Source organism: Veillonella parvula (assembly GCF_018378075.1).
Taxonomy (GTDB): Bacteria; Bacillota; Negativicutes; order Veillonellales; family Veillonellaceae; genus Veillonella; species Veillonella parvula_K.
Window position 1 is genome coordinate 57,672 of record NZ_JAGZYE010000004.1, and the last position, 57,671, is coordinate 115,342.

58 protein-coding genes and 2 riboswitches (2 of these 60 cut by a window edge) are annotated in these 57,671 nt (G+C 38.8%); of the genes, 12 read left to right on the forward strand and 46 right to left on the reverse strand.

What is annotated here, in order from left to right; genetic code table 11:
• A protein-coding gene (locus KH286_RS05045; RefSeq protein ID WP_008602884.1) for an SAM-dependent methyltransferase crosses the window boundary here: on the reverse strand, positions 1-80 show its 5' end (the start). It extends 1,093 nt beyond the left edge of the window; only the first 80 of its 1,173 coding nucleotides appear in the window; the start codon lies at positions 78-80; its stop codon lies beyond the left edge, outside the window.
• 353 nt (positions 81-433) lie between these two features.
• Here KH286_RS05045 and ychF point away from each other — a divergent pair, with 353 nt between their 5' ends.
• Positions 434-1,540, forward strand: coding sequence for a redox-regulated ATPase YchF (gene ychF / locus KH286_RS05050; RefSeq protein WP_278617712.1), 1,107 nt, complete (start codon positions 434-436; stop codon positions 1,538-1,540).
• A 77-nt stretch (positions 1,541-1,617) separates the two neighbouring features.
• Here ychF and KH286_RS05055 read toward each other — a convergent pair whose 3' ends face one another.
• The 7 genes from KH286_RS05055 to KH286_RS05085 form a co-directional block, all read right to left on the reverse strand.
• Positions 1,618-1,854 (reverse strand): CsbD family protein, encoded by a 237-nt coding sequence (locus tag KH286_RS05055; protein ID WP_004693815.1) that lies wholly within the window; start codon positions 1,852-1,854, stop codon positions 1,618-1,620.
• 78 nt (positions 1,855-1,932) lie between these two features.
• On the reverse strand, positions 1,933-2,172 hold the full coding sequence (locus KH286_RS05060) for a GlsB/YeaQ/YmgE family stress response membrane protein (protein WP_004693817.1): 240 nt from the start codon (positions 2,170-2,172) through the stop codon (positions 1,933-1,935).
• A 157-nt stretch (positions 2,173-2,329) separates the two neighbouring features.
• The gene (locus tag KH286_RS05065) at positions 2,330-3,037 is read right to left on the reverse strand and encodes an NAD(P)H-dependent oxidoreductase (RefSeq protein ID WP_004697967.1); all 708 of its coding nucleotides are present in this window, start codon (positions 3,035-3,037) and stop codon (positions 2,330-2,332) included.
• A 118-nt stretch (positions 3,038-3,155) separates the two neighbouring features.
• Positions 3,156-3,413 carry a DUF3343 domain-containing protein gene (locus KH286_RS05070; protein WP_004697984.1) on the reverse strand — a complete coding sequence of 86 codons (258 nt, stop codon included), beginning with the start codon at positions 3,411-3,413 and terminating at the stop codon, positions 3,156-3,158.
• A gap of 124 nt (positions 3,414-3,537) precedes the next feature.
• Positions 3,538-4,137 (reverse strand): sulfurtransferase-like selenium metabolism protein YedF, encoded by a 600-nt coding sequence (yedF, locus tag KH286_RS05075; RefSeq protein WP_004697982.1) that lies wholly within the window; start codon positions 4,135-4,137, stop codon positions 3,538-3,540.
• 128 nt (positions 4,138-4,265) lie between these two features.
• Positions 4,266-5,297 carry a selenide, water dikinase SelD gene (gene selD / locus KH286_RS05080; RefSeq protein WP_004697987.1) on the reverse strand — a complete coding sequence of 344 codons (1,032 nt, stop codon included), beginning with the start codon at positions 5,295-5,297 and terminating at the stop codon, positions 4,266-4,268.
• A gap of 9 nt (positions 5,298-5,306) precedes the next feature.
• Positions 5,307-5,510: a DUF951 domain-containing protein gene (locus tag KH286_RS05085; RefSeq protein WP_004697980.1), complete on the reverse strand. Its 204-nt coding sequence runs from the start codon at positions 5,508-5,510 to the stop codon at positions 5,307-5,309.
• 750 nt (positions 5,511-6,260) lie between these two features.
• On the opposite strand from KH286_RS05085, the gene rbr reads away from it, so the two are divergent.
• Entirely contained in the window at positions 6,261-6,806 is a 546-nt protein-coding gene (gene rbr / locus KH286_RS05090; RefSeq protein ID WP_004693830.1) for a rubrerythrin, read from the forward strand.
• Positions 6,807-6,961: 155 nt separating this feature from the next.
• On the opposite strand, the gene thiM is transcribed toward rbr, so the two are convergent.
• From thiM to thiW, 3 genes are read right to left on the reverse strand one after another with little or no spacing between them, the layout of a single operon-like run.
• Positions 6,962-8,482: a hydroxyethylthiazole kinase gene (gene thiM, locus KH286_RS05095; protein ID WP_004697999.1), complete on the reverse strand. Its 1,521-nt coding sequence runs from the start codon at positions 8,480-8,482 to the stop codon at positions 6,962-6,964.
• A gap of 13 nt (positions 8,483-8,495) precedes the next feature.
• Positions 8,496-9,329 carry a bifunctional hydroxymethylpyrimidine kinase/phosphomethylpyrimidine kinase gene (gene thiD / locus KH286_RS05100; protein ID WP_004697995.1) on the reverse strand — a complete coding sequence of 278 codons (834 nt, stop codon included), beginning with the start codon at positions 9,327-9,329 and terminating at the stop codon, positions 8,496-8,498.
• A complete protein-coding gene (gene thiW, locus KH286_RS05105; protein ID WP_004698006.1) occupies positions 9,329-9,808 on the reverse strand; it encodes an energy coupling factor transporter S component ThiW in 480 nt (159 codons plus the stop codon). Before thiW ends, thiD begins: the two co-directional genes overlap by 1 nt.
• A gap of 64 nt (positions 9,809-9,872) precedes the next feature.
• A riboswitch (TPP riboswitch) is annotated at positions 9,873-9,967 on the reverse strand.
• 81 nt (positions 9,968-10,048) lie between these two features.
• A riboswitch (TPP riboswitch) is annotated at positions 10,049-10,154 on the forward strand.
• 52 nt (positions 10,155-10,206) lie between these two features.
• On the opposite strand from thiW, the gene cytX reads away from it, so the two are divergent.
• Positions 10,207-11,391 (forward strand): putative hydroxymethylpyrimidine transporter CytX, encoded by a 1,185-nt coding sequence (gene cytX / locus KH286_RS05110; RefSeq protein ID WP_278617713.1) that lies wholly within the window; start codon positions 10,207-10,209, stop codon positions 11,389-11,391.
• Here cytX and KH286_RS05115 read toward each other — a convergent pair.
• The 3 genes from KH286_RS05115 to modA all read right to left on the reverse strand — a co-directional run bounded on the left by KH286_RS05115 (position 11,375) and on the right by modA (position 13,706).
• Positions 11,375-12,001: an ATP-binding cassette domain-containing protein gene (locus KH286_RS05115; RefSeq protein ID WP_004693839.1), complete on the reverse strand. Its 627-nt coding sequence runs from the start codon at positions 11,999-12,001 to the stop codon at positions 11,375-11,377. The genes cytX and KH286_RS05115 overlap by 17 nt on opposite strands.
• An 8-nt stretch (positions 12,002-12,009) precedes the next feature.
• Entirely contained in the window at positions 12,010-12,678 is a 669-nt protein-coding gene (modB, locus tag KH286_RS05120) for a molybdate ABC transporter permease subunit (RefSeq protein WP_004693841.1), read from the reverse strand.
• A 239-nt stretch (positions 12,679-12,917) separates the two neighbouring features.
• Positions 12,918-13,706, reverse strand: coding sequence for a molybdate ABC transporter substrate-binding protein (gene modA / locus KH286_RS05125; protein ID WP_004693843.1), 789 nt, complete (start codon positions 13,704-13,706; stop codon positions 12,918-12,920).
• A 381-nt stretch (positions 13,707-14,087) separates the two neighbouring features.
• On the opposite strand from modA, the gene KH286_RS05130 reads away from it, so the two are divergent.
• Positions 14,088-15,077, forward strand: a complete 990-nt coding sequence (locus KH286_RS05130) for an AEC family transporter (protein WP_004693845.1) — start codon at positions 14,088-14,090, stop codon at positions 15,075-15,077.
• Positions 15,078-15,134: 57 nt separating this feature from the next.
• Here KH286_RS05130 and KH286_RS05135 read toward each other — a convergent pair whose 3' ends face one another.
• From KH286_RS05135 to glmS, 10 genes are all read right to left on the reverse strand, one after another.
• Entirely contained in the window at positions 15,135-16,010 is an 876-nt protein-coding gene (locus tag KH286_RS05135) for a DMT family transporter (RefSeq protein WP_024061260.1), read from the reverse strand.
• Between the two features lie 119 nt (positions 16,011-16,129).
• A complete protein-coding gene (locus KH286_RS05140) occupies positions 16,130-16,420 on the reverse strand; it encodes an ArsR/SmtB family transcription factor (RefSeq protein ID WP_004693850.1) in 291 nt (96 codons plus the stop codon).
• A gap of 199 nt (positions 16,421-16,619) precedes the next feature.
• Complete coding sequence (locus tag KH286_RS05145; RefSeq protein WP_004693853.1) at positions 16,620-17,066, reverse strand: universal stress protein; 447 nt, start codon at positions 17,064-17,066, stop codon at positions 16,620-16,622.
• 169 nt (positions 17,067-17,235) lie between these two features.
• Complete coding sequence (locus KH286_RS05150; RefSeq protein WP_278617714.1) at positions 17,236-18,507, reverse strand: hypothetical protein; 1,272 nt, start codon at positions 18,505-18,507, stop codon at positions 17,236-17,238.
• Between the two features lie 8 nt (positions 18,508-18,515).
• Positions 18,516-19,271 carry an amino acid ABC transporter ATP-binding protein gene (locus KH286_RS05155; RefSeq protein WP_004693856.1) on the reverse strand — a complete coding sequence of 252 codons (756 nt, stop codon included), beginning with the start codon at positions 19,269-19,271 and terminating at the stop codon, positions 18,516-18,518.
• Between the two features lie 138 nt (positions 19,272-19,409).
• Entirely contained in the window at positions 19,410-20,066 is a 657-nt protein-coding gene (locus tag KH286_RS05160; RefSeq protein ID WP_004693858.1) for an amino acid ABC transporter permease, read from the reverse strand.
• 123 nt (positions 20,067-20,189) lie between these two features.
• On the reverse strand, positions 20,190-21,002 hold the full coding sequence (locus tag KH286_RS05165) for an amino acid ABC transporter substrate-binding protein (RefSeq protein WP_004693860.1): 813 nt from the start codon (positions 21,000-21,002) through the stop codon (positions 20,190-20,192).
• Positions 21,003-21,262: 260 nt separating this feature from the next.
• On the reverse strand, positions 21,263-21,739 hold the full coding sequence (locus KH286_RS05170; RefSeq protein ID WP_004697925.1) for a hypothetical protein: 477 nt from the start codon (positions 21,737-21,739) through the stop codon (positions 21,263-21,265).
• 36 nt (positions 21,740-21,775) lie between these two features.
• Entirely contained in the window at positions 21,776-22,762 is a 987-nt protein-coding gene (trpS, locus tag KH286_RS05175; protein ID WP_004697816.1) for a tryptophan--tRNA ligase, read from the reverse strand.
• Positions 22,763-22,818: 56 nt separating this feature from the next.
• A complete protein-coding gene (glmS, locus tag KH286_RS05180; protein WP_118091032.1) occupies positions 22,819-24,651 on the reverse strand; it encodes a glutamine--fructose-6-phosphate transaminase (isomerizing) in 1,833 nt (610 codons plus the stop codon).
• Between the two features lie 524 nt (positions 24,652-25,175).
• On the opposite strand from glmS, the gene KH286_RS05185 reads away from it, so the two are divergent.
• Positions 25,176-26,696 (forward strand): hypothetical protein, encoded by a 1,521-nt coding sequence (locus KH286_RS05185; protein ID WP_118091033.1) that lies wholly within the window; start codon positions 25,176-25,178, stop codon positions 26,694-26,696.
• Between the two features lie 119 nt (positions 26,697-26,815).
• Here the strand turns inward: KH286_RS05185 and KH286_RS05190 are convergent, their stop codons facing one another.
• From KH286_RS05190 to KH286_RS05250, 13 genes are all read right to left on the reverse strand, one after another.
• Complete coding sequence (locus KH286_RS05190; protein WP_077708066.1) at positions 26,816-27,838, reverse strand: tetratricopeptide repeat protein; 1,023 nt, start codon at positions 27,836-27,838, stop codon at positions 26,816-26,818.
• A gap of 238 nt (positions 27,839-28,076) precedes the next feature.
• Complete coding sequence (glmM, locus tag KH286_RS05195) at positions 28,077-29,429, reverse strand: phosphoglucosamine mutase (RefSeq protein ID WP_008602925.1); 1,353 nt, start codon at positions 29,427-29,429, stop codon at positions 28,077-28,079.
• Between the two features lie 186 nt (positions 29,430-29,615).
• Positions 29,616-31,214 (reverse strand): NAD(P)/FAD-dependent oxidoreductase, encoded by a 1,599-nt coding sequence (locus KH286_RS05200; RefSeq protein WP_278617715.1) that lies wholly within the window; start codon positions 31,212-31,214, stop codon positions 29,616-29,618.
• Between the two features lie 216 nt (positions 31,215-31,430).
• The gene (locus KH286_RS05205; RefSeq protein ID WP_278617716.1) at positions 31,431-32,357 is read right to left on the reverse strand and encodes a CdaR family protein; all 927 of its coding nucleotides are present in this window, start codon (positions 32,355-32,357) and stop codon (positions 31,431-31,433) included.
• Complete coding sequence (gene cdaA / locus KH286_RS05210; protein WP_004697909.1) at positions 32,354-33,166, reverse strand: diadenylate cyclase CdaA; 813 nt, start codon at positions 33,164-33,166, stop codon at positions 32,354-32,356. Before cdaA ends, KH286_RS05205 begins: the two co-directional genes overlap by 4 nt.
• Positions 33,167-33,283: 117 nt before the next feature.
• A complete protein-coding gene (locus KH286_RS05215) occupies positions 33,284-33,598 on the reverse strand; it encodes an XdhC family protein (protein WP_004693881.1) in 315 nt (104 codons plus the stop codon).
• Positions 33,588-34,316, reverse strand: a complete 729-nt coding sequence (locus tag KH286_RS05220) for an XdhC family protein (protein WP_004693883.1) — start codon at positions 34,314-34,316, stop codon at positions 33,588-33,590. The genes KH286_RS05215 and KH286_RS05220 overlap by 11 nt, the downstream gene beginning before the upstream one ends.
• Positions 34,300-35,112, reverse strand: a complete 813-nt coding sequence (gene yqeB, locus KH286_RS05225) for a selenium-dependent molybdenum cofactor biosynthesis protein YqeB (RefSeq protein WP_004693885.1) — start codon at positions 35,110-35,112, stop codon at positions 34,300-34,302. Before yqeB ends, KH286_RS05220 begins: the two co-directional genes overlap by 17 nt.
• Positions 35,109-35,831, reverse strand: a complete 723-nt coding sequence (locus KH286_RS05230) for a nucleotidyltransferase family protein (RefSeq protein ID WP_278617717.1) — start codon at positions 35,829-35,831, stop codon at positions 35,109-35,111. Before KH286_RS05230 ends, yqeB begins: the two co-directional genes overlap by 4 nt.
• Positions 35,832-35,837: 6 nt before the next feature.
• The gene (gene yqeC, locus KH286_RS05235) at positions 35,838-36,596 is read right to left on the reverse strand and encodes a selenium cofactor biosynthesis protein YqeC (RefSeq protein ID WP_060919406.1); all 759 of its coding nucleotides are present in this window, start codon (positions 36,594-36,596) and stop codon (positions 35,838-35,840) included.
• Between the two features lie 41 nt (positions 36,597-36,637).
• A complete protein-coding gene (locus KH286_RS05240; protein WP_060919405.1) occupies positions 36,638-38,935 on the reverse strand; it encodes a xanthine dehydrogenase family protein molybdopterin-binding subunit in 2,298 nt (765 codons plus the stop codon).
• Complete coding sequence (locus tag KH286_RS05245; protein WP_004693892.1) at positions 38,935-39,387, reverse strand: (2Fe-2S)-binding protein; 453 nt, start codon at positions 39,385-39,387, stop codon at positions 38,935-38,937. Before KH286_RS05245 ends, KH286_RS05240 begins: the two co-directional genes overlap by 1 nt.
• Positions 39,387-40,169, reverse strand: a complete 783-nt coding sequence (locus tag KH286_RS05250) for an FAD binding domain-containing protein (RefSeq protein WP_278617718.1) — start codon at positions 40,167-40,169, stop codon at positions 39,387-39,389. Before KH286_RS05250 ends, KH286_RS05245 begins: the two co-directional genes overlap by 1 nt.
• Before the next feature lie 155 nt (positions 40,170-40,324).
• Here KH286_RS05250 and KH286_RS05255 point away from each other — a divergent pair, with 155 nt between their 5' ends.
• Positions 40,325-41,209 carry an epoxyqueuosine reductase gene (locus KH286_RS05255; protein WP_105086936.1) on the forward strand — a complete coding sequence of 295 codons (885 nt, stop codon included), beginning with the start codon at positions 40,325-40,327 and terminating at the stop codon, positions 41,207-41,209.
• A gap of 195 nt (positions 41,210-41,404) precedes the next feature.
• On the opposite strand, the gene yfbR is transcribed toward KH286_RS05255, so the two are convergent.
• The 3 genes from yfbR to KH286_RS05270 are packed head-to-tail and all read right to left on the reverse strand — an operon-like array spanning position 41,405 to position 43,833.
• Positions 41,405-41,995: a 5'-deoxynucleotidase gene (gene yfbR, locus KH286_RS05260; protein ID WP_039965374.1), complete on the reverse strand. Its 591-nt coding sequence runs from the start codon at positions 41,993-41,995 to the stop codon at positions 41,405-41,407.
• A 25-nt stretch (positions 41,996-42,020) separates the two neighbouring features.
• Positions 42,021-42,878 carry a D-alanyl-D-alanine carboxypeptidase family protein gene (locus KH286_RS05265; protein WP_105086934.1) on the reverse strand — a complete coding sequence of 286 codons (858 nt, stop codon included), beginning with the start codon at positions 42,876-42,878 and terminating at the stop codon, positions 42,021-42,023.
• A 25-nt stretch (positions 42,879-42,903) separates the two neighbouring features.
• Positions 42,904-43,833, reverse strand: a complete 930-nt coding sequence (locus tag KH286_RS05270) for a mechanosensitive ion channel family protein (protein ID WP_278617719.1) — start codon at positions 43,831-43,833, stop codon at positions 42,904-42,906.
• Between the two features lie 175 nt (positions 43,834-44,008).
• Here KH286_RS05270 and KH286_RS05275 point away from each other — a divergent pair, with 175 nt between their 5' ends.
• A complete protein-coding gene (locus tag KH286_RS05275) occupies positions 44,009-44,785 on the forward strand; it encodes an adenosylcobinamide amidohydrolase (RefSeq protein WP_021147708.1) in 777 nt (258 codons plus the stop codon).
• 275 nt (positions 44,786-45,060) lie between these two features.
• Here the strand turns inward: KH286_RS05275 and KH286_RS05280 are convergent, their stop codons facing one another.
• From KH286_RS05280 to KH286_RS05290, 3 genes are read right to left on the reverse strand one after another with little or no spacing between them, the layout of a single operon-like run.
• Positions 45,061-46,038 carry an asparaginase gene (locus KH286_RS05280; RefSeq protein WP_227065548.1) on the reverse strand — a complete coding sequence of 326 codons (978 nt, stop codon included), beginning with the start codon at positions 46,036-46,038 and terminating at the stop codon, positions 45,061-45,063.
• 38 nt (positions 46,039-46,076) lie between these two features.
• A complete protein-coding gene (gene nadE / locus KH286_RS05285; RefSeq protein ID WP_278617720.1) occupies positions 46,077-46,844 on the reverse strand; it encodes an NAD(+) synthase in 768 nt (255 codons plus the stop codon).
• A gap of 8 nt (positions 46,845-46,852) precedes the next feature.
• Positions 46,853-48,304: a nicotinate phosphoribosyltransferase gene (locus tag KH286_RS05290; RefSeq protein ID WP_278617721.1), complete on the reverse strand. Its 1,452-nt coding sequence runs from the start codon at positions 48,302-48,304 to the stop codon at positions 46,853-46,855.
• A 301-nt stretch (positions 48,305-48,605) separates the two neighbouring features.
• On the opposite strand from KH286_RS05290, the gene KH286_RS05295 reads away from it, so the two are divergent.
• The 4 genes from KH286_RS05295 to KH286_RS05310 all read left to right on the forward strand — a co-directional run bounded on the left by KH286_RS05295 (position 48,606) and on the right by KH286_RS05310 (position 53,703).
• Positions 48,606-50,054: an aminoacyl-histidine dipeptidase gene (locus tag KH286_RS05295; protein WP_278617722.1), complete on the forward strand. Its 1,449-nt coding sequence runs from the start codon at positions 48,606-48,608 to the stop codon at positions 50,052-50,054.
• Between the two features lie 424 nt (positions 50,055-50,478).
• Positions 50,479-51,348 (forward strand): CobW family GTP-binding protein, encoded by an 870-nt coding sequence (locus tag KH286_RS05300; protein WP_278617723.1) that lies wholly within the window; start codon positions 50,479-50,481, stop codon positions 51,346-51,348.
• Positions 51,345-52,880, forward strand: coding sequence for a permease (locus KH286_RS05305; protein ID WP_278617724.1), 1,536 nt, complete (start codon positions 51,345-51,347; stop codon positions 52,878-52,880). The genes KH286_RS05300 and KH286_RS05305 overlap by 4 nt, the downstream gene beginning before the upstream one ends.
• A gap of 58 nt (positions 52,881-52,938) precedes the next feature.
• A complete protein-coding gene (locus tag KH286_RS05310; RefSeq protein WP_008602964.1) occupies positions 52,939-53,703 on the forward strand; it encodes a TIGR03943 family putative permease subunit in 765 nt (254 codons plus the stop codon).
• Between the two features lie 186 nt (positions 53,704-53,889).
• Here the strand turns inward: KH286_RS05310 and KH286_RS05315 are convergent, their stop codons facing one another.
• The gene (locus KH286_RS05315) at positions 53,890-54,456 is read right to left on the reverse strand and encodes a biotin transporter BioY (RefSeq protein ID WP_008602966.1); all 567 of its coding nucleotides are present in this window, start codon (positions 54,454-54,456) and stop codon (positions 53,890-53,892) included.
• 394 nt (positions 54,457-54,850) lie between these two features.
• Here KH286_RS05315 and KH286_RS05320 point away from each other — a divergent pair, with 394 nt between their 5' ends.
• Positions 54,851-55,438 carry a PepSY domain-containing protein gene (locus KH286_RS05320; RefSeq protein WP_008602968.1) on the forward strand — a complete coding sequence of 196 codons (588 nt, stop codon included), beginning with the start codon at positions 54,851-54,853 and terminating at the stop codon, positions 55,436-55,438.
• 481 nt (positions 55,439-55,919) lie between these two features.
• On the opposite strand, the gene KH286_RS05325 is transcribed toward KH286_RS05320, so the two are convergent.
• Positions 55,920-57,191: an O-acetylhomoserine aminocarboxypropyltransferase/cysteine synthase family protein gene (locus KH286_RS05325; protein WP_008715345.1), complete on the reverse strand. Its 1,272-nt coding sequence runs from the start codon at positions 57,189-57,191 to the stop codon at positions 55,920-55,922.
• Positions 57,192-57,480: 289 nt separating this feature from the next.
• Positions 57,481-57,671, reverse strand: partial view of a homoserine O-acetyltransferase MetA gene (metA, locus tag KH286_RS05330; RefSeq protein ID WP_278466975.1) — the end only. The gene runs 769 nt beyond the window's last position; 191 of the gene's 960 nt are visible here — the last part of the coding sequence; the start codon falls outside the window, past its right edge — the gene reads right to left on this strand; its stop codon occupies positions 57,481-57,483.

A 57,671-nucleotide genomic window follows, 5' to 3' on the forward strand; every position in this document is an offset into this window, starting at 1 on the left:
CCAATTTTTACGGTGAAACAATGATCATTGAAACGTTCTAAATAATGGACTAAGAAACTATCAAATAGCTTGGAAAACATACTGAACTTCCTTTCCTATTAGCTTTCACTATATAGGTTTAAAAATATATACATTAACATGATTGGATACATTCCATACCCTATTAATATATACACCTATAAATTATATCAATATAGTTACGGCGAATAAAAATCTATATTAATCCTATATTTTAATATGAACTTATCACATTATTTAAGTAATATATTTAACTCTATTTATATTATAGCACTTTGAAATAATCTATTTTATATTTATAGAGTAACTCCATCCTATTAGTATGGTATAATATTTATTTGATAAGGTTTATAACAAACTATTGCTATAAACTTTCACAAAGAACGAAATCAATTTATTAATAAAAGGTGGTACCATGAGCACAAATTTAGAAGTAGGCATCGTAGGCCTTCCAAATGTTGGTAAAAGTACATTATTCAACGCTATCACAAAAGCGGGCGCTGAAGCTGCCAACTATCCATTCTGTACAATTGAACCTAACGTAGGTGTCGTTGACGTTCCAGATAATCGTTTAGCTGTATTGGCTGAAATGTTCGGTTCCAAACGCATCCTTCCTGCTGCTATGCGCTTCGTAGATATTGCTGGCCTCGTAGAAGGTGCATCCAAGGGCGAAGGTTTGGGTAATAAATTCCTTAGCCATATCCGCCAAGTAGATGCGATTGCACAAGTTATTCGTTGTTTCGATGACCCTAACATCACTCACGTTTCTGGCTCTATTGACCCAATCCGTGACATCGAAATCATAAATACTGAGCTTTGCCTTGCAGACCTTGAGTCCGTAGAAAAACGCAAACAACGTATTGAAAAAATTGCTAAATCTGGCGACAAAGATGCACGTGCTGAATTACCATTATTAGAACGCATCATCGAAGGTTTAGGTGAAGCGAAACCTGTTCGTGCACAAGGTCTTGAAGAAGAAGAATTAGAAATGATCAAAGAGTTAACATTGCTTACAGCAAAACCATCTCTTTATGTAGCCAATATTTCTGAAGATGAAATATCTGATTATTCTGCCAACGAATATGTAAAACGCGTAGAGGAATATGCGAAAAACGAAGGCGCTGGTATCGTTGTTGTGTCCGCACGTATCGAGTCCGAAATTGCAGAGTTATCCGAAGAAGAATCCGCTGCATTCCTTGAAGATCTTGGCCTTGAAGAGTCTGGCTTAACTAAACTTATCAAAGCAAGTTATGCACTTTTAGGTCTTATCAATTACTTCACAGCTGGTGAAATGGAAGCTCGTGCTTGGACAATCGTAAATGGTACCAAAGCACCTCAAGCTGCTGGTAAAATTCACTCGGATATTGAAAAAGGCTTTATCCGCGCTGAAATTGTCTCCTTTGATGATCTACAAGCTTGCGGTAGCCAAAACGCGGCTAAAGAAAAAGGCCTTGTACGCCTTGAAGGTAAAGACTACGTTATGAAAGACGGCGATGTAACCCATTTCCGCTTCAATGTATAAACAAACTTATATAACAAAAACCAGTAAATCTCAGGATTTACTGGTTTTTTATTACTAATTATAACCTTTATATAATATTATTTATCGTCTTTATGAAGAACATTTTTGACGCCACTAATCGCACCATCTACAGCATCTTTAACATCTTCAGCTGCTTTTTTGAGATCTTCAGCAACATCATGTGCAGCATCTTTAACTTTTGCAGCTGTATTTTCTACAGCACCTTCTGCTTCCAATTTTTTGTCACCAGTTAATTTACCGGCATTTTCTTTTAATGCACCTTTAGCTTGATTTAATTTATCTTCTAATGCCATAATTATGAATCCTTTCATATGAAATCATTTTTAGTTATGTTAGCTATATATGTTAGCTATACTTTTAAAAATAGATTACTATCCCTTTTTTCCGAAGAAAAACGAAACAACAGCAACAACAATTACAGCGCCAAGAACAGAAGGAATTAATGCCATGCCAGCTAAGCTAGGACCCCATGTGCCAAATATTGCTTGACCCACGGACGAACCAACTAAACCAGCAACAACATTGGCAATAACGCCCATTGCTCCACCTTTGTTAGTGATGGCTCCCGCAAGAAAACCGATAAAACCACCAACAATAATTGACCATAACATACGATCACTCCTTCCTATTTAATCAATATATTTATAATATCCTACCAAATTATACGGGCTTTATAAATATAATAAATAATGTGTATATTTATAATATACCATTCATTTCTAAAGATTAGATGAAGAAATTCGATATGGTTATAAAAGTCGCAATCGATTAAACTACTGTAACAATTTCATCCATTGTGCGACGTGTTTTATTGCGATGCGGTTCTTCATCGCGATAACCAAAAGCAGCCATAACGGCAATACCAAAATGTTTTGTATCAAAGAGCCCTAGTTCATCACCTAAAAAAGCTGTCATCTTATCTTGATTAAAGCCTTCCAATGCACAGGAATCAAGACCTTCATAAGCAGCCATAGTCATCATGTTAGCCATTACAATATACGCTTGCTTAGAAGACCAATCAAAGGCAGCACGATCAGACTCAAATGTTTTATAGTCTTCAGTTGTGAACTGAGCATATTTTTCTTTATAAATAGCATCGACTTCAGCAGGTAATTGTTTCACCTCTTCTTGAATGTAGCGTACATAAGGGGAATCAAATTCCAAATCCACCTTTTTACGTGTTAAAAACACTACGAAATGACTCGCTTCAAGACCAGCTTGAATCCCCCAACCATAAGCTTTCATCTTTTCACGGATTTCAGGATTTTGAATAACTAATAATTGGTAAGCTTCAAAACCTAAGGAGGTTGGAGACAAGCGCGCCGCCGTTAAAATACCTTGCCAATCTTCATCAGAAATCTTTTCAGCGCTATCAAATTTCTTACATGCATAGCGATATGTCATAGCATATTCTAAATCTTTACGATCAAATTTAGGGGCTGTTAATTTTACATTTTCTATTTCATATTTACTCATATATACCTCCATAATTAATATCTGTAATTGATAAAATATATCATGTTTCTATAGTACCACACTCATCGTTCAAGTTATATGAAGATGGACACTAAAGTAAAAAAAGCCTAGACAACGTCTAGACTTTATACGGTACGGCTAGCTCTCCTTTTTCATACCAAAAGAAGCCAGACATACTAATTTTATGTTCTTTTAAAATGGTCTTTACTTGATCCACTATACTTGAGTCTATTGCAATAGATAAACCGCACATATCGTAAAGTTCTGGGGGTGTGGCCATCAACTGATGAGGCACATCTAACTCGGTTAATACTTTATCCGCTTTATCACCAAAATAATAGGATGTAAAAACGACAAGTAATTTTTTATTTTCCAATGCCTCACCTCCTACCAAAGTAGATACGATTAAATGTCTTTCATCTCAATGATTCATTCTAGAAATAAGAAATCTACTTTAAATCAGTAGCTCTAAATCGATATATCAAAATAAAATACTAATATTATAGCTTAACAATATTATCTCCAAGGATTGCATCTGTAATAGCGTACATATTAGTAATACTGCCTACGCCCAGCTTATCTTTTACACCGAAATAATCAAGACAAATGCCGCATGCTGCAATTTCTACACCAAGCTCAGCTAATTTCTTGATATTTTCCAAATGAACCGAATCATTGACTACCATCTTAACACTGCTATTGATGAAATAAATCTTAGAAGGCTTTACGTCAGCTTCAAGCATACATACCCAGAAGGTTTTCATCAAATTTCGGCCAAGCTCTTCACTACCTTCACCAAGATAATCCTTCGTCATCAAAATGACGCGATTTCCATAGTTCATAGGTTCACAACTTACTTCCGTTACCGAATTTGCATTTGGTGTCATAGTAAGATAAAAATCCTTGCCATCTTGGCGAATACCTACACCATAACCACGAGACTTACCAAACTTCTCTACATTATCGCGGCTCACTTCATTATCTACAATTGTAATAATAACAGCATTTGGATTCGCATCACTTACCTTCTTAGTTTCAATAACAGGTTTTGGACACAAGCTACCGCGCACATCTACCGTTAATTCCTTTGTATTGCTCATCATACACCTCTATATACATTATATAATTTGTGAAAGTATCAGCTATCAGCTATCAGCTATCAGCTATCAGCTAATAATAATTTAATTAAATATCTATCCTCAATAGTATAGACCTGATTTTTATAATTTTATTCTGTAACGCGTACCGCTAAACCACTGAAGCTTTCAACAGTACCCACAATAGCAGCACAGTCAATACCCGCCTTATGAAAGGCCTGAACAAGCGGCTCACCTTCGCTAGCAGGAACAGAGAATAGTAACCCACCAGAGGTTTGAGGATCAAATACAATATCCGACCATATAGGATCCAAGTCCTCATCAACTTGTACTTCAGTTATAGCCTTGCGATTACCATAAGATGCAGCCGGAATTAACCCCATTTGAGCCGCCTCGATGACATCATCAAAAAGAGGGATGTCGTAAACTTTAATATGAATCGTCACATTAGAAGCACTCGCCATTTCTACGGAGTGTCCCATGAGGCTAAAGCCTGTAACATCTGTACAAGCATGAACTGTAAAGTTATGCGCCACCTCAGCCGCTACACGATTTAAAGTACTCATACTAGTGACGGCCTGTTCCGTGCCTACAGGGAATAAATCTGCTTTCAACGCATTATTCATAATACCTGTACCAATGCGTTTTGTTAGCACCAACACGTCCCCTACTTGAGCACCTTTATTTTTCCAAATCTGATGGGGATTTACTTGACCAGTCACAGACATCCCAAAGATAGGTTCCTTATTTTCAATGCTGTGTCCACCTACGATGGCTGCACCAGCCTCGGCTACAATCGAACCAGCCCCATTTAACACATCCGTCAAAACACCTTGCTCGACGAGAGGAACCGGAAAGCCTACGATATTCATCGCTGTTAAAGGAGTTCCACCCATAGCATACACATCGCTTAGCGCATTAGCAGCTGCAATTTTACCGAATAGACCAGGATCATTAACCATAGGTGTAAAGAAATCTAAGGTTTGCACCAATGCAAAGGTATCCGAGATTTGATATACACCTGCATCATCGGCACCAGTCATATCTGCGAGAACATGTTCGTTAGTAACGGGTGTTACAGCTTTCAGCACACGGTTTAATATATGAGGCCCAATCTTACACGCGCAGCCTCCACTTGTCACATAATCAGTAAGTCGTACCATAATTTCTCCCTACTCATTTTCCGACAATCGAGAGACGATTTTCTTAACAGCCTTTTCAAATTTAGGGCGCGGCATCAAGAGTTGATGACCACATCCATTACATACGATGAGAAAGTCTGTACCAATTCGCTTAACTTCCCACTCATCACTGCCGCAAGGATGTGATTTTTTCATCTTCACTACATCGCCTACGTAATATCTAACAAATGCCATAGCGCCTCCTTTAACTTCTGTCAGTATTTATATATTTATTATACATAAAATAGTTGATTCTATAAATATATCCTGATTCTATAGTTCAATCGTCTATTACATAACCATAAAATTTTCGCCCTAAATATATAATGTACAGATTTGATATGTCTGCTGTTCTTATAATTAAAACCATAACACAAGAAAAATAGTATTATATAATCACCAAAAGATCACAAAAATGTTTATCTTAATCATTATATTTTATAGGGAAATATTAGTGCATCTAAAGAAATCAACATTAATAACTAAACAATAATGATTTTTCATTTAGTTATCATTCTCAATATCAAGATAAAGATTTTTTATAAATCCCATACTATTCAATCTTTATAAACCCACATTTTTACTACATTGATAATATTTATCATTTAGAAAATTTTCGAAATAAATTTTACAAAAAGACTTGCATTTCTCATTTAGTATGTTACAATATAGTCAACAATGATTATTCGTTAAGTATACGGATAACACATTGTATATAAAACTGTTAAGACGGCAAGTGCCGAAACACACAAATAAGTAAGTACTATTTTAAGAGTTAAGCAAGTGTCTATTTAATCTAAGAATAAGTTTTCTTACTAAGGCGAAGTCGCCCTCGAAATTGATAGAATAAGTATTCTATTCCATTGCATTCACAACCAAGTGGTTATGAATATATACGTTAAGTAACAATTTTGAAAATTATCGTAAGTACAAAGGAGTATTAAAATGGCAGAATTAAAAGGTTCTAACACTGAAAAAAATCTTCAAGCAGCATTTGCTGGCGAATCCCAAGCATTCCAAAAATATACATTCTACGCTAGTGCAGCTCGTAAAGCTGGCATGAACGAAATCGCTGACTATTTCGAAGAAACAGCTCACAACGAATCTGCACATGCTAAATTGTGGTTCAAAGCTCTTCATGGTGGCGATATTTCCGCTGATATCGAAGCTAACCTTCGCGATGCAGCAGCTGGTGAAAACTACGAACATACTACAATGTACAAAGAATTCGCTGACGAAGCTGAAAAAGAAGGCTTTGCTAAAATCGCTTTCCAAATGCGCGAAGTTGGTAAAATCGAAGCTCGTCATGAAGCTCGTTACCTTGCATTAGCAGCTCAAGTATCCGGTAACAAAGTATTCCACAATGACGAACCAGTAGCTTGGATCTGTGCTAACTGCGGTTACGTACACGTTGGTGAAGAAGCTCCAAAAGTTTGCCCTGTATGTGCACACCCACAAGCTTTCTTCCACCGTTTCGTTGAATCCATCTAATCTATAAGTACGACACTAACTAGATTAATAACCTGTAAGTACAGATTTTAATAAAACTATACCTGTAAGTACAATCTAAACTTACAGTAAGTACTGACAACTTCCTTAACAAAAAGACGATGACATTTGTCATCGTCTTTTTTTGCATTCTTTTGCTAGATTTTTATTTTATCTACTAAATTTTTAAATTCTTCTGCTGCTTCATATGGATTATCTGCATGAGCAATAGCAGATATTACGGCTACTCCACTGGCACCAGCTTGCAAAACAGGCGTTGCGTTAGCTAACGTAATCCCACCTATACCAACACAAGGTAATGTTAAGCCTTCTGCTCGTAACTCAGTAATACAATCTGGTCCGCATGGCTCTTGTGCATCAGGTTTGCTACTTGTAGCATACATAGGACCTACACCGACACAATCTGCATACACTACATCAGTCTTATGAAGTTCCTCCACAGAATGAATGGATATACCAACAACCTTATTTCCTACAAGATTACGAACGTCTTCTAAACGCATATCCTCTTGTCCTACGTGAACACCATCAGCATTAACAGCCACTGCTAAGTCTACATCGTCATTAATAATATAAAGCACATTATACATAGCACAAATTTCTTTTAACTGCTGAGCTAATTCTAGTTTCTGTTGTCCTTCTAATGTTCCTATGCCCTTCTCTCTAAACTGAAAGCATGTAACGCCACCCCGACAAGCAGCTTCAACAGTGTCCAATAAATGTCTTTCATTAAATCCTACATCCTGTGTACCACTAATAAAATATACCTTTAATTGATCAGGTACAACTACGGGGCGTATTCGATTTTTAGATAAAAGCATCGCATCATCGAATTCATATAAGGCATCCATAAATGCCACACTAAAGATGCCAGGTTTTACACCGCTCACCTTAACCGCACTTTCACCAGCAAGTCCATAGTAAGCCAGTGCATACGCAAGAAACTCACCGATAGACAGGTTATCCATAAATGGATAATAGGAACTAAAGAATGCAGCTAAGACAGCTCCTAATAGACAGCCGGTCCCTGTTACCGCTGTCATGATTGAGTGACCATGAGGAACTGCAAATACGCGAGTTCCATCAGAAACGTAGTCCTCTTCCCCCGTTGCGACGACAGGACAGTTAATTTGGCGTGCAAGACGATACGTTATAATTGCGCTATCCTCAACTTGTTCTCCATCTACACCCTTACCCGAAAGAGAACTATCAATCTTATGATTTGTATTAAGAGCATCATAGATGGCTTTAATTTCACTTTGGTTCCCTCGTAGCAACGAAATAGCACCAGTTTTAATCAAGTCTAAAACAACAGATAATCGATAAGCCCCGGAGTGACAACCCACAGGGTCTAGTATAATGGGTACCTCATGAGCCTTCGCTAATTTAACAGCCTCTTTGTAATAAGTAACCTTATCTGGTGTAACGGTCCCAATATTGATGAGCAGTGCAGAAGCATGAACGATAAGGTCTTTTAAGTCTTCGCTACACTCACTCATCACGGGTGATGCACCGATGGCTAGCAAACCGTTAGCTGTAAAGGTCCGCACCACATCATTGGTAATACAAATAACAAGAGGATTTTTTTTGCGTAGAGACTCTAATATATTCAGTTCGGACCAATTTGAACCATTTATATTTGGATTGTTGTAGGTCATATAACTATCTCCTCTAGTCATTTTTCAAAAGTTCATCCATCGTTTGAGGGCCATTTACCAATAACCCATAAGCCATATGATTAACAGGTCCACAGCCATTTCCAAGTGCTGGATTATGCTTAATCGCAAGGGAAATATAGTTCTTTGCAATGCCAATTGCATCCATTACATCACGCCCTTTGGCGAGCTCTGCCGTAATAACCGCCGAGAAGGTGCAACCCGTACCGTGAGTATGAACAGTATCATATTTAGGACTTGTCCACGTACGCACATCTCCATCTTTGGTGAAAGCATAATCCGTAGCATCATCTCCAATATGGCCGCCTTTTATAATAACCACTCGAGGTCCTAATTCATGTAAAATACGCTTAGCTGCTGTTGTAATGTCACTTTCACAAGAGATAGACATATCCGCTAACACCTCTGCCTCGCTACGATTAGGTGTAATAACTGTAGCGACCGGAATGAGTTTAGATTTTAAGAAATCGACGGCCTCATCCGATACAAGTCGATCACCGCTGGTGGCAATCATAACTGGATCCATCACATAAGGGATGTTCTTACTCACATAAGGATAGATGAGATCCATCATCTCTGGTAAAGCAATCATACCTGTCTTAACGGCTTGAGGAAGAATATCTGAATATACATCGTGTAACTGTTTTTCTATGCTTTCTAGCGATAGGTGTTCTACGTGGTGAACCCCTGTTGTATTTTGGGCTACTACGGAGGTAACCACTGCCATACCATATACATGGCGGCTTTGGAATGATTTTAGATCGGCCATAATGCCAGCGCCACCACTAGGGTCGGTACCGGCAATTGTTAATGCTGTATGTAGTTTCATTATGCCTCCTTATGTAACAAATTACGTCGAGATAAGATTTGTAATACCACGAAGCCAATACAAGCTCCGCTAATAGAACTCATGGAGAAAGAGGTAATCAAGGTCAACAAGGCCAATGGTTTGCCTAGTAGAAAGTTAGCAATTGGATAGCTAATAAAAGCCCCGAGAATACCTGTACCTATGATTTCTCCTAGAGCCGCCGCCCATATGGAATTGTATTTCTTATATAAATAAGCAGATAACCAAGCCCCAATCATGCTACCAGGAAAGGCTAGCGGAGAGCCTAGTGCTAGTACATTACGTAAGCAAGAGGTACTAAAGGCTGCGCCTACGGAGAACCTCGCCCCAACTATAACGGCTAAGATCACATTTATCATATGTTGAAATGGAAAAATTCGGGCCGGGCCAATGGGAATCGACGTAGTCGATAAGACGACACCTAAGGCTACACATATACTAGCAATAATCAGTTTTTTCATAATACCTCCAACTAAATAAAAAATGAGACCACCTCAAATGGAATGGTCTCGTAATAGTTTGGTATTATGTTTCATTCCACTTCCCTACGCCAGTATTATCTGGATCAGGTCTAGGGTTTTGAATGATCAATCTCAGCAAAAGCACCCCTAGTGGCCATATATTTTTATACTCTAGTTATAACATCATTATACAATCTATGCAACAAAAGAATTGACGGTTCTCCCACCACCTCGTATAATGAAGCCATAACGGGGTGCTCACACGAGTGGGCTGAGAGTAAGCTAATGCTTTAACCCATAACCTGATTTGGATAATGCCAACGTAGGGAACATAGAGGATTAAAAGCCGAGTTCCCATGAGCTCGGCTTTTTCTATGACTTCCTGGCAAGGAGGACGTATGACAAATACACACATTACACAACCACAGTTCGCCATGATATGGTTTGGTGCCGCCCTATCTATAGCGGAGATTATGACCGGCACCTATCTGGCACCCTTAGGCCTCACTCAAGGACTATATGCCATCATCTTAGGCCATATCATCGGCGGTATTCTGCTCTTTGGAGCAGGACTCATCGGTGGCCGTTTGCGGCAAGGCAGTATGAACACGACAGCCTTTAGCTTTGGTCCCTTAGGGGCAAAGGGCTTTGCCTTTTTAAATATGATCCAACTAATCGGTTGGACTAGTATCATGATTTACGATGCTATGCTTGCCTTACAAGAGCTGGCGCCCCTATCTCCTATGATTTGGACTATTGCTATTGGGGCGCTCGTCATTTTATGGCTCTTCATCGGTCTCCACAATACAGGCTATATTCAAGCTATCGTATCTGTTTTATTACTAGGCCTCACACTCTACATGGGAGTTTACATGATTTCTCAATGGCCTAGTGACAGTAGCTTCATGACTAATGGCAATATGAGCTTTATAGCAGCCCTTGAGCTATCAATCGCTATGCCACTGTCTTGGCTACCTCTCATCAGTGATTATACTCGTGAAAGCAAAAGCCCTTTCTCCGCATCACTAACAAGTGCTACCATCTACACCGTAACGAGTGTCGCCATGTACACCTTGGGCCTTAGCGCGGCGATCTTCGGCGGTGGGGACTCTATCATTACTATTATGATGAACGCAGGCCTTGGTCTTGCAGGACTCATCGTCATTATCTTCTCCACTGTAACTACGACCTTCATGGACGCTTACTCAGCTGGCGTATCTAGTACGACTATCTATAATGGAGCATCTAGTAAAGGCGTAGCTGTTATCGTAACCATTGTCGGCGCCATTGCAGCCATCCTATATCCGATGGACGATATTACAGAATTCCTATATCTCATCGGATCCGTCTTTGCTCCAATGATTGCCATCTTGTTGGCAGACTATTTTGTCAATCGCCAACAAGTGCAAACGCTATCGGCTTATCTAGTTCGCGGGTTGATTTGGGCTATAGCCGTAGGTTTATACCATTATATGTTGCATAGTGAAAGCTCCATAGGTGCAACACTACCAGCCTTTACAATAGCATTTATCGTAACATCCATCGTTGGATTCATAAGTAAAACTGCTAACACCTTACTATAAGCCCATCTTCACAGGTCCAGTGCCGATTTCCAACCATTTCGGCTTCGCTTTCATCATGGGTAACCCATACACATGGCACATCCCATTCGCGAATAATGGAAACAAGATCCTCTCGAACATGCTTACGTAAATTCCAGTCTAGTGCAGATAATGGTTCATCAAGAAGCAAGATGGTTGGTTTAGAGTAAAGAGCACGCCCCAATGCAACGCGTTGCTGCTCACCACCAGACAAGCTACCTGCTTTCGTTTTACGATATTTCTCAAGGCCTAAGCGTTTTAATAAGCTGTCACACATCTCTGACGTGCCTCGTTTACTATAGGTAATATTATGTTCCACCGATAAATGTGGAAATACGATATTACCTTGTGGCATATAGCCAACTTGACGTTCTTGAGCAGGTACCCAGATTTTTTTGTCGCGATCAACCCATATAGTTTCATCATATTGAATGCTACCTGTAGTCGGTTTCACAAGACCTGCAATGCACTTAATAAATGTACTTTTACCACTGCCAGATTGGCCTGTTAACACGGTAATACCAGAAGAAAGTACCCCATCGGCTTTCACAGTCACAGAAGGTCTAGCTATGGTAAAGGAAAATGTAATCATCGGACCTCCTAATTATTATCAATGTGATGGAACAAGGACCCCTTTGTGATGAAGTGAATTCCACTCAACAATGCCAATGTGAGCACACAAATATAGATAACTAATTCAAAAGCATCCATGTACTGCCCTGCCTCTACGTAAGAGTAGATAGCAAGTGGCATGGTGCGCGTTACCTTTGGAATATTGCCTGCAATCAAAATGGTAGCACCGAACTCGCCCATAGCACGACAGAAGGCTAAGATACTGCCCGTCAAAATGCCTTTCCAAGCGAGTGGTACGGAGATAGTAAAAAAGATACGTAACTCTGAAGCACCTAATGTACGCGCTACGTCCTCCATATTATGATCGACGGATTGCAATGCTGAACGCACCGTTTGATAAAACAGCGGAAATGCAATTACAGAGGAGGCTATCACGGCACCGGATGCAGCAAAAACAACACTCATACCATGAGCTTCAAGCCAAGCACCAAACGCATAACCTGGAGTAAATACCATAAGTAACGCAAAACCAACAACTACCGGAGGCAGTACAAGTGGCAAGGTAATAAGTGCATCAAGAATGGCAATACCACCCCACTTACAACGGTTCATCCAGTAACAAGTCCCTAAGCCACTTAAAATAACTATGATAAGAGCTATACTTGCTACCCATAATGATAGCCAGAATGGACTCATGTCACGCCCCCTTTCTATACACAACAAATTTAAAATATTTGCGGTATCCATTATTTCTAAAATATTTTTCAAATAAGATTTATGTCCTAAATCATATGCTAGATTATTAATCAGTCCCCACTCCTCACTACAAATGAGTAAAAAAGAGCATACAGTTAGAAATAATCTTATTAGTAATACCGATAATATCTCTATTGTATCATAAGAAAACGCTAGCCCTGAAAGCTAGCGTTTTACTCTTATTTAGAAGTAGAGAAACCGTATTTCTCTAATACTTTTTGGCCTTCTGGGCTCATTACGTATTGGTAGAAGTCTTTTGCCAATGCGTTGTCATATTTTTTGATAATACCAATTGGATAGATAACTGGATCATGGGAATCAGCCGGTGTTACTGCAGAGATTTCAACTGCATCGCCCGCTGCGATAGCATCAGTTTTATAGATGAAACCAGCATCTCCAGCACCTTGGCTAATGGAAGCTGTTACAGCTTTTACGTCTTTAGCGTATACTACATTAGGTTCAACTTGTTCCCAAACGCCTAGTTTTGTTAATACCTGTTTACCATAGTTACCAGCTGGTACTGTTTCAGGATTGCCCAAAACGATACGCTTTACTGTACCGATTTGATTTAGCTCAACCTTAGGTTGGCCCTTTGGAACTACGAGAACGAGTTCATTAGTTACGAATGGTTTTACATCAGTTACCAAATCTTTTTCTTGTAACATTTTCATATTTTTCTCGTCAGCAGAGATAAATAAGCTAGCAGGTGCACCTTGTTCAATTTGTTGACGCAATGTACCAGAACCAGCAAAGTTAATAGCAATTTGATCATCTGCTAAATTATGGCTTTTTTTGTAAGCATCAGCCAATTCAGTAAGAGCACCTTTAAGGCTTGCTGCAGCTTGTACAGTAATCTTTTCAGATGTACTTGGTTTAGCCGACTCAGTTGGTTTACTTGCATCATTACCACATCCTACTAAAAAGGCAAACATGAAAACGCTCATTAACACTAATAAAATTCGTTTCATAATTCCTCCTGTGTATCCCTTAAAACGCCACACTGTAAAAGCTATGGTAACACCTAGAGACACCTCGTGTACTAACAAATTAAAATATACAATATATTCATATTATACTATAAATCGATAGCTAAAGTCGTATATCCAAAAACACATATTGCATAGATATTTCTGATGATTATGATAAGTAATCATAATCAATAATTTTTTAAATCCCAAAAAATACATACTATGGTATGATAATATTATAAAGAATAAGCACATTTCGTAACGCTTATTCACTTTTAACTTATATAAAGTAACTGTATATTTGCTATATAGTTATACGATACATTAAAACTATGCCTTATATATTAACTAATATATTAAAGAAAAACTCTAGGTGAGATGATGAATCTATTCGAATTAGTAGGCCATATTTTTATGAATTCTATGGTCCCTATCTTAGTACTTATAGGCGTGGGATTTATATTAGATAGAAAATTTAAACTCGATCTATATACGCTGAGTAAACTAAACTTTTATATATTGTTACCTACCTTTATATTTCGAGCGATGTATGAAGCTAAACTTAACTCAGGTACTTTGGAGATTGTATTCTGTGCGCTCTGTGTACTCATACTAAACTCCATCCTTTCAAATGTGGTAGGTAAGATGCAAGGATATGATGTGGCTAAGATTGCAACCTTAAAAAACTGCGTTATGTTTAATAACGTTGGGAATATGGGTGTCGCCCTTGCTATCTTTGTATTTACTAACATTCCATACGTCATCGATGGTGCTACCCCCTATGCTAATCTAGGTTTAGTGAGTGTTGTATCTATCATGATCATACAAACTATTAGCAGTAATACCTACGGTTTCTACCAAGCGGGAGCAGGACGATTAACCCCTCGGGATGCACTAAAAGTCGTATTCCACATGCCCATGGTATATGCTATCCCACTAGCACTACTTTGCCACCTACTCCCTTTCGATTTACACGGTCTCTTCTTCTTTGCACCGCTCAATATATTTGCCAATGCTTTCGTTGGCGTCGCTATGATTGCCTTGGGTGTTCAAATTAATAGAACACCGCTAAACTTCTTTAAGATGGATGTCATGCTTGCTACCACATTACGGCTCGTTGTAAGTCCACTCATAGCAGCTGGTATTACTATATTATTCATTATGTTCTATGGACCTATGCATCCAATAGCGGCGCAAACTATCATTATAACCTATAGCGTTCCAACGGCTATTAATATGTCTCTTATTGCTATTGAAATGAAGAATAATCCAGAATATGCTACACAAATTGTAATGGGCACAACTATTTTATCCGCTATAACTATGCCACTGTTTATTACTATAGCCTATTATCTATTCCCATTATATTAAAATAAAAAATCATAGTTATAAAAAATCACTCATAGCCATATGACTATGAGTGATTTTTTATGCCTTAGCATTTAGCCTTGTTAAACAAGTTACACAAGCTGTAACAATTATAGCACCAATAATTTCATTCAAGGCTAAATTATGATTAAGAATAACTACATCTAAAGCTAAAGTAACTATTGGTCCCATTGCACTAATAACGGCTGCAAGAGATGCATTAATTCTTTTAAGACCAAAAGACATCAAGTATGAAGGAATGATAGAACAAAAAATGGCCAAAAATACTAAATAAATCATAGTATGTGTTTGGAGTGTTGAAAATGTAGTAAAATTTTTGCTATCAATTATAAAGCCGAGAAGTAAAAGTACTGTAGTTATACACATATAAGTACTGGTAAAAATAGTAGGACTGATATTCGAAACAGCCCTCTTACTATAAATAATAAACAACGCCCAAAAAATGGCAGAAAGTAAAACTAGTGAAATACCTATTAAAGTATCTGTAAGGTGGTTATCAACGGTAGGATTAAACATAATTGCTAAGCCTAGCACAGTAGATACAATTAGAACTACTTTTGAAAATGTAATGCGTGATAAATCTGAAGATAACAGAAAAACGTAAATTGGAAATGTAAATAGAACGGCACGTTCTAATGAGGCAGATATATATAATAATCCTATAAAGTCAGCTATAGATGAAGATAAATAAAGAATAGCTCCAAAAAATGAGTATTTAAAAACCTTACTTTTATTCACGCTATTCCAATCAAAACGAATCATTGGTATAAGAAAAAAAGGTAATGATAAAACAGCCCTACACACAAGAACATTCAAGGGGCTCAGTGAATCTAAATAAATTAGTTTTGCCCATATAGATTTTGTTGATAGGAATACAGTAGCTAAAAATACCACTAATATTCCTATATTTTTCATTAACAGATTCACTTTATATACTTCTCCATAATCAAATACAACTCAAATAAAATATATAAAATATAAAAACACATTTCATCCTAAGTAGGACGAAATGTGTTCATTATAAAAAATTTAAATTATTGATGAGCTACGTGTTCCATCCCCATGCGAACTAAACATTCAACATGATCATCGTTTAGAGAATAATATGCTGTTTTCCCATCTTTACGATATGTAACAAGGCGCGCTTGGCGCAATACACGCAATTGATGAGAAATAGCAGATTGTCCCATCTCCATGGTTTCTGCAATGTGATTAACACACATTTCATTTTCTAGTAATAGCTCTACTATTTTAAGGCGTGTAGGATCACCCAAGATTTTAAACAGTTCTGCTAGCTTCAGCAATGATTCTTGTTTGTCGGTCATATAATCCCCCTTTTTTAATCCTATCCATTCTTTTTTGTAGCTCTTCTATGTCACTAATCGATACGTCTTAACGTATAACACCAATATGTATGGCATACATATAGACATTATATCATTTTTAACATAAAAAAGAGACTTTGAGAAACCAAAGTCTCTTTTTTTATCATATCTATATAAGATATAAGATATAAGATATAAATTATTTAATGATCAATACAGGGCAAGTGGAGTGGCTAGTTACATAGCTACTTACGCTACCCATGAATAAGCCTTTCAAAGGGCCAAGACCACGGCTACCCATTACGATGAGATCAGCATTATATTTTTTTGCCACTGCAAGTAGTGCAGGTCCAGGGGAGCCAACTTCAAATACGCTTTTAACTTTTACGCCTGCAGGAATTTCTTTCACTACATCATTAAGAATTTCCTTACCAGTTTCTTCCATATCCTCAGCAATTTGCTCAGATACATATCCACCAGAAATTGGTGTTTGATCAAAATTGGAAATAGCAGACACAATATTTGCAACGTGAACAACAATCAATTCAGCTTGGTTGCGATCCGCTACAGCGAGAGCATGTTCCAACGCACGTTTAGCATTTTCAGAACCATCAGTAGGTACGACAATAGTTTTGTAGGTAACCATAATAACCCCTCCTATTCCTAATCCCTCAAAGGGGATATGATCAAATATCGTTTAGCCTATACTAATATATTCTAGACCATCAAGGAAAACTCCTCTTTTTTCTGAGGATTTATTACATTATAGCACAAATCGTACAGAATTATACAAATAAAAGAATATTATGCGTATATTAAAGAACCTGAGACGATTGATTTGTATTAAGTGTAGTAGTCAATTTAAAACCATCTAATATATCTATAAGTTCCTGAGTAGTAAGATTGCTAGTGGATGGACCAATCATTCGAGCTACTGCTACATTACCTTCATTGCCAAGAATAATTGTTGCGCCAAAGGATACTGGTTCCGCTACAGATGTATCAGATGTATTTGGATTTTTCATATGGCCCGCCAAATAGAACATTACATTACCGTCAATGATATGCGTTTCATAACGAGTAATCGTGGCCTTGTTCACATCAACCAATTGTTTAAGATAATAATCACCAAGCATCTGCTTAGCCATCATAGTTGGCATACCGGAGCTGACAGCTTGTACAGGGATTGTAAAAGACTCAATATCAAGGCGTATATTATGTTTGGTAAAAGCAATCTTGCCCTTTTCATTAAGACGGGTGAAGCCTTTTGGATAAGCAAACTTGATGCCCTCAGCTACACTGATATCGCTTGTGCCGGTTAATATTTTTTTTACCCCTTTAATAGCATTAGAGCCGCGCTTATTGATCAATTCAAAGGATGGGATTGTATGCTCCATCAAACCTAGCTCCATAAACTCTGCACGAACAGGAGCATAGGTACTAGACAAATTGTACCGATGAGTTGGATCTTTCTCCATGATAAATTCTGCTTCAAATACAGACTGAACCGGCTCTGTAGATGTCATGTCTGCATAAGATTTTGGTGTACTCTTATCCCAGCGTGCGGAAACTGCACCTTTCTTAGTGAAGAACCCACCAACAATATCATTATGTTCAAAGTTATTGCTATGTTGGCGCCAAATATTCAAATACTCCTCATTAGACATGCCCTTAATAGGTACACCATACCAAGTTGTATTCCATTCTTTTTGAGATACTCCTTCTTGCGGTGTATTATTGCGCTTAGTAAAAGATACTGTATAGGAATCCTCTTGTGTAGGGCCCGCTAAATTAAAGGAATACCCTTGAATATGTTCGCTTTCACTACGCACATCCATATCTATCATAACACCATCAGCTACACGCCAAGGAATCGAGAACATATAACCATTTTTGTAATCCTTTACCACCGTGTTCATCTTAGTAGCATAGGATTTGTATTGTTCTGGCAAAATAGATGCGGAATCCTTCTGAGATTCCACAATAGATAAAGGTGTATCAGGCGTCTTCTGTAAACCTTCCGCCATAATAGAAGTCGTTCCCAAAGCCATGACAGCTAAGGTTGCCGCAAATAAACGTAACTTCATAGAACCTCCTATAACATATTATCCAAAAACGCTTTCGTTCTTTCGTTCTGCGGATGATTAAAAATTTGTTCTGGTGTTCCTTCTTCTTGGATAACACCATCAGCCATAAAGATAACACGATCCGATACTTCTCGAGCAAAGTTCATTTCATGGGTTACGATAATCATTGTCATGTGATCGTCCGCCAATTGTTTAATCGTTTTAAGAACCTCACCAGTAAGCTCTGGATCGAGAGCAGATGTAGGTTCATCAAAGAGCATAATTTCAGGATTCATCGCTAATGCACGAGCAATAGCTACACGCTGTTGCTGACCACCAGACAAACGAGATGGATACATATTACGTTTTTCCCATAACCCTACTTTATTGAGTAGTTGCTCTGCAATCGGTGAAATTTCATCATCTTTCATACCCTTTACCATACGTGGAGCAATCATAATATTATCTAATACCGTCATATGCGGGAACAAGTTGAAAGATTGGAATACCATCCCCATACGAAGCAATAATTCATGCTGAGTTTGAGGAGAAGCATATTTTACAACCCCATTTTCAGTACTAGCAAGAACCGTACCATCAACGGTAATAGAGCCTCCATCAATCGTTTCTAACTGGCCCAAGCAGCGTAAAAATGTGGATTTACCAGAACCAGAAGGTCCGATAATAGAAACGATTTCTCCTCTATTCATTTTGAGCGACACATCGCGCAATACTGATTGATTATTAAAGCGTTTTTCAATACGCTCCATATTTACAAATGTCATAAGTACCTCTTACGTCGTCATATTAAGTATATAACCAGCACCTCAAGTAAAGATATCGCATCTATAGCATCAAATAAGAGTATCTCACCTATAAAACTAGCTACATCATTACATACGACAAACTATCATAGAATTAAATTAATCTTCGTATACGGCAAATCTTCGTTCTAAGTAGTTGAAGATATTCGTTAAAATAAAGGTAAAAATCAAGTAGAATAATGCTGCCACGAGGAATGCAGAAATATCAAAATCACGTTGTACGATAGATTTTGTAATGCGCAAGATATCATTCATCGCCAATACATACACGAGAGATGTATCTTTCAATAAGTTAATCGTCTCATTCGCAAGAGGAGGCAATACACGTTTAAACATTTGTGGCAAGATGATCTTACGCATAGTTTGTGCATAGGTAAAACCAAGCACTTTCGCCCCTTCGTACTGACCTCGAGAGATAGATTGAATGCCCCCACGGAAAATCTCACATAAATAAGCTGCGTAGTTTAATACGAAGGTAAGAACTGCTGCCGTGGCATCATCCATTTGAATGGCACCGTCTGTGATGATTGGTAATGCATAATAGACGAATAAGATTTGTAGCATCAACGGTGTGCCCCGCATTAAATATACGAACGCATCGACAAGCTTATCTACTAAAGGCAATTTAGATAGGCGTAACATAGCCATTAAAATGCCACCAGGAATAGATAAAATCCATACAATACAGAATAGCGATACGGTTACCTTTAAACCATCAGCGATAGTTGGGATAATCTGCAATAAATAATCTAACATGAAAGACTCCTTCAAAACACGACTAGAGAAGGGCCATCTGGCCACTTCTCTAGTGTACATTTCGTTCTTTAATTATCAGTTGTACCTACTGACCATAGTACTATTAGTATATCACGAATTGTACTATTTAGCATCGCTCTTATCTAAGTCTGCGCCTGAGCCTAACCATTTTTCAGCAATTTTATCAGCAGTACCGTCTTTTTTCATTTCAGCTAAGATACCATTAATTTTGTCACGCAAAGCAGTATCATCTTTGCGGAAGCCAACAGCGAAATTATCAACACCGTAGTCAGTACCTTCTACGATTTTGTATTTACCAGGTTCTTTTGTCATGAGATAACGAGCGATTACACCATCAGCAATAACCGCATCAACACGACCAATACCAAGATCCATGAAGGCACTTACAAAATCCGCATAAGATTTTGTTTCTTTAACCGTCTTACCGCTTGGGTCGTTTTGCAATGCTGCTTCACCAGTACTAGCTTGTTGTACGCCTACTACCTTACCAGCTAAATCGGCTTTACCTTTAATGGAATCATCGTCATTACGAACAATGACATATTGTTTATCCTTCATATATGTATTGGAGAACAAAATATTTTTCTCGCGCTCAGGAGAAACTGTTAAGCCATTCCACAACGCATCAATTTTTTTTGATTTTAGTTCCGCTTCTTTACTAGACCAGTCGATAGCTTTGAACTCTACATCCATGCCAGCACGTTTAGCTGCTTCTTTAGCCATGTCGATATCAAAGCCAACAATTTCGCCTTTTTCATCTTTAAAGCCCATTGGAGGGAAACTATCATCTAAACCGATAACAACTTTCTTAGGCAATTCTGTATTAGCTTTTTTAGCATCACCGCCACAACCTGTTACAAATGCCATCATAGACACGGCTGCAAGGCCTACGGCCATCATCTTTTTCCAATTCATAACTATCCTCCACGGCTATTATCGCCTATTTACTACTTAATAATATGTTCAATACAGATTTAGATTCCGTACTTAATGATTGTATTATACTTTAGTTCATTAAAGTTGTAAATAGCTAATTCGATGAATTTTACATTTTTTTATTTTACAGACTCTCCACATATATAGTTTATGATTCTAGATTCATTTGCTTTATGTTTCTGTAGTCCTATATTTATATTTCTGTATGCCTATATTGTATGATGCTACGTACTTATACTTTATGACTGCGTATGTTTATGAATGGCCTCAATCATCGCCATTTTATCCTTGTACGCCACCTGATGCAGATCAAGTGGTATCACATAGATCCCACCATGACCATTCATCGCTTGCAACTCACGCCATTCCTCAGTGAATCCAATAATATGCTCATAATCAACAAAGACGAAATATTCATCCCCATAGAATAAACTGTGAAAGTATTCTTTCACAGAAAAAGGCCTACGTTTTAACACGAGGCCCTTTTCACAGATAAAAGCTTGACTTTCACCTAATCTATGAAGGGTCCATAATATCACGAGCAACAACAGATAATACCATACACGTTCCGCCCAGTCTGAAGGCATATATTTTACAATCAACGCACACGCAACTAGACCGATGATGCAACCGGTCCATTGTATACCACGATGTATTTCTAAGCTCTGTTGTACGGCACCTGATGAAAAGCGTTCCATCGCCTCTTGTTTCGTCATGGTTTACCTCACAAATTGAAAGTCTACTATATGATTTTATTTACGGCACAAGCCCATAGCTTGCTCTACTTTACGATACATTTGACTCGCTTTAGCATGAGCCTTAGCAGCCCCTTCATCGAGAATTACATCCAACTCAGGACTTGTAATCAATTCATTGTAACGTTGTTGAATTGGCTCAAGGGTTGCTACTAAAAGATCGGCAATATCGGATTTAAATACGCCATAACCTTTACCTGCGTACATTTCTTCGATAGCTTCGTAGCTGTCTTTTGTAATAGCACGGTAGATTCCCATCAAGTTAGAGATGCCAGGTTTATTTTCTTTATCATAGCGAACCGCATTATCAGAATCAGTTTGAGCTCGTTTCAATTTTTTCACGATCAAATCTGGTGCATCCAAAAGGCGAATGGTAGCATTTTGGTTATCATCAGATTTACTCATTTTCTTAATTGGCTCTTGTAAGCTCATAACGCGAGCACCACCTTCGCCTACCTTGATATCAGGTACTACGAAAGTTTCACCGAATCTACGGTTAAAACGCTCTGCCAAATTACGAGTCAACTCAAGATGTTGCTTTTGGTCCTCACCTACAGGAACATAGTTTGTACCATATAGCAAGATATCTGCCGCCATCAATGGTGGGTACGTAAGCAATGCTGTAGGAATAGAATCCCCTTGCTTTTGAGACTTATCCTTGTACTGAGTCATACGCTCTAATTCGCCAACATAGCTAATAGATTGCATAACCCAACCGAGCTTAACATGCTCAGGTACTTCAGATTGAACAAACAATGTTACCTTTTTAGGATCAAGGCCAACCGCAAGGTACAATGCAGCCAAATTACGAGTGTTTTGAAATAATTCTTTTGGATCTTGCGGTACCGTAATCGCATGTTGGTTAACGATACAATAGTAACATTCATCAGTATCTTGATAGTCTAAGAAATTACGTAAAGCCCCCAAATAGTTACCAAGTGTTAACTCCCCACTTGGTTGGATGCCGGAAAATATAACTGCCATAATAGTCTCCCTATATTGAAATAAACCAACAGTGCTTTGACACTGTTGGTTATATATTATTCTACGGTTACAGATTTAGCCAAATTACGTGGTTTATCTACGTCTGCACCGCGTGTAATTGCTGCATAATACGCCAATAGTTGCAATGGTACAACCGCTAAGATTGGAGCGATAAATTTATTCGCACGAGGCACATAAATTGTGTGGTCTACGTGTTTAGATAATTCTTCGTCACCTTTCATGCCAATACCGATTACAATAGCTTCACGAGCTTTTACCTCTCGGATGTTGCTGATCATCTTATCGTACACATCCTCTTGTGTAGCCAATGCGATAACAGGTACGCCCTCTTCGATAAGAGCCAATGTACCATGTTTCAATTCGCCACCAGCATATGCTTCAGCGTGGATGTAAGAAATTTCTTTCAACTTCAAAGCACCTTCCATCGCTACTGCATAGTCGATAGCACGGCCCAAGAAGAATGCATCAGATTTGAAGCCATAATGTTTAGCAAAGGCTTTCATATCTTCGTCTACTTCAAAGATTTCATGAATCAAGGATGGTAGGTTTTTAACGCCGCTAAGAATTTCTTCGGCTAAGGCTGGATTTAATTTACCATTTAATTGACCTAGGTATACGGCGAATAACAAGCCCGCTACTAATTGAGTAGTGTACGCTTTTGTGGACGCTACAGAAATTTCAGGGCCAGCCCATGTGTAAACTTTGTTATCTGCTTCACGAGAAATGCTGGAACCAACAACATTGGTAATGGCCAATGATTTGGCACCAAGGCGTTTAGCCTCTTTCAAAGCCGCCAATGTATCGGATGTTTCACCAGATTGACTAATAACGATACATAATGTTTTATCATCAGTCAATGGGTTGCTGTAACGGTATTCAGATGCTATTTCCACATCAACTGGAATACGCGCCAAGTTTTCAATATATTGTTTTGTTACAAGACCTGCATGGTATGCAGTGCCGCATGCAACGATGAGAATTTTATTGAAAGCTGCTACATCTTCAGCAGTCCAATTTAGCTCATCAAAGATTGCTGTTTTACCATCTTCAGAGATATGTGTACCGAATGTATCGCGAACAGCTTTAGGTTGATCATGAATCTCTTTCAACATGAAATGCTCATAACCACCTTTTTCTGCTGCTTCAGCGTTCCAATTTACATGGAATACCTCTTTATCAACAGGGTTACCTTCACGGTCGAATACGGATACATTATCGCGAGTTACGATAGCTAATTCACCATCGCTCAAGATGTATGTATCACGTGTGTAGTTAATGATAGCTGGAATATCGGATGCTACAAAGTTTTCACCTTTGCCAAGGCCGATAACCAATGGGTTTTCTTTTTTAGTACAAATGATTTTATCTGGCTCATCGGAGCAGATGATTTCAAGAGCATACGCACCATCAACACGAGCTAGCATGCGGCGTACTGTGCCCACGAAATCGCCATCGTACATATCCTCTAACAAATGAGCTACAACTTCTGTATCAGTTTCAGATTTGAAATGGTACCCTTTTGCAATAAGCTCTTCTTTTAAAGGCATGTAGTTTTCAATAATGCCGTTGTGTACAACAGCAAATTTACCATCTTCAGATGCATGAGGGTGGGCGTTCATGTCGGATGGACGACCGTGTGTAGCCCAACGTGTATGACCAATGCCTACAGTTCCTTCATTAGGATCTGCTTTCACAACTGCCTCAAGATTAGCAAGACGGCCAACCTTCTTTTGAATTTTAATAACATTTTCAGGGCCGATAACAGCAATACCTGCAGAGTCATAACCACGGTATTCTAACTTTGCCATACCGTCCAACAAGAAATCAGATGCTTGATTAAAGCCAATGTATCCTACGATACCGCACATACGTATATCCTCCTATAACTGGGGGTATTTCTAGCCCCAGCAAAAACTAAGGCTAACTAATTAATATTCTAGATTAATATTCTATTTAATGTATTAAATATTAGTTCAATACAATTCATTCAGATATACTTTGTCCCCATCGTTACCGATGGGCTTTTTAATACCTGTTACGACATGAATATGCCGGAAGAGCATCCGCTGATGACTCGATCACTCTTCACCTCGTCTACCCTAACGACTGCCTTCGCGGGTACTTGCGCTATTCGCCTTTACGAATTTGGAATTCCTTTCTATGATATACGGCAGAATCAGTACAAAATAAAATATGTACTGAGGTATATTATACTAGAAAAATCGATAAAAAGTAAACCACCACAGATAAGTCAAAAGGAATAAAAAAGATTGTTTCTATGCTTCACATCCTTTTCATTGTAAGAAATTATACTTCTATCATTCTAAATTTTACGCAATTAGATTTTGTTGTATTTTCAAAATGTATGTATATAATTTGGGAGATATTAATCATGAATAAAACAACTATAAAGAAACAACATAAAACTAAAAAGAATAGCTTATCATATAGAAAATTACGTCGTTGGGTGTTACCTGCAGTCCTTGGTGCCGCTTTATCGACATTAGCAGTTATCCCAACATTAGCTGCAGAGACTCAAACTAATACCAACGTAGCAGTTGTAACCACAACAGAACAAACTAAAACAGTACCATCTGCACAAGGAAGCACACCTCCAACCGGTGCACCTCACGGCAAACCACCTGCCGGTCATGTCCCTACAGGCACGTCTAACCAAATACCTCCAAATGGGAATCCTCCTTCTGGCACTCCTAACGGTATGCCTCCAACAGCTATGCAGAATGGAGCCCCTAATGGAATGGCACCACAAGTTGAAGTAGATCCTAGTACTTTTAAAGGCACAACTATCGCTACAGAAAACAAATCCATTGCTCACGAATCGATGACAAACACAACGGCCGATCAGAATGCTTTCATCGGTAAAAATAAAGCGGTAATTGATATTGAAAATAGCGTTTTCGATAAAACAGGCGACACTACAAGCGATGACAACAGCAATTTCCGTGGTCAAAATGCAGTAGTCCTCGGTATCGAGGGGAGCCAAATCAATATTAAAGGCAGTAATATTACATCTAATTCTAAAGGCTCTAACGCAGTCTTTGCCACTGGTGAAGGTTCTGTTATCAACGTAGAAAATACTAATATTCACACCAAAAGCGATTCCTCTCGTGGTTTAGATGCTACTTACAAAGGTACGGTAAATGGCAAAAACCTAACTATCACCACTGAAGGGGCTCACTCTGCTACACTTGCTACAGATCGCGGAGAAGGCACTATCACCACAGAAGCAGCCAAACTTACGACATCTGGCGAAGGCAGTCCTGTTATCTACTCCACGGGTAATATTATAGTGAACAATGTCAACGGCATAGCGAATAACAGTGAAATTGGCGTCGTAGAAGGTAAAAATTCTATTACCCTTACGAACTCCAATGTAACAGGCTACAAAGATAATGGTTTCATGCTATATCAAAGCTTCTCTGGTGATGCTGAAAACGGTATTGCTCGCCTGAAAGCAGAGAATAATACACTTACAACTCACGCTACAGGTGCGTTCCTCTATGTAAACAACACTACTGCTGAAGTAGACCTTTCTAACAATGCCATCTCTATGCCGAACACTTCTACCTTAGTGAAAGCAGCTGCCGACTCCCGTTGGGGAAAAACTGGTGAGAACGGCGGTCATCTTACACTCCGCACATCTAACCAAGAACTAAGTGGTAATATTATGGCTGATTCAATCAGTACCATCGCTCTAGACATGACAAATGGATCTAGTCTTGTAGGTGCTGTAAACACAGACAACACGGCTAAAGAAGTAACTGTGAAACTCAGCAAAGACTCCAATTGGATACTCACTGGCGACAGCTATGTAAAATCCTTGAACAACGAAGATACCACAGGCAGTAACATTCACTCAAATGGATATAAACTCGTTGTGGCTGAAAAATAATAATAAAAGCACTACTTTGAATTATTCCAATCCAAAGTAGTGCTATTCTTTTTCAATCAAAACTATAAAACTTCAACTATATAAATATTCTTTAGCCCTATCACTATGAAGTTAGCGTATTATAAGTTATGAGTTAAACGGTCTATCAAATAGCATCCATATTCTGGCCATAGTTGCAATTCAATTATAGGTATAAAATTTTCATTTTTAATCTTATACACCAATATATCTAAATCTTCAATATCCTCTTCCCAACTTTTTATACAGTTTTGTTTTTCTTCTTCATTAGAGAAATCTTCATCTACTTTTGTTTCCTCAAGAGACAATATTAGTTCTTCTCTCTTTTCAGCAATTTCTTTCTTAAAATAATCATGCTGATTATTAAGCCAAAGAGCAAAGTAATACGGAGGTCCAGAAACAATACAATCTACTTTTGCCTTTTCACATTCCTCTAGAAATAAGGTATACTCACCTAATACATAATAAGCTTCATATACTTGAAAATCATGAATAATGTCAGAATCATAATATTTGTCTTTATATTGTTCATCCTGACCAAGCTTAATTTGTTTTAAACGATTCATCGCTTGATCTTTATAGCCCAAATACACATCACAATAAGCAATAGAGAGTAATAATCGCATTCTATTTGGGTAGTCTTTTAATAACTCTTCAAAAGTAGTCTTTGCTTTCTCATATTCCTTAAGCTCAAACAAACACACTGCATAGCCAAAGTTCATTTCATAATCATCGGATACTGTTGTTCCCTTTTCAAAGGTATGTAAACTTTTCTTTAATTCCTCTACAGAACCCTTCTCTCTATAAGCTGAAAAATGATATAAAGCCAACCCTCTGTAAGTCTCTATATATGGAGACTTTAATTTTACAGCTGCAGATAGATAGTTATATTCTTTTATATTCTCCTCATCGCTATAATAAAAAGCTAGATTGGTATAAACTTTAGCTTTTTCAACATCACTCAATTTATCTCTATATTTTTCTAAGAAGGCCTCTAATATAAGCTGTGAATTTCTTTCTCTCCTTGATTGTGACTCAGCATATGCAAGCTCACAAGCAGAATTTACACTATTTGGACACTCATTAAGGAGATTTCCAAGTTCCCGTTGATTTACAATCTTCATACGACACCTTAACTATTTACCAATAAGACTTAAACTATATAGCTATAATAACATATAGTGATGGTTCCATTCGGTAACCATCCTAAATAAATATAAAATAAATACCCTCCTATATATGTTCCTGCAGTGACTTTACGTAGGACGGAGCAAAGGGACATATATAGGAGGGTATACCTTTGATATAAATTGTAGAATGGAACCAAACGGAATAAAATAGTATTAAACTACTCATCAAGAGTTATTCAGCCAACCCTTGTTCTCTACCGATAATATCAGCAATTTCTTGGCACAGGGATTGTAGTTCTTCTTGATTAGGACCTTCAGCCATGACACGAATGAGTGGTTCTGTCCCGGATGCACGTACCAAGACGCGACCTTCGTCACCAAGTTCTCCTTCAGCTGTTACGATAGCAGCTTTGATGAGGTCATTGTCTTCCCAGCCAGTTTTTGTAGCTACACGAACATTTACAAGAACTTGTGGGTATTTTGTCATAATGCCGGCCAATTCAGAAAGAGGTTGCTTTTTCTCCTTCATAAGAGCTGCCACTTGAACAGCTGTTAACATGCCGTCACCCGTGGTATTGTGATCTAAAAAGATTACGTGACCAGATTGTTCACCACCAACGGAAAGATTATGTTCACGCATGTATTCCAATACATATCGATCACCAACAGCAGTGGAAACTGTTTTCATACCAAGTTCTTCTGCTGCTTTATGGAATCCAATATTACTCATAACGGTACCAACTATGGTATCACCTTTAAGTTTTCCTTCTTCTTTCAACTTAAGGGCGCATAGCAACATGATTTGATCACCATCGAGGACTTGACCTTTTTCATCAACCAATAAACAGCGGTCAGCATCGCCATCATTAGCAATACCAAGGTCTGCATTATGTTGTTGTACGGCTACTTGTAAGCCTTCAATATGTGTGGAACCACAATGATGATTGATATTCAAACCATCTGGATTCACGTTAATATTGATGACTTTAGCCCCTAGTCCAGACAAAATTTCCGGACCTACACTGGAAGCTGCGCCATTGGCACCATCATAAACGATAGTCAACCCTTCAAGGGACGTATCGATTGTGTGACGTACAAAATGAGCATATAAATGAGCCAAGTTACTATTGAACTCAATTTTACCAATACCATCACCTGTAGGACGTGCCAATTCATTATCTGCACTTTGACGAACATATTTTTCCAATTCATCTTCCACTTCATCAGGTAATTTATAGCCATTACCATCAAAGAATTTAATGCCATTATCTGGATATGGGTTGTGGGATGCAGAAATAACAGCACCCGCATCAAAACCTTGTTGCCGTACAAGGTACGCTACTGCTGGTGTTGGGATAACGCCTGCAATTACTACATTACCACCAACAGAGCAAATGCCCGCCGCTAATGCACTTTCAAGCATAGAACCAGAAATTCGCGTATCGCGACCAATCAAGAACGTAGGGTGATCCTTTTTCTTACCAAAATGCGTTCCTGCCGCACGACCTAAATGATAGGCTAATTCCGGCGTTAAAAACTCATTAACAACACCACGTACACCATCTGTACCAAATAAACGAGCCATAATTATCCTCCTCTAAGGATTTGTGAAAGTTTCACAAGTCTATATATCTACCGTGTGTATCTTTTCAATAATTACTGTTGTGTATTATATCATAATATAGAAAGCATACCTACTATAAAGTCACATCTATATTACATAAATAGTATGAATCTATACTGTAATTCAATTCATCAGTATAATTCCCCACTAATTAGGTTTTGCGTATTTTACCATACATAAAATGGCCGTTTCCGCACCATCAAGGGCAGCACTCATAATTCCCCCTGCATAGCCAGCCCCCTCACCCATAGGATAAAAACCTCCTACAGTAGGAGAAATGCGTTCTTCATTGCGTCCCATACGAAGCGGCGCAGAGGTACGCGTTTCAACGCCTGTCATACACACCGCAGGATCATCAAACCCTCGGATGCGACGCCCCCAGTATGGCAAGGCCCGCTCTAATACGGATGTGACGAATGATGGCAAGCAATCATGTAAATCGCAATTTACAACACCTGGCTCGTAGCTATATATACTATTTTGTACGCTAGGTGCTTGTGAAAGTCCTAAAAACTGTCCTACAGTTTGTGCAGGCGCATGGAAGTTAGAACCGCCCAACTCATAGGCCTTGCGTTCCCATTCTCGTTGAAATGCGACGCCATCTAATGGATGAGTACCAAAGTCATCTGGACCTACGTTGACTACGATAGCACTATTAGCAACACCGCTATCCCGAGCGTATAAACTCATGCCATTTACAACAACTCCACCATCTTCAGAGGCAGATGCTACTACTTGACCTCCTGGGCACATACAGAAGCTATATGCAGTACGGCCTGATTCTTTATCGTGGTATACGAGAGAATATTCTGCTGCACCGAGGCCCAAACTAGATGGTTCTACACCATATTGAGACTCATCAATTACAGACTGATCATGCTCAATACGAACACCGATAGCAAATGGTTTTGCCATCATTTCCACATTGCGTTTATAGAGCATTTCATATGTGTCACGTGCACTATGGCCTACGCCAGACAAAACAACAGTCGTATCAATACGCTCACTACCATTAACTTCAACGCCTACGATACGGTCATTTTCAATAAATAAATCCGTTACCTTAGAACCAAAGCGGACTTCACCGCCCCATTCGATGATGCGCTCACGCATGGCTTTTACCATGGTACGCAATTTATCAGTACCTACATGAGGTTTATGTTTATATAAGATTTCTTCAGGCGCACCGAACTCTACAAAGTATTTAGATATTTCATGTAAACGCGGATGGGTAATACGAGTTGTCAACTTACCATCGGAAAAAGTTCCTGCGCCGCCTTCCCCAAATTGTACGTTGGATTCAGGTTTAAATATGCCCTTTTTCCAAAATGTTTCTACATCATGACTACGTGTATCTACATCTTGACCGCGTTCAAGCACGATTGGGCGATATCCTTCACGAGCTAAGTAAAAGGCTGCCAGCATCCCCGCAGGGCCAAAGCCCATAACTACAGGACGATGAGCTAATGGTACGGACCCAAAAACAATAGGTTCTGGATCTTCTGCAGCAAATACAGATATATCCTTTTCTTTACCAAGCTTTTTCATGACTTGAGCTTCATTATGAACCTCAATGAATAGGGTATATACAAAAACAATGTTTGGCTTCTTACGGGCATCTACGGCACGTCGAACAACATGAATCGTTTCGATAGCACCACGTAACGGGGGATATTTCTTTTCTACAATACTTTTGATATCCGACTTAACCATAACAGCCACGCGGAGATTTATTATTCTAATCATATCTTTCCTATTAAAGCCTCCCTTTTAGGTGAGCCTACTTCTTTAATCTTTGACCAAAATTCTTTACCACTTGACCAGTAAGAAAATAGTCATACATCTTTATTATACAACACTACTATAAAAGCTAATATATAAATCATAAAAAGGCCCTAATAGAGAAATATTCACTCTATTAGGGTCTTTGTCGCAAGATTTCAAAGCCTCACAAAAAACTTATCATCCATTAAGTACTTTCTTTTGTATTTCTACTTTCACCCGTACCGTTGTGGTATTGCTATTAACTCCATTCGGTAATACTAAATTATAGTTACCCTGTACAGTTTCAGTAGCACCCGATACATCGATAGGTTCCGTTTGTATTTCTGTAACGGAATCAATCATTTCTTCACGACCTGTAACTGTTAGTTGCGTTGGTGTAGCAGACGTGGATTTAACTTCATAACCTTCTGCTACTGTACCAACAGTCGGAACAGTAATAGGAACCGCCTTTTCTTTACGTAATAAGTTGAGTTCGTATTGTGCTTGGCCTTGGTTTGGATTAATATGTACATCCAGTACATTACCTACCGTATCCCAAGCTTCTAAAGTACTAACAGCGCTAAAATTCTTCGTTTGACCAGCCACATTGACTTTCATCACAACCTTGCTCACTGCATTAACTTGTTGCTTACGACCAGAAACAGTTACCTCTTTCGGCACAATCGTTACCGATTTCAAAGCAATATCATCAGAGAACTTGCCGATTGGAACTATTTCAACAGGAATCGTTTTCTCTGCATATTCATCAACATTGATGATGATGTTATCTGGTTTAACCTCCACAAGATTCATCCCTGCCGGAGGCGTAAAATTAATAGTTACATTATTTTGACCTGGTTTTACACCAGATGCATCAATATAAGCCCGTAAATTATCTGATTTCATAGACATAATGGTATCACGTGGACCAGCCAGAACAACACGGACCACATCTGGTGCATCTTCTATGATATAGCCAGAATTGAGATTTTGAACCTGAACAGGTATTGTATAGGTTACTTCCATCACAGGGTTCTGATCGCGCATAATAAAGAACCACATGACGATAGCCGCTAGCAAGGATAATAATTTAGCAGGCCAATTGCGTTTCAAATGAATCATCATTTATTTGCCCTCCATTTCCACATACTAGTAATGGTTTGACGAGGGCGTTCCATAAAGGTGCGCAATGCCTCTTTAATTTGATCCTCTGGTAAATGGCGATAAATATGACCGCCATATGTATAAGAAATGGTCCCTGTTTCCTCACTGACAACGACTACAACAGCGTCAGTTTGCTCAGACAAGCCAATAGCTGCACGGTGACGTGTACCTAGTTCAGTACTCAATGTGCGGTCCTCAGTCAACGGCAACAAGCAGCCCGCTGCACGGATTCGCCCATCACGAATAATCAAGGCCCCATCATGAAGCGGTGTACTAGGAACAAAGATATTTTTAATCAACTCGCGACTCAATACAGCATCGATAAGAATACCAGTATCTACAAAGTCATTAAGACCTACTTCACGTTCAAAAACGATAAGTGCCCCAGTATGTTCACGAGACATAACGCGAGCCGCAGCCATCACTTCATTAATGGCCATATCCATTTCTTCTTCGTTTACATTTTGTGCCTTGCTGAAGATTCGTCCACGCCCCAATTGTTCTAGAGCACGACGCAATTCTGGTTGGAATACAACGGGTAACGCAAAGAGAAGAACGGTCATACTTTGTTGCAAAATCCAGTTGATAACGTATAGATTTAACAGATGACTTAATAAATTTAAAATTGCCAACATAACGAGACCTTTTAAAAGAGAAACGGCCCGTGTATCTTTAAGCAATTTATATAAATAGTAAATACCAATAGCAACGATTATGATATCAACGATATCAAGAAGCCTAAAGGTATGTATAAGTGCGTCAATATGCATAAAAATAGCTCCTTATACAAAATAATAAGGTACAATCAATTCTTTGACTGTACCTTATATTTTAACTCATTTTGAGAGTACTGTAAATTTATAAACAAACGCTGAATGAGATTTTTATTAGATGTTTTGTGTTTCAATCCAAACATCCATTTGGCCCCCACAAACCATGCCTTCTTTAACAGCTACGTCATCATCGAGATGAACATCGATACGACGGTGAGCTTCTTTTTTATTCAAAGAGTCCACCGCACTTAGGCGGATTTCATTTTCCGCACGTCCGCCGCCGATAGTACCAAAAATAGATCCATCAGGAAATACAACCATAGATGTACCAGCTTTACGAGGTGTGGATCCACAGGTATATAAAATAGTGGCTACTGCTAAGGTTTCGTTTTTACGTTCACTAAGGTATTCAATAAACTCACGATTCATGGATCACTCTACCTTTCCGCAATGAGCCGCCTTTTTTTCCACGCACCACTGCCAAATATTCACTAACGATAGATAATGCAATTTCCTCAGGCGTTTGAGCTCCTAAATCTAGCCCAATAGGCGCATATACCATATCTAACTCATCTTGAGTCCATCCCTGCTCACGCAACACTTCAAAGGCGTGATGGATGCGTTTTTGGCTACCCATAACGCCCATATAGGTAGGCAAGTACCCTCGTAATTGTTCTAAGCATATATTATCGTACTCATGAGCACGTGTCACAATGATAAAACCAGTATATTCATCAAGAGGTAAATCGTTCTTGAAGTTTTCTAAAGGTAAGCATTTACGTATGACACGTTCATCAAAGAATTCAGGAACCACATATTCTGGACGGTCATCTACGACTGTAACACGACAGCCAATAAACAATAGCAAATCAGTAATAGCTCGGCTAACATGACCTGCACCTAATACGAGAACTGACGGATCATTTTCTACAGGTTGTACGAAACACTCCATTTCGCCTACCATGCAGAGAGAATTTAGCTTTGCTTTATCTACAGTAAATCCTTCAATAGGAGTTCCGTATAGAACACTTCCATCTTCAGCATAAATAGTCTTATCCCCTTGGCGAGGACCGGATAGAACTGTAACCATCACGGTAGTTTCAGTAACCTGTAGACGATTTTTCATCACATCATAAATTGTTTCCATCTAGATTCCTTTCATAATCCCAAGCAGTAACAGCCTCTAAAACGCCACCACCAACAGCTAGAGATTTATCTGAAATACTATAACAATGAGACTCTTCACAACGAGCATCCACATCAGCCAACTTAAAATGATCTGATACGATGAGCCCACTTTTTAAAATTCCTCGTAGAATGCCTGTAATTTTAGCTCGGACTGGTTCTTCATCGACATAACCAATCACCTCATTGGCTTGTACAGAATCGCCAATATGCCGTTTTGCTGTAAATAGTCCAGCCTTTGGAGAATGGATAACGCGCTCATGAGTGTAGCCACCTACATTTCCAGGGATACCTGTATTAGGTTGAGCCGGCCCATCATAGATACAGCGACCTAATGAATGACCACGCATCGTTTCAATGACCACATCTACATCTTCTCCAGCAGTAAATCCAGGGCCAACACCTATAACGAGCTCTGCATCACCTCGTTTTGTTCCAAGATTCTTTTTACTCAAAATAGCATCGACTACAATCTCTGGTTTTAAAGTGTCCAATAATTCCTCATATGAGCTAGTGACAACGGGAATGATTTCCTGTGCCAATGTATCCTTCACTTCACCAATAGACACATGACGAGCAACAAAACGTTCCAAAATCATTTCTCCACGATGAACCGCATTACCGTAACATACTTCGCGCCGAATCATGGTAGGAATCGCTATTTCACTAATTACAACGGGATAGCCCGCCCGTCTCAATCTATATACAGCGCCGGAAGCGATGTCTCCGCCTCCACGCATGAGTACCAATGGTTTCATAATGCCTCACTTTCACGATGTTTCAAACGCTCAAAATCATCGGGTGTATCGATATCGTCGCCAATATCATCACTAATCCATAATTTCACGACATGGGCTTTACCATCACCATGAATAATGGTCTTACCCCCTTGATCCCCTTGAATCTGCTGTAAATAATCAAACCAATGAGAACCAAAGAGAACGGGATTTCCCGAGTGATAATTTGCCCCATAATGTGGAACGACGATAATTTTCGGATGAAAGTTTTCATTAAACGCACGAATGACCTCGTGTACAACAGCACTCGTCAAAAGTGGTTGATCTCCTACTGAACAGAGAATACCGTCTAGCGGTATGGATGACGTATTCATCAAATGACGTACTCCCAACGCTATGGATACTCCTTGCCCTAGTTCAGGATGGTCATTTCGAATGGCTTCAAAACCATAGCTTGTGACAATAGGTTCTAGTTTCTCATGATCATCACCAGTAACTGCCACAAAAGGTAGCTTACACGATACAGTAGAAGCTACCTGTCCACCCCATCCACCTTGAAGAGCCCCACAGACCGCATCTAGAACAGTCTTGCCACGCCAGGGTAAGAGCTGCTTATTACATCCCATACGCTTGGATTGCCCTCCCACAAGGAGGACAATGCCAATATGCAAAGGATGATGGTCTATGGGGTCTCTCATGGGACTAAAAGCGGTGTTACAATTTGCTTTCACATTAGTCATGAGTACCTACCGACATTGAATAATGCGACGGATTTCACAACTTGCTTTGTATCCATCAGCCAAAATGATAGCCGAAATATCGCTATCAACAATATGATCAATAAAATCATCGATAATGCGATGTTGCACTGTTTCATAACCAGTACAGAATAGTATTTTCTTACCTTTACTGTATTGGAATAAACCTTGCCTATGCAAAACAAGATCAGCCAACATACGAGGAGTTACAATAGCCCCCATATCGCGTTTTACAATATCTTGAACCAGCTCGATATTATGTACGTGTTCATCATCTAACGGGGCCCCTAGCATTTGTAGATTCACGAGGCCAATCGTAGTCTTTGTAAGAGATGGAATGACAGGTTCGGTCGTCTTAGGTGCCTTGAGCCATTTTTCCTTCGCCCCATCTGCTTCTACAACAATTTGCCAATTGGGATGTAACTTGGATAAACCATCGATAAGATCACAATCTAAGGAGTCTACTTTTGTTCCTGTAATTCCAGCGAACCACGCACCACAATAGCCATGTAAAAGTCGGTCAGTACAATACTCATCAGCTTCATTAATATTATGAGTATAAATCGGTTCATAATGAGCCACCTGAGACTCATAAAGTCGAGTCGTAGTCGTAACTACGATGGGCTGACCTTTCAGCCGTCCATATTCTACTAGTTTTGAAAGCACAGTCGTTTTACCGCCTGCCCCAACAAGGGCAACGATTCCCGGCTGAATCAATCGATTCCAATAGGATGTTTGTGATGTCATAGAACCAGGCCTCCTTAGAAAGTAAAAAGAACTAGAAATCTCTATACTTTATATTTCTCGTCCATAGCCATAAATACCTTCTCAGGTGTCATAGGTAATGTACGAATATCCGCACCAACTGCATTTTTAATGGCATGTTGAATAGCAGGGCACCCCGTATTGATGACAACCTCACCAATAGATTTTGCTCCGAAACCACCTGTAGGCTCGTAAGATTCTACAAAGTCTGTATGTAATTCACCAATATCCTGACGGGTTGGGATTTTATAAGTCATAAGATTGTTTGTTTCCAAACGACCATTGTTGGAATAGCGTACATCTTCATATAAAGCCATGCCGATAGCTTGTACCACACCACCCTCAACTTGAACGCGAGCCAATTTAGGGTTGATAACCGTACCACAATCAACACAAGAATAGAAATGAAGAGGAATAACCTTACCTGTTTGTTTATCTACCTTCACCTCAGCAATAGATGCCATAAATGGAGGTGGGGACGTATGACTGCCCCATGTAGCAAAACCAGACAATTGCTCCGCATTAACACCAACTAATAATTTTGGTGCCAATTGATGGATATCCATTGTTTTAGCACCATCTTTTGTGGTAGCTACAACGCCGTCAAAGTCAACGTTTTCAACGTCGGTTTCAAAGAATTGAGCGAATTTAGCAATAATCTTAGTGCGCAATTCTTCTGCTGCCATCTTAGCAGCAGTACCTGTTACATAGGTTGTACTAGATGCGTAGGACCCTGGATCGAATGGTACGATATCTGTATCTGATTCAATAACAGTCATATATTCCATAGGACAGCCGATTACTTCACAGGCCATTTGAGTCAATACGGTATTAGACCCCATGCCCATATCAGAAGACCCAGTATACAATGTATAATTACCATCGTCACCAAGGCGAATTTCAACAGACGCCACATCGATATTTGCGACACCAGAGCCTTGTAATGCTAAAGCCATGCCAAGTCCACCGCGATAGCGCTCATCGATATCCCAAGAATGAGGGCGTTCATCCCAACGAGCCATTTCTTTTACGCGATTTACGGTATCTTGGAAAAGACCAGAATCAAGATATTCATCTGGAGCATATACTAAGCTTTGTTCACCTTCCGCTATTAAGTTCTTCTGACGTAATTCAGCTGGATCAATCCCCATCTTATCAGCTAACTGGTTTACTGCACATTCTAATGGCCACAATGCTTCTGTTGCACCATATCCACGGAAAGCACCACCAGGAGTTTGGTTAGTATACACACCCTCTGTACCATAATGAACAGCAGTCGCTTTGTTGTACAACGGTACAGATTTATGTTCACCAGCCGTTGTAGTAGTGAAGCAATGAGTTGCATGTGCACCAGCGGCTGTGATGGAGTCCATATCAATAACTTTAATAATACCATCTTTTGTAGCACCTACGCGGATTTTCCATTCACGAGCATGACGTGTAGTGGAGCAAGTTTGTGCTTCTGTACGATCGTATAAGAGATAACAAGGTTTTTTCAATGTCCACGCTACAAAGGCCGTCATAATTTCTGTACAAGCCGTTTGTTTAGAGCCGAAACCGCCGCCGATACGAGGTTTAATAACACGGACTTTTGTAGCCGGAATACCGAGTGCACGAGCGATGTGACGGCGTACATGGAATACGATTTGCGTAGAGGATACGATAACTACACGACCAAGCGCATCTATATATCCAAAGCTTTGGAATGGTTCCATCGCTGTTTGGCGTGTGGCCTGGTCAAAGTATGTACCTTCTGCCACGTAATCACATTTAGCAAGTTCTGCCTCCACATCTCCTACCCGTTTGTGATAGGATACGCAAATATTGCGTTTGTAATCTTGTCCTACAGGGATATTATTGTGAATATCATCTTCAGGATGTACTATAGTTTCATGGTCGATAGCAGTATGCATATCAAGTACAGGTTTCTGTACTTCGTATTCAACCTTGATAAGCGGCATTGCTTTGAGCGCTGTAGCTTCATCTTTTGCTACGATGAGAGCTACTTCGTCTCCAACATAGCGAACTACAGGGTCCAAAATAAGCGCATCATAAGCGGATGGCTCTGGATATGTTTGACCTGCTAATGTGAATCGCGTATTAGGCACATCTTCATAAGTAAAAATAGCTTCTACGCCAGGAATCAATTTGGCTTTAGATGTATCAATAGATTTGATGCGCGCCTGAGCATGAGGACTACGAAGAGCCTTAATAACGAGCGCATCTTTGGGAACAAAATCGCCAGTATAAGACGGTTTACCAGACAAAATACCTTTGGAGTCAACTTTGTCATAGGACTTACCAATATGCTTGTTCATCATTATAGGCCTCCTTCTAAGAATTTACGAACTCCTCGAAGTTGTGATTCATAACCAGTACAGCGACATAAGTTACCTATGAGGTATTCGCGAATCTCATCATCGCTAGCCTTTGGATTTTTGCGTTTCAAATTGATAGCACTCATCATCATGCCAGTTGTACAAAAACCACACTGATCTGCGCCCTCACTTGCGATACAAGCCGCTAATAATTCAGCTTCCTCTTGTAAGCCTTCTAATGTAGTAATTTTATGGCCTGGCGCACGAAATGTAGGGTATGCACAGGACAAAATAATTTCGTCATCCACCCATACAGTGCAAAGGCCACAGTTTGTGGTGTCACAGCCACAGCGGACACTGTAATAGCCAAGATTACGCAATGTATCTAGCAACATCTCATCAGTTGGCACATTAACAGTTACATTTTTGTTATTAATATTAAGTACGAGTTCCATTATTGTGCCACCTCCTTAGCTAAGCGTTGAACCATTGCTTTTACCATTTCCATGCGATATTCTTTGGACGCATGAGAGTTAGATTGATACACTAGTTCTTCAGATGCCAATTGACCTGCTTCTTTTGCGGCAGATAATCCTTTTTCTGAAAGCAAGGCACTTGCTTTAACAGCTAATTGAGGTACACCAGGTCTTGTACCGATATACAATTCAACCCCTTTTTCATCATGGCGAAGAGCACCTGTCAATAACGGGAAATCACCACGAGAAATGCGAAGGGCTTCAACAGCTACAGGTACATCTACTTTAGGGATGCGAATCTCCATGAGAATATCACGTTCTCTATATGCCATATAATCTTGCATGGACATACGACCGCCTTTGAAGGTAACGATGTCTGCATGCACTGCCAATAGCGCAGGGATGATATCAGAGAAGCCAAACTTACTTGCTACAGAACCGCCCATGGTAGCAGTATTTCTAAATTGAACGCCAAGAATCTCCTTAACGCCTTTAACTACGGCACCGCCGCAGAATTGTTGTAAAGGCTCAAAGCGTTCCACATCTCCTTGTGTCGCCATAGCGCCAATTACAAACTCCTTATCTTCTTCACGAACATAACGCAAATCAAGACTCGCCATATCAATCACTGATGGCCAAGTTCGTCGTCCTAGACGCAGCCAACAGCCGCCTGCTACCATAGGAGCAGTTTTGTTCTTTGTGGCTAATTCATAAGCCTCTTCCACCGTCTTCGGTTGTAATACTTTCATAAATGCTAACATAATCTGTCCTCTCAATGGTATACTAATACTAACAGAATTACGGTGCTAACTATAAAAATACAGTTCTCACCAAACTACAAACTTAACAAAAAACTATAGAATCTCGTGCATTTCTTATACTTTTATTTTACCAATTATTTACCACTAAATCTACGATGAAAGATATAAATTTACAGGAAATTTGCAAAGAATTACATATTTATGAATTTGGAATTGCCTCATGGCCACTACCTGAACAGGCCAAAACTATTTTATTTGAAAGCAACCCCTGCCCCTTCACTACGGCAGATGTGGAGGCAAGACTACTAGGAACGACTCAGTTTATACCAAAAAGTGCCATCGTTTGTCTATTCCCGTACCATGTACAACACAAAGGCCATGCCAATCTATCGCGCTATACATGGTCAACAGATTATCACCTGGTCATTAATGAATATTTAGAACGTCTTATTGAAAGATTACAAATAATTGATGACTCGGCTCAGTTCTCCATTCATTGCGACACCTCTCCTTTAGCAGATCGGTATATGGCCTACTTAGCAGGCCTTGGCTTTTACGGAAAGAACAACTGTTTTATCAGCCCTAAATGGGGTTCTTATGTCGTTATTGGTACGATTTTAACAACACTAGAACTCAAACCAAATGCCCCTCTTGAGCAGTCCTGTATAGGATGCAATCGTTGTATTACAGCATGCTTAGGCCAATGTTTGGGCCATGACGAATTTAAATTCGCGACTTGTAAAAGCTACTTAACTCAGAAAAAAGGAGAACTTACCGATGAAGAGGAACAGATTCTCGCTAAAACACCACTCGTATTTGGTTGTGATGTGTGCCAAGAGGTGTGTCCTCACAACAAAGATATTCCAACTACGCCCATCCCAGAATTCCAACAGATAGAACCGTATATCAATATAGACGAACTAGAAACACTAACGAACAAAGAATTCAAAGCAAAATACGGTCATCGAGCCTTCTCGTGGCGAGGTAAAAAAATACTAATGAGAAATCAAGAGATTATAGATAGAAAAAGTAAACTATAATATTCAATAAGGCATAATAATTAACAAATACGCTTATAATAATTATTATTAAACAAACTAACAAAAATTTGATAAAGCATTAGCAACATAATCTACAAATCGTTAGAATCAAAAAGAGACGGCCCAGATGAACTATACCTTCAAAATTGTGTCCAATTTTTGGGGTACAGTTCAAGAAGTTGTCTCTTTTAGTAGTTATTTAATTTCGTAATAGTTCAACTCATCCAAACTCTTACCAAGAGCAGGAATATATAATTCAATAAACATATCTACCTCAGGCATATTTAGAGTTTTCAACTTGGCTAAGATAGAGTCATGTGCCTCTTTAAACTCATCATTTCCTGCCTTGAGCTCTTTGACGCATTTCATATAGGCTGAAATTGTATCGGCAGCCTTAACGATAGGCCATTCTGGACTAGCCTCTGCATCAACAAGTATAGGCTTATAAACAGATTGTAACCGGTCTGGCAAGGTTGATAGCATTTTTTCTTGCGCCAAAGTTTCAACCTCACCATACAGTTCACGCAACTTTGGATCAAAATACTTGATTGGTGTTGGCATATCTCCTGTAAAGATTTCACTTACCTCATGATACATGGCTATGACAGCTACCTTATTAATATCTACATTTCCTCCGAAGTATTCATTTTTTATAGCTCCCAAATTGTGGGCTACCATAGCCACTTCAAGGCTATGTTCTTGAATATTTTCTATTTCCGTATTTCGCATGAGGCTCCATCGATTGATAAAGCGCATGCGTTTTAAGAATGCAAAAAATGAACTCATATGTCCCCCATTACACAATAGGTCCTTAAATGACCCCACGGAGTTTAAAGCCATAATCAAGGAATTGTACCGCTTCGTCCCAACGATTATCATCATTAAGCATAACTACAATCATAGTATGGCCCTTACGTGTGGCAGACGCAATCAAACATTCTCCTGCTGCATTTGTAAAACCTGTTTTCAAACCATTTGCGCCAGGATATTTGTTGCGAATGAAGTGGTTTGTAGTACGAATTGTTTCTGGTGCACGGTTTTGGTACGGCACCTTGTAGTAATCATTGGCAACCTTGTCACGGAATATTTGGTATTTCATACCGTACGCGGCAATCATCGCTAAATCACGAGCCGTAGAATGGTGACCCTTTTGTGTTAATCCATGAGGATTCAAGAACACACTATTCTTTGCCCCCGCTTTTGCAGCAATGCGAGTCATATCTTTAGCAAATTTATCCACAGAACCACTTACATTTTCGGCTACTACAACGGCCGCATCATTACCACTAGCAACCATCATACCTTCAAGAATACCTTCCAATGTAATCTGATCGCCTACGCGAACCCCAAGGTTTGATTCTTCCATGCTCGTTGCATAGCTACTTATAGTAGCTAATTCATCAAGCTGTGTGCCCTTTAATTCTAAGGCAGTTAACAAGGTGACCATTTTTGTAGTACTAGCTGGATGCATCCACTTATCTGGGTTCTTTGCAAATAAAATTTCTTTTGTATCTGCATCAATTAGGACTACGGCCTCACCAACAGTAGAAGGAGGTGCAATGTATGCAGCTTGAGCAACACTAGCACCTATAAATATGATTCCTATAAAAGTTATGGCCAATACCAATTTCTTATAAAACATATGAATATTCGTCGTTAAAAGTGTCATCACTCTCGTTCTACCTTCCAGTATCTTAACTTTCAAGACTATCATCTATTGCTACATTTGTAGTAGTTGCTTTTTTCTTTGTCCCTTTAATTTCACCAGTCGATATATCTACATTTTGGATATATACCACACGTTGAGGATATGGAATATCAATACCGTATTTATCAAAGGCATCTTTCACATCAGACATGATACTGTACTGGACATCTAGGAAGTCTTTAGACTTAACACGGGCATAAGCAGCGATGCGTACAGAATTATCTCCAAATTCAGAGATACCAATTTCCATATTCTTGGGATTGAGGACACGTTTATCAGCAGCAAAAATTTTTTTTAAGATTTTTATTGCTTCATGATGATCATTATTATAGCCAATATCAAACACAAATGGGATAACCCTTTCAGTTGTATAGGCTATATTAGTTACAGCTTGAGATGTAAGGAGGGAATTGGGTATATATACGTTTCTTTGATCTTTAGTAGTGATAACTGTATACATAAATTGAATTGATTTAACACTGCCGACTACATCACCTACCTGAATAACGTGACCCGCTCTAAAAGGCTTGAAGATAAGAATTAATAAACCAGATGCTAAATTAGAAAGGTTATTCTGTAAGGAGAGACTAATACCTAAACCAAAAGCACCAAAAGCAGCTATAAAAGATGTTGTAGGAACACCAATTTGGTTTAAGCAAATCAATACTAACCCTACTAGCAAGGCGTAATTAATAATTTGAGTAATAAAGCTCATCGCTGCTGAGTCATAGGAAGCTTTTGTCATAATGCGAACAGCAAAAGCTTTTACCCATTTAATAGCATATCGCCCTATCCAAAATAAAATTAACGCTAATAAGATATTTCCAGCTTGTGCAAAGAACCAGTCCCTCATTTGAATTAATATATTAGCGTCTTTAAAAAGAAATTCAGAAACAGCACTTAAGAAATTAGCCATAATAACCATCCATAATATAAATCTATACAATAACAAATATACGTCTCAACATAATGTCAATATAATAACAGTAAACATATATGCTATAATTTTACATATGCATTCGCAATACGATAATAAAGATATTATATCGTTATATTCCATATATAACAATCATAAAACTAGGGAGACTTACATGTTCAAAAATCTATACGAAGCACCCCAAGAACTCGCTACTGGAGGCTATGTAACTAGAGAGTTACACTCCGTCACGGTACACTTTGACGATATCCACTATTCTCTTTCGAGCGGACAATTAAATGGTGGCTATCACCATACGCTAGCGGTACGCAACCAACAGCTAACATATCAAATCGAAACAGAAAAAGATTTACCCGGTGGCTCTGTAGCCGATTATTTGGCTCAAGAATTTGAACACATCGATACACCTGTTCATTTTAGTACAGCACTTCTCACGTCTGCCACAATGCATCTACATGCCTATGCCAAAGTCGAAGAACATGATACTATTGTGGAAACTATCGTGACTGCAGGCTATGAAAAAACGGCACATCGCGCAGGTACAGGCTATTGTTACGAAGAGCGTGATGGAGACTTCATAGTGCCAGGCACAATTAATATTCTCGTATTTACAAATAAAGCTTTAACAGATAGCGCTATGGTAAAAGCTATTATGACGATTACCGAGGCAAAAACCGCAGCCCTACAAGATTGGAATGTTGAAAGCGTACGACTCCATCCGTTTATTAATGAAGACATTCCTGACGCAATTACGAAAGAACGCAAAACATCTGCCACAGGTACCTCTACAGATGGTATCATTCTCACCATCGATACAAATGGAGATATCTTAACAGATGCTGGTTCCTTCTCACTATTTGGAGACACCTTAGCCAAGGCTGTCTATGTAGGCGTACAAAGAGCACTAGAAAATGCTATTGGCGCTGAATAGACCTATCATGTGATATCCAAAAACATCTAGAATGATACCCCAAAAAATTATCATTCAACTCCCAATCATATACGAAAAATATAATACAAATGGAAAACCGCACATCCTAGGCGATCGGAATGTGCGGTTTATTGCATATAAAACTGTTAAATACAGTATAATTCTTGAAAATGAATATCAAATTAAAATTTGAGATATTTTCTCAAATTTTTCAAATTAATTATTAGATTCAAAGAATTATTATGTTTCATATGTTCCATGAGTATTATGTGCCTTTAATATTCATGGAAAAATTGTTGTAACTTTTTAAGATTTTTAGTTTTTGTAAGCCCTAGCATCAATAGAATACGAGCTTTTTGTGGACTTAAAGTATCACATACGAGATAGTTTGCCAGTGCATCTTGTGGCACTGCAGATACCATGCCACTACCAGTACGAGAAGCACGTACCGTTGGAAACTTTGTATTCTGTGTGATTTGACGTACATTTTGTGGGATTGTACCATGACCAAGCCCTGTTAAGATCAAACCGTCAGGATTTGTAGCAACTACACTCATAGGCACCATATCATCCATACCACCGTAGCAAGTCATTATAACTATACGAGGCAACTCAGCCAATTTACTTACATCAAATACAGAGTCTTGCGTATGGCGTCGAGTAGACGTTTTATAATAGTGGGCAACACCATCTTGTACAATACCAAGATGCCCCACTAATGGACTATCAAAAGTCGCTACATTAGTAGTGTTACATTTAGATACATCCCTTGCCCCATCAATATAGCCATTTAATACGACTACCACACCTTTACCTACAGACGATGGTGTTCTCGCTACTTGGATTGCTTGCAATAAATTAATTGGCCCGTCTGCACTAATAGCACCAGCAGGTCTCATAGATCCAGTAATAACAATTGGCTTGTCTGTATGAACTGTCAGATTCAGAAAATATGCTGTCTCCTCCATGCTATCTGTACCGTGAGTAATGACAACACCACCGATATCATCTCGATTAACCAATTTTTGCACCAACTTAGAAAGTTCTAACCAGTGATTTACGGTAATATCGGAGCTTTCAATATTACTAAACTGAGTATAAGTATAAGGACCATACGGTTTTGTGCCAGGTACAGAGGCTAAGATTTCGTCAAGGCCTAACACCCCTGCCGTATAGCCTGTTAAATCCGTATTTGAAGTACCTTTTCCAGCAATAGTTCCTCCAGTACCAATCAAAGCGATTTTTGTCTCCATATTGCCTCCACTATAAATCAAGATTTTCACCCTATCAATTAAAGGTTTGGGTCAAATGACGGCATCAACTCTAATTTATGCTTATTAATTCGATTCAGATGGTCGATTCGCTCTTTTGTTGCTTGATCTTCAATTTCCCCAGTCCTAATATAACGATCCAATACAGCATAAGTAAATCCTAGTTTATCCTCATCGGACTGACCACTGAGCCCATCACTTGGTACCTTATCGACTAGATTCAATGGAATATCAAGGAGCTTGCCTATTTGTCGAACCTCTTCTACTACGAGTTGTGCGAGAGGGCTAAAATCACCTGCACTATCTCCAAATTTTGTAGAGTATCCTACATAATCTTCAGACCCATTACAAGTATTTGCTACACGAGCACCATTTGGCAAATTTTGTCCTACTGCATAGAGAGTTGCCATTCGGAGACGAGGCGGCGTATTAATGGCAGCATCTTTAGATAAATCGGTTCTCCCCGTTACAGCATCATACCCCTTAGCCTGAACGATAGCATGAGTTAGCGCCTCATAGGCAGCACCAATATTGACCGTCATGTGCGGAATTCCTAAATGATTTACCACTGCCTGAGCATCATCAATATCCGATTGCACTCCATTTGGCATAAGAACACCAACTACGCGATCTGCACCGAGAGCTTCTTTGCAAAGAGCTGCCACGATAGTCGAGTCCTTACCACCTGAAATACCAACTACAGCACTACAGTTAGGACCATTGTTACCAAAATAATCTCGAATCCATTGAATGAGGGCATCCTTTGTAGCTTGTGGATTTTCTAACATAGGCCCTCCTACTTTTTCCGATAAATACGGTTCAATAAATCCATCTTCAATTGATAGTAGCTAGGACTCATATCAAGGTAGTGACGATGTGGATTTTCAAAGCGTTGCTCTTCAGGCCAAATTTCATTCGCTAATTGATCTTGCACATATGCTCGAATTTCCTCTAGGGTTGGTAAGTCCACAACTAATTTACCATCCTTGATAATAAGCTGCTTCATCTCTTTAAAAGTACAATTTTCAAAATATAATTCACGCCAAGGTTGCTCAGGATCGATATAACGATATGGTTCCTCTGTATCAGGTACCTCTCTCAACAATGTTAATAAATCTGCAATCGCACGACCTTTATCATTATAAACACGATATACCTTTTTAAGACCTGGATTAGTAATTTTTTCTACACTTTCAGAAATCTTGATACGCGGTTCCCACATACCATCTTTCTCGATGCTAGCAATCTTATATACCGCACCAAATACGGGGTCACTCTTAGAGGTAATGAGGCGCTCCCCTACACCAAAGATATCAATAGGCCCCCCTTGTATTAGCAAAGATGTAATTGTATACTCATCTAAACTATTAGATGCCATGATTTTACAATCCTCTAAACCTGCATCATCTAGCATGCGCCGTGCTTTTTTAGCCAAATACGCAAGGTCACCAGAATCTAGGCGAATTCCTTTTAAGCGTTTCCCCATTGGCTCCAATACATCCTTTGCTACCTTAATAGCATTGGGCACGCCAGAGTTTAACACATCATAAGTATCAACGAGGAATACTGCATTATCTGGATACACTTCGGCATAGGCTTTGAAAGCATCGTATTCAGAACCATAGTACATAACCCAGCTATGTGCCATGGTCCCGCTGACAGGAATGCCAAATTGTTGCCCTGCTAAAACGGTTGCAGTGGACTGAACACCACCAATGTAAGCGGCTCTTGCGCCATATATAGCAGCGTCTACATTATGTGCACGACGAGCACCAAAGTCAGCCACAATACGCCCATCCGCAGCGCGAACGATGCGATTAGCTTTTGTGGCGATAAGAGATTGATGGTTCATCATAGTAAGCACTGCAGTTTCTATGATTTGTGCATCTATGAGAGGCGCCACAATTGTAATTACGGGTTCATTAGGATAGATGATAGAACCTTCTGGGAAGGCATATACATCACCGGTGAAAGAGAAATCTTTTAGATATTCTAAAAATTCTTCACTAAAAATACCCTGACTCCGTAAATAAGAGATATCACTTTCATCAAAGTGTAAATTTAAAATGTACTCAACGATTTGTTCAAGACCACCAAAAATAGCAAAACCGCCCTTGTCTGGATTACGTCTAAAGAAAACATCAAATGCGACGCGATCCACATTTTTTAATTTTGTAAAGTAGCCATGTGCCATAGTCATCTCATAAAAATCCATAAGCATGCTAATATTGCGGCTTTCATGTTGCATTAGTTCACCAACCTTCTAAGATCTATAGAAATTTAGTTAATTGTTATTCGTTATTCGTATACCCTCATTATACAATATTATTCCTATATAGCTAGCACCTAGCATAAGCTATCCTAATAATCTTTATTGTGATATAACTATATATATACAATAATAATTTATATAGTTCGTATGTATGAAAGGACCTAGTCTAGACTATAAAACAAGCGACCATTACGCTATAATATTTTATTTTATATTGTTTTAAAAGCTTTCAATAATACATACATGTCTATTTTACATGAGAATGAAAGGTACCATTATGGAAACAATCGTTCAAGCAAAACGCGTATTAGAAATTTTTAAAGAAATGAGCCAAATCCCTCGTGAGTCCGGCAATGAAAAAGGCATCAGCGATTACATCGTGAACTTTGCTAAAAATTTAGGTCTTGAAGTTCATCAAGACGAAATCTTTAATGTAGTTATCAAAAAAGCTGCATCTCCAGGTTATGAAAACCGTCCATCCATCATTTTACAAGGTCATATTGATATGGTTTGTGTTAAAGACCATGACTCTAACCACGACTTCTCTAAAGATCCAATTGCCAATATCATCGAAGGCGAATGGATGCACGCAGACCATACAACATTAGGTGCCGATAATGGCATGGGTGCTGCTATGATGCTTGCTCTCCTTGAAGATGAAAGCCAACAACATGGACCAATGCAATTATTATTCACTACCAACGAAGAAACTGGTATGGATGGTGCCTTTGCCATTAAAGAAGGTCAAGTAACTGGTGACTACTTACTCAACCTAGATACAGAAGTAGAACATGACTTCACCGTTAGCTGTGCTGGCGGCTGCCACGTACATGTAAAAATTCCATTGTTACGCGAAAACAATTTACCAGGCTATGATGCGGGCTTATCCATTACAGTAACCGGCCTTAAAGGGGGGCACTCCGGCATCGAAATCAACGAGCAACGAGCTAATGCAAACCAAGTACTAACCCGTGTACTCTATGATATTCAACAACAATATCCTATTAGCTTAGCGTCTTTCGAAGGTGGCGTTAAACATAATGCAATCCCGTCTAAGGCAGTAGCTGTACTATCCGTACGCTCTGAAGATGTGGCAGCCATTAAAACATTGCTCGCATACCAAGAAAAACAATACCAACACGAATATAGCGTACAGGATCCAGGCCTTACATTTGTAGTTGAAGATGTTCCTACTCCTGAAATAGTATATGCAGAAGACACAACAGAAGCACTTATTACATATATCTATCTTGCACAAGATGGGGTTCATTCTGTAAGTAAGTCTATCCCAAACCTTGTAGAAACATCTAATAATATTGCTATCGTACGTGAAAATCAACATATTATTGAAATACTCATTTCTATTCGTAGTTCCAATAGCAATAGTCTTGAATTCTTAACGAAAAAAATGATGCTTCTTGCAAAAGCACTTGGCGTAGCTGCAGAGCGTACAGGTGGATATCCAGCATGGGAATACGACAAAGGCTCAAAATTGGAAGAACAAGCGATTTCCTTGCATAACGAAATGTTCGATACACCAGCTAATGTAAATGCTATTCACGCAGGTCTCGAATGTGGTTTGTTAAAAGGCGTATTGCCAAATACACAAATGATTAGCTTTGGGCCTACTATCGTAAGTCCTCATACACCATCAGAACGCGTTCATTTACCTTCTGTTGAAAATGTATATGTGTACCTCAAAGCATTATTAGCAAAATTACAATAAAATAAATAATTACTATATTTTTGATGTATAATTTGTTATACTATAAGCAAATAACACATCAAGTTACGAGACCCATGTAATAGTGACTCTCCAACCCTCCTACAAGTAATTCAGCCATCTCTCCAACTGAATTATCTTGTAGGAGGGATTTTTTTCATAAAAATTTTTCAACTACATAAATAAATATTTATTCATACAGGAGTATTCTTTCATATATGAACAACATGGAATGCATCGTTTTATTTATAAATAATTATGAATATCAACTACATGTGCCAGTATACTCATATATAGTATATAATCTATAAATTTCAAAAAAGGCTGTTAAACTCTGACTCATTCACTAGTCTCCATATACCCCATAGAGTATTTTCTGTGTTATCCTATAGGTGTATACTGTGTTTATATTACGCAGGAGGTATATATGATTCCAATAGTTATCATATCCGGATTTCTAGGTTCTGGAAAAACAACATTCTTACAACATATACTAAAAGAACATACATCGAAAGATAAAATTCTTATTATAGAAAACGATTTTGGTGAAACTAGCCTCGATGCTGCTAATCTTGCAAAAACAGGGGCCACAGTCCGTGAAGTAACATCTGGCTGTATTTGCTGTAGCTTACAAGGAAATTTCCAACAAGCACTACTTGATATTCTGCAAAATTACAAAATCGATATAATCTACATCGAGCCATCAGGTGTCAGCAAACTCAGTGAAATCATCCATACTTGTAACGACGAGGACATTGCAAAATCTGCTTACATTCACGCATCAATAACGACTGTCGATGCTATGCAAGCACCAATGTTTATCAAAAATTTTGGTCTTTTCTTCAAGGATCAAATCACTCATAGTGATGCAATTTTTTTGAGCCATACAGAAGATATTCAACAGACAAGCATTACAAAACGTATGATTCGCGACCTCGCGCCACATACACCAATTCATGAAGAAGCATGGGATACCATTGGTTTGCGTGATTACATCAAGCGCCTGTATCATTGTCATGATGATCACTGCTTACACGATGAACATTTATTTATGAGTCATACCTTTAAGGATTTGCGCACCCTTAGTCTTGCACAATGGAAAACCATTTTAGAAGGCATGCCTGATACGGTGCTTCGTGCCAAAGGGATTGTACCAACCACGGAAGGTCCTCACGAACTCCAATACGGCACTCATTACTGTTCGCTTTCACCTAGTGAAACTAATGACTATAGTTTAGTCGTTATCGGCACAGATTTTAATGTACCAATGGTACATAACGAAGTGTGTCAATCATGATACCAGTTTATATCGTTACAGGGTTTATTGGATCCGGTAAAAGCACGTTCATAAACGAACAATTACAATACCGTAAAAAGCTAGGCGGTACCGCAATAATCAGCGCCGAAGAAGGCAGTGAACCTCTCATCAAAGAGCCCTTACAACTCAATGCGGATGAACTCAGTGCCATTGTTCCTAGCGATATCAAGTCTTACGAATTGATAGCCTGTAAAATCGGGGATTATTTAAAACGACTACAGCCAAAAGAGCTATGGATTGAGTGGAATGGCATGGTAAGCTTTCATCAACTAGAAGCCTTACTATATAGCGATATATTAAGCCACCTAGTACAAGTAGAAAAGGTATTGTATATTTGTACCGATCAATTTGTTTCAACCATACTCCCTGGTTTAGGTAATGATGTAATGAGTCAATTATACAGCGCAGATTGTATCATAACAGAGTCCGATACACATCACACTTTATTGCGCACCTACAACGGAGAGGCTAAAATTATAACAGCTCCTACACCAGAAAAAGTAGAACAACTGTGCCGGAATTCCACATGGGGACTCATTCCTAATCTATTAGTTATTGGTATTACAACCTATATACTGTTGGTCACAGCTTTTCGCCATGACATCCCCTATTCCATTCACCAATGCTTCGCCATAATCACGGGCCTAATCATCGAGGCCATTCCATTCCTTTTATTAGGCACGGTAGGCTCGACGATTATTCGCTATTTCGTGCCACAACGAGTGCTACTAAAACTGTTAGGTGATCATTCTTTGAAAAGCTATGGAGCTGCTATGGTCAGTGGCTTTGCCTTGCCAATTTGTGACTGTGCCATCATTCCCTTATTCAAGGCACTAATAGATCGAGGCATCCCTTTATCAGTAGCTCTTTTATTTATGCTCGCTAGCCCGATTATCAACCCTATCACCATTCTTTCTACATGGTATGCGTTTCCTGACAATCCTATGCTCTCCGTATGGCGTATCGTTTTAGGATTAGGTGTTGCCTTGTTAGTAGCTCTATCGTTCCGATTCTGGCCTCCAGCCACATCTATTTTGAAAGCAAGAACACCACAGAATCTTAGCTACGAAGAAATCGTTTTAGAAACAACTAAAACTAAACATATCGATAAAAAAAGATTGTTAGTCCATATGGAACAAGAGTTTTCTCAACTCTTATTCTATTTTTCCATGGCGGCAACTGTACTATCTATAGTTCAAGTATATGGCAAGCCTTGGCTTCTCAACGCAGGATTAACCTTGCCAGAATTTACAGCCATTCCAATTTTGCTGATGTTAGCATTCTTCTTTTCAATCTGCTCTACATCAGATGCCATCATCGGTAAATCCTTGAGCACCTTATTTCCTATTAGCTCCGTAATGGGCTTTCTCATCTTAGGTCCGATGCTAGATATCAAAAACGTATATATATTAAAGCAATATATGCCTACCTCATTTATCATACGATTAAGCATAACGATTGCCGTTATGTCCTATATAGCAGCATTAGTATTTAAATTCTTTCTTAGCTAATTTATAAATTTTTATAATCATTATCTCAGTTCTTAATTAATTAAAAGGAGATGATTTCATGACATTAGGACTGAAAGATCGCTTTTCTATCGTGAAAGGTCTATTGTATCTCATCTTAGGTATCTGTTGTATTTACCTCATTGTGACAGGTCGTTATTTGAACTATATTGCACCGCGTTATGAACTTTTACTAGGTATTAGTGGCGTTGCCCTTATTTTAGGTGGTCTAGCGACGATTATTTGGGCACCGTCAAAATACTACAAGCATAACTGGAAATCTATCGTTCCGATTATTATTCCTATTATGTTGCTCATCGTTCCTCCCGTTCTTGTACCATCAACAGGCGTTCATGGTGCCGCTCGTGTAAACGATGATACTAACAATTTTGACTTTACAAACGATGCTATTGGAGAGGTTGTCACTGTTAACAGTGAAAGCAAAGAGCCAGGAATTTCCAAGGACAAAAAAGAAATCGTTTTGAACTCAGACAATTTCTATCAAACCATTGTAAAAGTTGGATCTAATGCTGATCAATATAAAGACTACACAGTTTATATGACAGGCTATGTGAACCGCGAAGATAATACATTAAAATCTAACGAATTTACTATTTCTCGTATGGCTATGGCTTGTTGTATTGCTGACGTTGCCCCTATTGGCATGACAGCCTATAAAACAGATGGTGATAGCTTACAAAATGAACAATGGGTATCGATTGAAGGAAAGGTTTCTACCCGAGACTTCCACGGTCGTAAACAACCATATGTAGAGATTACAAAAATCAAATCTGCAGAACCTATTTTAGGCTATGTATACCCTTAAGAATTACATAAAAAACGAGGCTTAACGCCTCGTTTTTAATAGGAATGATTCTGTTAAATAAAATAACGTATATTTCATAATTCAATGTCTATATGAATCTACAACAGATTGACGCCTTATAATAGTTATAATAGTTATTCTAGTTATTCTAGTTATTCTAATTATAATAGTTATTAAAACGTCCTATTAGTGCTGTAATTCTTTAATAATTCTCTTGCCGAGAGATGCTGCTACAGCGCACAAGAAAATATCTGGGCCAACTGGGATTAGGAAGCAAGTAATAATGACAGCTTCCACACCAATCGGCTTACCTAAATACAGATTCATAATAAAGTATAGGTACACCATGCCAAGACCATATACAATAAATAGATTTAATATGGATCCGGCTAGCAAACGTTTAAACGATAGTGTATCCATTGTCTCTGCAATGCGTCCTACTGCATACGCACCAACCATAAAACCAATTAAATAACCAAAGGTAGGTTGCAAAATATAACTAGGACCACCGCCAGATGTAAAAATAGGAACCCCAACAAGACCTAGTACAATATAAATGCCAACACTAGCGGCACCTAAACGACTACCTAAAACAATGCCCGCTAATGTAGTAAATAAGATTTGCAATGTAAACGGACAATTCGGTAATGGGACCCGTATAAAAGCACCAACCGCGATTAGCGCCACAAAGAGTGCTGTCATCGTTAACTGACGGGTGGTAATGCGAGTTTGTTTTGATACAGTAGAGCTCATGGTATACCTCCATTCATAACAGACCTAAGCAGGAATTTGTGCTATCAATGGAGAATAAAAGTCCAAGATAACACGGAAACAAACTACTAACTATCTAAATTAAAGCACTTGTATTTTTAATTGTCAACTATAGTGATTGACTTTTAGTTTACTATATAGTCTAATACTATATATACTATGTTTTTAATACTTTTTAAATTTGACTATAGCTAATAGTTATTATCAATAGTTCATAATAACTAAAAGATATACTCATCTTCATACAAAAACTACTAAACTTCATTTATCTTTCATATAATAAGATTAAATTATACGTAAGTAGATTGAGTAAAATCTACTTACACAAAATCGTAACTAAACGAAAATTATAATTTGGTATCAGGAGGCATTGCTTATGAAAAATGTTAAGAAAGTATCCAAAGTACTATGTGCATTTGGCGTTAGTACAGTATTATTAGCAGGTGTAGTTGGTGCAGCTAGCAACCATGGTTACAACAACCATAGCAACTGGAACGGTGTTGGTAGCGTTGCTCCATCCGCACAAGCTAACTATTCTGTTGACTATATGGGCGCTGTTACAGTATTCCAACAACAATTCCCTGGCGCTACTGTAAAATCTATTTCCTATGATGCAAAACATAATCCTTACTATGAAGTAGAAGGTTATTATGGCAACCGTGAAGTAGAGCTTAAAGTAGACGAAGCATCTGGTCAAATCGTTGGTAAAGAAGTAAAAGGTTACTCCAAAGCTTCTAAAACAATTAACGTTCAAAACATCATCATTCCTGAAGTAGCTGAAACAAAAGCTATGGAAAAAGTTGGTTCTGATTTCCAAACTATGGATTGGACTGTTGAACGTGAAAACGGCAGAGTTGTATATGAATTTGATATGACAACTGGCGGCGGTAAAAATGCTGAAGTTAAAGTAGACGCTACATCCGGCAAAGTTATTAGCGCTAAAGTTAAAAACACAAAATACTAAGATTTTCATTTCATCAAGTGAAACCCTATCCTAACCCACTTAGATGACACACTACACATATAACACACATACTATACACACTGTATCCTTTGGATACACTCTCTAACACACTCTCAGAGAGTCCGTAACACTAACCACGGACTCCCTAAATCCTATCTCACACAATAGGAAAACGGTCTGTGCTCACACACCACAGACCAAACGTTACACACACTATACTCCCTTAAAGGCCTTGGATCATTAAATCCAAGGTCTTTTTATGCCCATTCTATCAAGGTTGTATTACACCTACACAACATTTCATTCTTATAAAGACAACACACACTAATAACAAAAAAGCCTCCCAGTGGGAGGCCTTTTGCATAAGTTTTATAGGTTTGATAGTTATGTGTTCTATTTCTTAAGCAAAATTCAGCTTAAGGATGTCATTTGTAAGTTTTGAAGGTTTGATCTATAGTTTTCCAAACAAGAGGTACGAAAATTATGCTTTATCTAAAGCTTGTGCCAAGTCTTCGATGATATCATCGATATTTTCAAGGCCGATGGATACACGGATCATATCTGGTGTTACGCCAGCAGATTTTTGTTGTTCTTCGTTAAGTTGTGCATGTGTTGTGGATGCAGGATGGATAACAAGAGATTTAGCATCTGCTACATTGGCAAGGTTGGAGAAGATTTCCAAGGAGTCAACAAGTTTAATACCTGCTTCTTTACCACCTTTTACACCGAATGTGAATACTGCACCAACACCTTTAGGGAAGTATTTATCAGCTAATGCTTTGTATTTGCTGTCTTCTAATTCTGGATAGCTTACCCATGCTACTTTAGGATGTTTGCTCAAGAAATCTACTACTTTACGAGCATTTTCTACGTGACGTTCTACGCGCAAGGACAATGTTTCAATACCTTGCAATATTTGCCATGCTGCAAGTGGAGTAATGCATGCACCAGTATCGCGAAGTAATTGAGCACGAATTTTTACAGTGAATGGGATTGGCAAATCACCAAATACTAAACCATTGTAGTGTTCGTCACCTTCGGAGAAGCCAGGGTATTTACCAGAACCTTTATAGTCGAATTTACCAGATTCTACAACTACGCCAGCCAATGTTGTACCGTGACCACCAAGGTATTTAGTAGCAGAGTGTACAACTACGTCAGCACCATGTTCTAATGGACGGAATAAGTATGGAGATGCAAATGTGTTATCTACGATCAAGATGATATTGTGCTTATGTGCAATATCAGCTATAGCTTGTACATCGATAAGATTAATACCAGGGTTACCAATAGATTCGATATAAACGGCTTTAGTCTTTTCATCGATAGCTGCTTCAAATTCTTCCAAATGATCCGGATTTACGAATTTAGTTTGAATCCCCAAGCGAGGCAATGTAGCAGTAAACAAATTATAAGTACCACCATACAATGTGGATGCAGCAACAATATTATCACCAGCATCTGCTACATTTAAAATAGAGTACGTAACCGCTGCAGAACCAGATGCTACTGCAATACCAGCAGCACCGCCTTCAAGTTCTGCCACTCGAGCATCTAATACATCTGTAGTAGGATTGCCAAGGCGAGAGTAAATACCACCAGGATTAGTCAATGCAAAACGACCTGCGGCTTCCTCAGCATCTTTAAATACGAAAGATGTAGTTTGATAAATCGGTACTGCACGAGAACCTGTTGGATCCACCGTATGACCAGCATGTAATTGTAATGTTTCAAATCTGTATTGTTTACTCATTATAATAACTCCTTTATATTAACTATATTTTAAGTTCGTTCTTTATGCCTAGTATAGTACTATGTTTTAAAAAATATGTCTACTATTTTTTATATTCTTTTCTCCATAACTTTAAACTATGGTGGACAAAGGAGGATAAAAGCTTTTACCAAAACCGCTAAAGCGAACTAAGTCATTTATGAGAAATAAAATCCCCTAATTACTTCCAAAGAACTAGCTCCCTTGAGAGATGTTAGAAGTAATTAGGGGTACATAGTACTATCAATAGATTAGAAATAAGTACTTACATTTAGATGTAAGCGCCTAAATTTTTATCCCGTTCAAATTTCATTTTTTGGATTTGTTCAATAATGTACGGTGTTTCTTGGTATACATAGTAGTTTAACCAGTTTGTAAATAAAAGTGTACTTACAGAGCGCCAGCGCACGATGGGACGTTGTTTCGGATCATTATCTGGGAAGTAGTTTTCAGGAACTGCAA

Excerpts from the sequence above, each read along its gene's own strand:
- ychF (WP_278617712.1), top strand. The coding sequence starts at position 434 with ATGAGCACAAATTTAGAAGTAGGCATCGTAGGCCTTCCAAATGTTGGT.
- KH286_RS05055 (WP_004693815.1), bottom strand. The coding sequence starts at position 1,854 with ATGGCATTAGAAGATAAATTAAATCAAGCTAAAGGTGCATTAAAAGAA.
- KH286_RS05060 (WP_004693817.1), bottom strand. The coding sequence starts at position 2,172 with ATGTTATGGTCAATTATTGTTGGTGGTTTTATCGGTTTTCTTGCGGGA.
- KH286_RS05065 (WP_004697967.1), bottom strand. The coding sequence starts at position 3,037 with ATGAGTAAATATGAAATAGAAAATGTAAAATTAACAGCCCCTAAATTT.
- yedF (WP_004697982.1), bottom strand. The coding sequence starts at position 4,137 with ATGAGCAATACAAAGGAATTAACGGTAGATGTGCGCGGTAGCTTGTGT.
- selD (WP_004697987.1), bottom strand. The coding sequence starts at position 5,297 with ATGGTACGACTTACTGATTATGTGACAAGTGGAGGCTGCGCGTGTAAG.
- KH286_RS05085 (WP_004697980.1), bottom strand. The coding sequence starts at position 5,510 with ATGGCATTTGTTAGATATTACGTAGGCGATGTAGTGAAGATGAAAAAA.
- rbr (WP_004693830.1), top strand. The coding sequence starts at position 6,261 with ATGGCAGAATTAAAAGGTTCTAACACTGAAAAAAATCTTCAAGCAGCA.
- thiM (WP_004697999.1), bottom strand. The coding sequence starts at position 8,482 with ATGACCTACAACAATCCAAATATAAATGGTTCAAATTGGTCCGAACTG.
- thiD (WP_004697995.1), bottom strand. The coding sequence starts at position 9,329 with ATGAAACTACATACAGCATTAACAATTGCCGGTACCGACCCTAGTGGT.
- thiW (WP_004698006.1), bottom strand. The coding sequence starts at position 9,808 with ATGAAAAAACTGATTATTGCTAGTATATGTGTAGCCTTAGGTGTCGTC.
- cytX (WP_278617713.1), top strand. The coding sequence starts at position 10,207 with ATGACAAATACACACATTACACAACCACAGTTCGCCATGATATGGTTT.
- KH286_RS05115 (WP_004693839.1), bottom strand. The coding sequence starts at position 12,001 with ATGATTACATTTTCCTTTACCATAGCTAGACCTTCTGTGACTGTGAAA.
- modB (WP_004693841.1), bottom strand. The coding sequence starts at position 12,678 with ATGAGTCCATTCTGGCTATCATTATGGGTAGCAAGTATAGCTCTTATC.
- modA (WP_004693843.1), bottom strand. The coding sequence starts at position 13,706 with ATGAAACGAATTTTATTAGTGTTAATGAGCGTTTTCATGTTTGCCTTT.
- KH286_RS05130 (WP_004693845.1), top strand. The coding sequence starts at position 14,088 with ATGAATCTATTCGAATTAGTAGGCCATATTTTTATGAATTCTATGGTC.
- KH286_RS05135 (WP_024061260.1), bottom strand. The coding sequence starts at position 16,010 with ATGAAAAATATAGGAATATTAGTGGTATTTTTAGCTACTGTATTCCTA.
- KH286_RS05140 (WP_004693850.1), bottom strand. The coding sequence starts at position 16,420 with ATGACCGACAAACAAGAATCATTGCTGAAGCTAGCAGAACTGTTTAAA.
- KH286_RS05145 (WP_004693853.1), bottom strand. The coding sequence starts at position 17,066 with ATGGTTACCTACAAAACTATTGTCGTACCTACTGATGGTTCTGAAAAT.
- KH286_RS05150 (WP_278617714.1), bottom strand. The coding sequence starts at position 18,507 with ATGAAGTTACGTTTATTTGCGGCAACCTTAGCTGTCATGGCTTTGGGA.
- KH286_RS05155 (WP_004693856.1), bottom strand. The coding sequence starts at position 19,271 with ATGACATTTGTAAATATGGAGCGTATTGAAAAACGCTTTAATAATCAA.
- KH286_RS05160 (WP_004693858.1), bottom strand. The coding sequence starts at position 20,066 with ATGTTAGATTATTTATTGCAGATTATCCCAACTATCGCTGATGGTTTA.
- KH286_RS05165 (WP_004693860.1), bottom strand. The coding sequence starts at position 21,002 with ATGAATTGGAAAAAGATGATGGCCGTAGGCCTTGCAGCCGTGTCTATG.
- KH286_RS05170 (WP_004697925.1), bottom strand. The coding sequence starts at position 21,739 with ATGACGAAACAAGAGGCGATGGAACGCTTTTCATCAGGTGCCGTACAA.
- trpS (WP_004697816.1), bottom strand. The coding sequence starts at position 22,762 with ATGGCAGTTATATTTTCCGGCATCCAACCAAGTGGGGAGTTAACACTT.
- glmS (WP_118091032.1), bottom strand. The coding sequence starts at position 24,651 with ATGTGCGGTATCGTAGGATACATTGGCTTTAATCAAGCATCTGATTTC.
- KH286_RS05185 (WP_118091033.1), top strand. The coding sequence starts at position 25,176 with ATGAATAAAACAACTATAAAGAAACAACATAAAACTAAAAAGAATAGC.
- KH286_RS05190 (WP_077708066.1), bottom strand. The coding sequence starts at position 27,838 with ATGAAGATTGTAAATCAACGGGAACTTGGAAATCTCCTTAATGAGTGT.
- glmM (WP_008602925.1), bottom strand. The coding sequence starts at position 29,429 with ATGGCTCGTTTATTTGGTACAGATGGTGTACGTGGTGTTGTTAATGAG.
- KH286_RS05200 (WP_278617715.1), bottom strand. The coding sequence starts at position 31,214 with ATGATTAGAATAATAAATCTCCGCGTGGCTGTTATGGTTAAGTCGGAT.
- KH286_RS05205 (WP_278617716.1), bottom strand. The coding sequence starts at position 32,357 with ATGATGATTCATTTGAAACGCAATTGGCCTGCTAAATTATTATCCTTG.
- cdaA (WP_004697909.1), bottom strand. The coding sequence starts at position 33,166 with ATGCATATTGACGCACTTATACATACCTTTAGGCTTCTTGATATCGTT.
- KH286_RS05215 (WP_004693881.1), bottom strand. The coding sequence starts at position 33,598 with ATGAATCGTGAGTTTATTGAATACCTTAGTGAACGTAAAAACGAAACC.
- KH286_RS05220 (WP_004693883.1), bottom strand. The coding sequence starts at position 34,316 with ATGGAAACAATTTATGATGTGATGAAAAATCGTCTACAGGTTACTGAA.
- yqeB (WP_004693885.1), bottom strand. The coding sequence starts at position 35,112 with ATGAAACCATTGGTACTCATGCGTGGAGGCGGAGACATCGCTTCCGGC.
- KH286_RS05230 (WP_278617717.1), bottom strand. The coding sequence starts at position 35,831 with ATGACTAATGTGAAAGCAAATTGTAACACCGCTTTTAGTCCCATGAGA.
- yqeC (WP_060919406.1), bottom strand. The coding sequence starts at position 36,596 with ATGACATCACAAACATCCTATTGGAATCGATTGATTCAGCCGGGAATC.
- KH286_RS05240 (WP_060919405.1), bottom strand. The coding sequence starts at position 38,935 with ATGATGAACAAGCATATTGGTAAGTCCTATGACAAAGTTGACTCCAAA.
- KH286_RS05245 (WP_004693892.1), bottom strand. The coding sequence starts at position 39,387 with ATGGAACTCGTACTTAATATTAATAACAAAAATGTAACTGTTAATGTG.
- KH286_RS05250 (WP_278617718.1), bottom strand. The coding sequence starts at position 40,169 with ATGTTAGCATTTATGAAAGTATTACAACCGAAGACGGTGGAAGAGGCT.
- KH286_RS05255 (WP_105086936.1), top strand. The coding sequence starts at position 40,325 with ATGAAAGATATAAATTTACAGGAAATTTGCAAAGAATTACATATTTAT.
- yfbR (WP_039965374.1), bottom strand. The coding sequence starts at position 41,995 with ATGAGTTCATTTTTTGCATTCTTAAAACGCATGCGCTTTATCAATCGA.
- KH286_RS05265 (WP_105086934.1), bottom strand. The coding sequence starts at position 42,878 with ATGACACTTTTAACGACGAATATTCATATGTTTTATAAGAAATTGGTA.
- KH286_RS05270 (WP_278617719.1), bottom strand. The coding sequence starts at position 43,833 with ATGGCTAATTTCTTAAGTGCTGTTTCTGAATTTCTTTTTAAAGACGCT.
- KH286_RS05275 (WP_021147708.1), top strand. The coding sequence starts at position 44,009 with ATGTTCAAAAATCTATACGAAGCACCCCAAGAACTCGCTACTGGAGGC.
- KH286_RS05280 (WP_227065548.1), bottom strand. The coding sequence starts at position 46,038 with ATGGAGACAAAAATCGCTTTGATTGGTACTGGAGGAACTATTGCTGGA.
- nadE (WP_278617720.1), bottom strand. The coding sequence starts at position 46,844 with ATGTTAGAAAATCCACAAGCTACAAAGGATGCCCTCATTCAATGGATT.
- KH286_RS05290 (WP_278617721.1), bottom strand. The coding sequence starts at position 48,304 with ATGCAACATGAAAGCCGCAATATTAGCATGCTTATGGATTTTTATGAG.
- KH286_RS05295 (WP_278617722.1), top strand. The coding sequence starts at position 48,606 with ATGGAAACAATCGTTCAAGCAAAACGCGTATTAGAAATTTTTAAAGAA.
- KH286_RS05300 (WP_278617723.1), top strand. The coding sequence starts at position 50,479 with ATGATTCCAATAGTTATCATATCCGGATTTCTAGGTTCTGGAAAAACA.
- KH286_RS05305 (WP_278617724.1), top strand. The coding sequence starts at position 51,345 with ATGATACCAGTTTATATCGTTACAGGGTTTATTGGATCCGGTAAAAGC.
- KH286_RS05310 (WP_008602964.1), top strand. The coding sequence starts at position 52,939 with ATGACATTAGGACTGAAAGATCGCTTTTCTATCGTGAAAGGTCTATTG.
- KH286_RS05315 (WP_008602966.1), bottom strand. The coding sequence starts at position 54,456 with ATGAGCTCTACTGTATCAAAACAAACTCGCATTACCACCCGTCAGTTA.
- KH286_RS05320 (WP_008602968.1), top strand. The coding sequence starts at position 54,851 with ATGAAAAATGTTAAGAAAGTATCCAAAGTACTATGTGCATTTGGCGTT.
- KH286_RS05325 (WP_008715345.1), bottom strand. The coding sequence starts at position 57,191 with ATGAGTAAACAATACAGATTTGAAACATTACAATTACATGCTGGTCAT.